This window comes from Erythrobacter crassostreae (genome assembly GCF_019204045.1).
In the GTDB taxonomy this organism is placed as follows: Bacteria; Pseudomonadota; Alphaproteobacteria; order Sphingomonadales; family Sphingomonadaceae; genus Erythrobacter; species Erythrobacter crassostreae.
Map to the genome: position 1 here is coordinate 903,410 of NZ_JAGSPC010000001.1, position 54,225 is coordinate 957,634.

The 54,225-nt window shown below is 57.2% G+C and carries 65 protein-coding genes and 1 tRNA gene (2 of these 66 only partly in view); 36 read left to right on the top strand and 30 right to left on the bottom strand.

The genetic code is table 11. From position 1 onward, the window contains the following. The 3 genes in view from KCG46_RS04465 to KCG46_RS04475 are tightly spaced (at most 57 nt apart) and all read left to right on the top strand, a layout consistent with a single transcriptional unit that may run on beyond the window. Positions 1–448, top strand: the 3' portion of a protein-coding gene (locus tag KCG46_RS04465) for a hypothetical protein (protein ID WP_255551762.1). 392 nt of this gene lie to the left of the window's left edge; the window shows 448 of its 840 coding nt (coding positions 393–840); the start codon falls outside the window, past its left edge; the stop codon is at positions 446–448. A gap of 43 nt (positions 449–491) precedes the next feature. Further along, positions 492–1,154, top strand: a complete 663-nt coding sequence (locus tag KCG46_RS04470; protein ID WP_218404101.1) for an endonuclease III domain-containing protein — start codon at positions 492–494, stop codon at positions 1,152–1,154. 57 nt (positions 1,155–1,211) lie between these two features. Continuing rightward, complete coding sequence (locus tag KCG46_RS04475) at positions 1,212–2,033, top strand: DMT family transporter (RefSeq protein ID WP_218404102.1); 822 nt, start codon at positions 1,212–1,214, stop codon at positions 2,031–2,033. A gap of 15 nt (positions 2,034–2,048) precedes the next feature. Here the strand turns inward: KCG46_RS04475 and KCG46_RS04480 are convergent, their stop codons facing one another. Continuing rightward, on the bottom strand, positions 2,049–2,396 hold the full coding sequence (locus KCG46_RS04480; RefSeq protein ID WP_218404103.1) for a hypothetical protein: 348 nt from the start codon (positions 2,394–2,396) through the stop codon (positions 2,049–2,051). A gap of 111 nt (positions 2,397–2,507) precedes the next feature. Continuing rightward, the gene (locus KCG46_RS04485) at positions 2,508–2,843 is read right to left on the bottom strand and encodes an ArsR/SmtB family transcription factor (protein ID WP_218404104.1); all 336 of its coding nucleotides are present in this window, start codon (positions 2,841–2,843) and stop codon (positions 2,508–2,510) included. Positions 2,844–2,974: 131 nt separating this feature from the next. Here KCG46_RS04485 and KCG46_RS04490 point away from each other — a divergent pair, with 131 nt between their 5' ends. Next, a complete protein-coding gene (locus KCG46_RS04490; RefSeq protein ID WP_218404105.1) occupies positions 2,975–3,949 on the top strand; it encodes an NAD(P)H-dependent flavin oxidoreductase in 975 nt (324 codons plus the stop codon). Positions 3,950–4,111: 162 nt separating this feature from the next. Then, positions 4,112–4,666 (top strand): hypothetical protein, encoded by a 555-nt coding sequence (locus KCG46_RS04495; protein WP_218404106.1) that lies wholly within the window; start codon positions 4,112–4,114, stop codon positions 4,664–4,666. On the opposite strand, the gene KCG46_RS04500 is transcribed toward KCG46_RS04495, so the two are convergent. The 3 genes from KCG46_RS04500 to KCG46_RS04510 form a co-directional block, all read right to left on the bottom strand. Continuing rightward, positions 4,663–5,118 (bottom strand): hypothetical protein, encoded by a 456-nt coding sequence (locus tag KCG46_RS04500; RefSeq protein WP_218404107.1) that lies wholly within the window; start codon positions 5,116–5,118, stop codon positions 4,663–4,665. The genes KCG46_RS04495 and KCG46_RS04500 overlap by 4 nt on opposite strands. A 75-nt stretch (positions 5,119–5,193) precedes the next feature. Next, entirely contained in the window at positions 5,194–5,604 is a 411-nt protein-coding gene (locus tag KCG46_RS04505) for a hypothetical protein (protein WP_218404108.1), read from the bottom strand. Between the two features lie 91 nt (positions 5,605–5,695). Next, complete coding sequence (locus KCG46_RS04510; RefSeq protein ID WP_218405304.1) at positions 5,696–5,956, bottom strand: zinc-finger domain-containing protein; 261 nt, start codon at positions 5,954–5,956, stop codon at positions 5,696–5,698. A 105-nt stretch (positions 5,957–6,061) separates the two neighbouring features. Here KCG46_RS04510 and KCG46_RS04515 point away from each other — a divergent pair, with 105 nt between their 5' ends. Beyond that, positions 6,062–7,015 carry an ABC transporter ATP-binding protein gene (locus KCG46_RS04515; RefSeq protein ID WP_218404109.1) on the top strand — a complete coding sequence of 318 codons (954 nt, stop codon included), beginning with the start codon at positions 6,062–6,064 and terminating at the stop codon, positions 7,013–7,015. Beyond that, the gene (locus KCG46_RS04520) at positions 7,015–8,019 is read left to right on the top strand and encodes an MBL fold metallo-hydrolase (protein ID WP_218404110.1); all 1,005 of its coding nucleotides are present in this window, start codon (positions 7,015–7,017) and stop codon (positions 8,017–8,019) included. The genes KCG46_RS04515 and KCG46_RS04520 overlap by 1 nt, the downstream gene beginning before the upstream one ends. On the opposite strand, the gene KCG46_RS04525 is transcribed toward KCG46_RS04520, so the two are convergent. After that, on the bottom strand, positions 7,982–8,602 hold the full coding sequence (locus tag KCG46_RS04525) for a hypothetical protein (RefSeq protein ID WP_218404111.1): 621 nt from the start codon (positions 8,600–8,602) through the stop codon (positions 7,982–7,984). The two genes, KCG46_RS04520 and KCG46_RS04525, sit on opposite strands and share 38 nt — an antisense overlap. Next, positions 8,575–8,739 (bottom strand): hypothetical protein, encoded by a 165-nt coding sequence (locus KCG46_RS04530; RefSeq protein WP_218404112.1) that lies wholly within the window; start codon positions 8,737–8,739, stop codon positions 8,575–8,577. The genes KCG46_RS04525 and KCG46_RS04530 overlap by 28 nt, the downstream gene beginning before the upstream one ends. A 196-nt stretch (positions 8,740–8,935) precedes the next feature. Between KCG46_RS04530 and nadB the strand changes: the two genes are divergently transcribed. Together nadB and KCG46_RS04540 are read left to right on the top strand one after the other, a co-directional pair. Further along, positions 8,936–10,528 (top strand): L-aspartate oxidase, encoded by a 1,593-nt coding sequence (gene nadB, locus KCG46_RS04535; protein ID WP_218404113.1) that lies wholly within the window; start codon positions 8,936–8,938, stop codon positions 10,526–10,528. Beyond that, a complete protein-coding gene (locus tag KCG46_RS04540) occupies positions 10,525–11,274 on the top strand; it encodes a hypothetical protein (protein ID WP_218404114.1) in 750 nt (249 codons plus the stop codon). Before nadB ends, KCG46_RS04540 begins: the two co-directional genes overlap by 4 nt. Here KCG46_RS04540 and KCG46_RS04545 read toward each other — a convergent pair. Beyond that, positions 11,271–11,777, bottom strand: a complete 507-nt coding sequence (locus KCG46_RS04545) for a hypothetical protein (RefSeq protein ID WP_218404115.1) — start codon at positions 11,775–11,777, stop codon at positions 11,271–11,273. The genes KCG46_RS04540 and KCG46_RS04545 overlap by 4 nt on opposite strands. 87 nt (positions 11,778–11,864) lie before the next feature. On the opposite strand from KCG46_RS04545, the gene KCG46_RS04550 reads away from it, so the two are divergent. The 6 genes from KCG46_RS04550 to KCG46_RS04575 all read left to right on the top strand — a co-directional run bounded on the left by KCG46_RS04550 (position 11,865) and on the right by KCG46_RS04575 (position 17,505). Next, a complete protein-coding gene (locus tag KCG46_RS04550; RefSeq protein ID WP_255551763.1) occupies positions 11,865–12,809 on the top strand; it encodes a TraB/GumN family protein in 945 nt (314 codons plus the stop codon). An 83-nt stretch (positions 12,810–12,892) separates the two neighbouring features. Next, the gene (locus KCG46_RS04555) at positions 12,893–13,795 is read left to right on the top strand and encodes an alpha/beta fold hydrolase (protein WP_218404116.1); all 903 of its coding nucleotides are present in this window, start codon (positions 12,893–12,895) and stop codon (positions 13,793–13,795) included. A gap of 675 nt (positions 13,796–14,470) precedes the next feature. Continuing rightward, positions 14,471–16,450 (top strand): ribonucleoside-diphosphate reductase subunit alpha, encoded by a 1,980-nt coding sequence (locus KCG46_RS04560; RefSeq protein WP_439648832.1) that lies wholly within the window; start codon positions 14,471–14,473, stop codon positions 16,448–16,450. 109 nt (positions 16,451–16,559) lie between these two features. After that, positions 16,560–16,919, top strand: a complete 360-nt coding sequence (locus KCG46_RS04565) for a PilZ domain-containing protein (protein WP_218404118.1) — start codon at positions 16,560–16,562, stop codon at positions 16,917–16,919. Positions 16,920–17,041: 122 nt separating this feature from the next. After that, positions 17,042–17,224 (top strand): hypothetical protein, encoded by a 183-nt coding sequence (locus KCG46_RS04570; RefSeq protein WP_218404119.1) that lies wholly within the window; start codon positions 17,042–17,044, stop codon positions 17,222–17,224. Next, on the top strand, positions 17,221–17,505 hold the full coding sequence (locus KCG46_RS04575) for a hypothetical protein (RefSeq protein WP_218404120.1): 285 nt from the start codon (positions 17,221–17,223) through the stop codon (positions 17,503–17,505). Before KCG46_RS04570 ends, KCG46_RS04575 begins: the two co-directional genes overlap by 4 nt. On the opposite strand, the gene KCG46_RS12720 is transcribed toward KCG46_RS04575, so the two are convergent. Next, complete coding sequence (locus KCG46_RS12720) at positions 17,506–18,804, bottom strand: GGDEF domain-containing protein (RefSeq protein WP_218404121.1); 1,299 nt, start codon at positions 18,802–18,804, stop codon at positions 17,506–17,508. It abuts the gene before it with no gap. A 278-nt stretch (positions 18,805–19,082) separates the two neighbouring features. Between KCG46_RS12720 and KCG46_RS04585 the strand changes: the two genes are divergently transcribed. Beyond that, entirely contained in the window at positions 19,083–20,132 is a 1,050-nt protein-coding gene (locus tag KCG46_RS04585) for a ribonucleotide-diphosphate reductase subunit beta (protein ID WP_218404122.1), read from the top strand. Positions 20,133–20,437: 305 nt separating this feature from the next. On the opposite strand, the gene KCG46_RS04590 is transcribed toward KCG46_RS04585, so the two are convergent. Then, positions 20,438–21,073 (bottom strand): thermonuclease family protein, encoded by a 636-nt coding sequence (locus KCG46_RS04590; protein WP_255551764.1) that lies wholly within the window; start codon positions 21,071–21,073, stop codon positions 20,438–20,440. A gap of 83 nt (positions 21,074–21,156) precedes the next feature. Between KCG46_RS04590 and KCG46_RS04595 the strand changes: the two genes are divergently transcribed. Next, positions 21,157–21,414: an HP1242/YdcH family protein gene (locus KCG46_RS04595; protein ID WP_218404123.1), complete on the top strand. Its 258-nt coding sequence runs from the start codon at positions 21,157–21,159 to the stop codon at positions 21,412–21,414. A 71-nt stretch (positions 21,415–21,485) separates the two neighbouring features. Further along, positions 21,486–21,788, top strand: a complete 303-nt coding sequence (locus tag KCG46_RS04600; RefSeq protein WP_218404124.1) for a hypothetical protein — start codon at positions 21,486–21,488, stop codon at positions 21,786–21,788. An 86-nt stretch (positions 21,789–21,874) separates the two neighbouring features. Here the strand turns inward: KCG46_RS04600 and KCG46_RS04605 are convergent, their stop codons facing one another. Next, positions 21,875–22,807, bottom strand: coding sequence for a hypothetical protein (locus tag KCG46_RS04605; protein ID WP_218404125.1), 933 nt, complete (start codon positions 22,805–22,807; stop codon positions 21,875–21,877). A 157-nt stretch (positions 22,808–22,964) separates the two neighbouring features. On the opposite strand from KCG46_RS04605, the gene KCG46_RS04610 reads away from it, so the two are divergent. Then, positions 22,965–23,522, top strand: coding sequence for a DUF4440 domain-containing protein (locus KCG46_RS04610; protein ID WP_218404126.1), 558 nt, complete (start codon positions 22,965–22,967; stop codon positions 23,520–23,522). A 188-nt stretch (positions 23,523–23,710) separates the two neighbouring features. On the opposite strand, the gene KCG46_RS04615 is transcribed toward KCG46_RS04610, so the two are convergent. After that, on the bottom strand, positions 23,711–24,160 hold the full coding sequence (locus tag KCG46_RS04615; protein WP_218404127.1) for a hypothetical protein: 450 nt from the start codon (positions 24,158–24,160) through the stop codon (positions 23,711–23,713). A gap of 250 nt (positions 24,161–24,410) precedes the next feature. Here KCG46_RS04615 and KCG46_RS04620 point away from each other — a divergent pair, with 250 nt between their 5' ends. After that, on the top strand, positions 24,411–24,632 hold the full coding sequence (locus tag KCG46_RS04620; RefSeq protein WP_218404128.1) for a hypothetical protein: 222 nt from the start codon (positions 24,411–24,413) through the stop codon (positions 24,630–24,632). A gap of 15 nt (positions 24,633–24,647) precedes the next feature. On the opposite strand, the gene KCG46_RS04625 is transcribed toward KCG46_RS04620, so the two are convergent. From KCG46_RS04625 to KCG46_RS04645, 5 genes are all read right to left on the bottom strand, one after another. Next, positions 24,648–25,301: a hypothetical protein gene (locus tag KCG46_RS04625; protein ID WP_218404129.1), complete on the bottom strand. Its 654-nt coding sequence runs from the start codon at positions 25,299–25,301 to the stop codon at positions 24,648–24,650. Positions 25,302–25,312: 11 nt separating this feature from the next. Continuing rightward, the gene (locus tag KCG46_RS04630) at positions 25,313–25,666 is read right to left on the bottom strand and encodes a DUF4870 family protein (RefSeq protein WP_218404130.1); all 354 of its coding nucleotides are present in this window, start codon (positions 25,664–25,666) and stop codon (positions 25,313–25,315) included. A gap of 88 nt (positions 25,667–25,754) precedes the next feature. After that, a complete protein-coding gene (locus KCG46_RS04635; protein ID WP_218404131.1) occupies positions 25,755–26,309 on the bottom strand; it encodes a thermonuclease family protein in 555 nt (184 codons plus the stop codon). A gap of 47 nt (positions 26,310–26,356) precedes the next feature. Further along, a complete protein-coding gene (locus KCG46_RS04640; protein WP_218404132.1) occupies positions 26,357–26,509 on the bottom strand; it encodes a hypothetical protein in 153 nt (50 codons plus the stop codon). A gap of 186 nt (positions 26,510–26,695) precedes the next feature. Next, positions 26,696–27,037 (bottom strand): BufA1 family periplasmic bufferin-type metallophore, encoded by a 342-nt coding sequence (locus KCG46_RS04645; RefSeq protein ID WP_218404133.1) that lies wholly within the window; start codon positions 27,035–27,037, stop codon positions 26,696–26,698. A 231-nt stretch (positions 27,038–27,268) separates the two neighbouring features. On the opposite strand from KCG46_RS04645, the gene argB reads away from it, so the two are divergent. The 8 genes from argB to KCG46_RS04685 all read left to right on the top strand — a co-directional run bounded on the left by argB (position 27,269) and on the right by KCG46_RS04685 (position 33,161). Beyond that, positions 27,269–28,177 (top strand): acetylglutamate kinase, encoded by a 909-nt coding sequence (argB, locus tag KCG46_RS04650; protein ID WP_439648809.1) that lies wholly within the window; start codon positions 27,269–27,271, stop codon positions 28,175–28,177. Positions 28,178–28,306: 129 nt separating this feature from the next. Further along, entirely contained in the window at positions 28,307–28,579 is a 273-nt protein-coding gene (locus KCG46_RS04655; protein WP_218404134.1) for a YggT family protein, read from the top strand. A gap of 29 nt (positions 28,580–28,608) precedes the next feature. Continuing rightward, on the top strand, positions 28,609–29,502 hold the full coding sequence (folD, locus tag KCG46_RS04660; protein ID WP_218404135.1) for a bifunctional methylenetetrahydrofolate dehydrogenase/methenyltetrahydrofolate cyclohydrolase FolD: 894 nt from the start codon (positions 28,609–28,611) through the stop codon (positions 29,500–29,502). A 29-nt stretch (positions 29,503–29,531) separates the two neighbouring features. Continuing rightward, a complete protein-coding gene (locus tag KCG46_RS04665) occupies positions 29,532–30,149 on the top strand; it encodes a hypothetical protein (RefSeq protein ID WP_218404136.1) in 618 nt (205 codons plus the stop codon). Positions 30,150–30,194: 45 nt separating this feature from the next. Beyond that, positions 30,195–30,956: a hypothetical protein gene (locus KCG46_RS04670; protein WP_218404137.1), complete on the top strand. Its 762-nt coding sequence runs from the start codon at positions 30,195–30,197 to the stop codon at positions 30,954–30,956. 55 nt (positions 30,957–31,011) lie between these two features. After that, the gene (locus KCG46_RS04675) at positions 31,012–31,638 is read left to right on the top strand and encodes a MarC family protein (RefSeq protein WP_218404138.1); all 627 of its coding nucleotides are present in this window, start codon (positions 31,012–31,014) and stop codon (positions 31,636–31,638) included. 174 nt (positions 31,639–31,812) lie between these two features. Then, positions 31,813–32,190, top strand: a complete 378-nt coding sequence (locus KCG46_RS04680; RefSeq protein WP_218404139.1) for a hypothetical protein — start codon at positions 31,813–31,815, stop codon at positions 32,188–32,190. Positions 32,191–32,207: 17 nt separating this feature from the next. After that, on the top strand, positions 32,208–33,161 hold the full coding sequence (locus tag KCG46_RS04685) for a hypothetical protein (protein WP_218404140.1): 954 nt from the start codon (positions 32,208–32,210) through the stop codon (positions 33,159–33,161). Positions 33,162–33,169: 8 nt separating this feature from the next. On the opposite strand, the gene KCG46_RS04690 is transcribed toward KCG46_RS04685, so the two are convergent. The 4 genes from KCG46_RS04690 to KCG46_RS04705 form a co-directional block, all read right to left on the bottom strand. Beyond that, positions 33,170–33,595: an MAPEG family protein gene (locus KCG46_RS04690; RefSeq protein ID WP_218404141.1), complete on the bottom strand. Its 426-nt coding sequence runs from the start codon at positions 33,593–33,595 to the stop codon at positions 33,170–33,172. Then, complete coding sequence (locus KCG46_RS04695) at positions 33,595–34,236, bottom strand: TetR/AcrR family transcriptional regulator (protein WP_218404142.1); 642 nt, start codon at positions 34,234–34,236, stop codon at positions 33,595–33,597. The genes KCG46_RS04690 and KCG46_RS04695 overlap by 1 nt, the downstream gene beginning before the upstream one ends. A 74-nt stretch (positions 34,237–34,310) precedes the next feature. Further along, a complete protein-coding gene (locus tag KCG46_RS04700) occupies positions 34,311–34,922 on the bottom strand; it encodes an LON peptidase substrate-binding domain-containing protein (protein WP_218404143.1) in 612 nt (203 codons plus the stop codon). Between the two features lie 6 nt (positions 34,923–34,928). Further along, complete coding sequence (locus KCG46_RS04705; protein WP_218404144.1) at positions 34,929–35,867, bottom strand: tetratricopeptide repeat protein; 939 nt, start codon at positions 35,865–35,867, stop codon at positions 34,929–34,931. Between the two features lie 236 nt (positions 35,868–36,103). On the opposite strand from KCG46_RS04705, the gene KCG46_RS04710 reads away from it, so the two are divergent. Both KCG46_RS04710 and KCG46_RS04715 read left to right on the top strand, forming a co-directional pair. Beyond that, positions 36,104–36,178, top strand: a tRNA-Gly gene (locus tag KCG46_RS04710). 203 nt (positions 36,179–36,381) lie between these two features. Continuing rightward, entirely contained in the window at positions 36,382–38,568 is a 2,187-nt protein-coding gene (locus tag KCG46_RS04715; RefSeq protein ID WP_218404145.1) for a TonB-dependent receptor, read from the top strand. A gap of 79 nt (positions 38,569–38,647) precedes the next feature. On the opposite strand, the gene KCG46_RS04720 is transcribed toward KCG46_RS04715, so the two are convergent. From KCG46_RS04720 to KCG46_RS04735, 4 genes are all read right to left on the bottom strand, one after another. Continuing rightward, positions 38,648–39,835, bottom strand: a complete 1,188-nt coding sequence (locus KCG46_RS04720; RefSeq protein ID WP_218404146.1) for a saccharopine dehydrogenase family protein — start codon at positions 39,833–39,835, stop codon at positions 38,648–38,650. 341 nt (positions 39,836–40,176) lie between these two features. Beyond that, positions 40,177–41,019: a hypothetical protein gene (locus KCG46_RS04725; RefSeq protein WP_218404147.1), complete on the bottom strand. Its 843-nt coding sequence runs from the start codon at positions 41,017–41,019 to the stop codon at positions 40,177–40,179. A gap of 131 nt (positions 41,020–41,150) precedes the next feature. After that, the gene (gene dcd / locus KCG46_RS04730; RefSeq protein WP_218404148.1) at positions 41,151–41,705 is read right to left on the bottom strand and encodes a dCTP deaminase; all 555 of its coding nucleotides are present in this window, start codon (positions 41,703–41,705) and stop codon (positions 41,151–41,153) included. Between the two features lie 66 nt (positions 41,706–41,771). Continuing rightward, entirely contained in the window at positions 41,772–42,104 is a 333-nt protein-coding gene (locus tag KCG46_RS04735; protein ID WP_218404149.1) for a winged helix-turn-helix transcriptional regulator, read from the bottom strand. An 80-nt stretch (positions 42,105–42,184) separates the two neighbouring features. Between KCG46_RS04735 and KCG46_RS04740 the strand changes: the two genes are divergently transcribed. Continuing rightward, positions 42,185–42,640 carry a PaaI family thioesterase gene (locus KCG46_RS04740; RefSeq protein WP_218404150.1) on the top strand — a complete coding sequence of 152 codons (456 nt, stop codon included), beginning with the start codon at positions 42,185–42,187 and terminating at the stop codon, positions 42,638–42,640. Positions 42,641–42,651: 11 nt separating this feature from the next. On the opposite strand, the gene KCG46_RS04745 is transcribed toward KCG46_RS04740, so the two are convergent. Together KCG46_RS04745 and putA are read right to left on the bottom strand one after the other, a co-directional pair. Beyond that, the gene (locus KCG46_RS04745; RefSeq protein WP_218404151.1) at positions 42,652–43,179 is read right to left on the bottom strand and encodes a hypothetical protein; all 528 of its coding nucleotides are present in this window, start codon (positions 43,177–43,179) and stop codon (positions 42,652–42,654) included. A 46-nt stretch (positions 43,180–43,225) separates the two neighbouring features. Next, entirely contained in the window at positions 43,226–46,369 is a 3,144-nt protein-coding gene (gene putA, locus KCG46_RS04750; protein ID WP_369410166.1) for a bifunctional proline dehydrogenase/L-glutamate gamma-semialdehyde dehydrogenase PutA, read from the bottom strand. Positions 46,370–46,549: 180 nt separating this feature from the next. On the opposite strand from putA, the gene KCG46_RS04755 reads away from it, so the two are divergent. After that, positions 46,550–46,843 (top strand): YciI family protein, encoded by a 294-nt coding sequence (locus KCG46_RS04755; RefSeq protein WP_218404153.1) that lies wholly within the window; start codon positions 46,550–46,552, stop codon positions 46,841–46,843. 26 nt (positions 46,844–46,869) lie between these two features. Here KCG46_RS04755 and mtnP read toward each other — a convergent pair whose 3' ends face one another. After that, positions 46,870–47,736, bottom strand: coding sequence for an S-methyl-5'-thioadenosine phosphorylase (mtnP, locus tag KCG46_RS04760; protein WP_218404154.1), 867 nt, complete (start codon positions 47,734–47,736; stop codon positions 46,870–46,872). A gap of 41 nt (positions 47,737–47,777) precedes the next feature. Then, entirely contained in the window at positions 47,778–48,482 is a 705-nt protein-coding gene (locus KCG46_RS04765; RefSeq protein ID WP_218404155.1) for a glutathione S-transferase family protein, read from the bottom strand. A gap of 174 nt (positions 48,483–48,656) precedes the next feature. Between KCG46_RS04765 and KCG46_RS04770 the strand changes: the two genes are divergently transcribed. Both KCG46_RS04770 and KCG46_RS04775 read left to right on the top strand, forming a co-directional pair. Continuing rightward, positions 48,657–50,084, top strand: coding sequence for an aldehyde dehydrogenase family protein (locus KCG46_RS04770; RefSeq protein WP_218404156.1), 1,428 nt, complete (start codon positions 48,657–48,659; stop codon positions 50,082–50,084). 62 nt (positions 50,085–50,146) lie between these two features. Beyond that, the gene (locus KCG46_RS04775; protein WP_218404157.1) at positions 50,147–50,878 is read left to right on the top strand and encodes a M48 family metalloprotease; all 732 of its coding nucleotides are present in this window, start codon (positions 50,147–50,149) and stop codon (positions 50,876–50,878) included. 83 nt (positions 50,879–50,961) lie between these two features. Here the strand turns inward: KCG46_RS04775 and KCG46_RS04780 are convergent, their stop codons facing one another. Next, on the bottom strand, positions 50,962–52,302 hold the full coding sequence (locus tag KCG46_RS04780; RefSeq protein WP_218404158.1) for an alpha/beta hydrolase family protein: 1,341 nt from the start codon (positions 52,300–52,302) through the stop codon (positions 50,962–50,964). A gap of 68 nt (positions 52,303–52,370) precedes the next feature. Between KCG46_RS04780 and KCG46_RS04785 the strand changes: the two genes are divergently transcribed. Continuing rightward, positions 52,371–53,750 (top strand): phosphotransferase, encoded by a 1,380-nt coding sequence (locus tag KCG46_RS04785; protein ID WP_218404159.1) that lies wholly within the window; start codon positions 52,371–52,373, stop codon positions 53,748–53,750. Then, on the top strand, positions 53,751–54,225 hold the 5' portion of the coding sequence (locus tag KCG46_RS04790; RefSeq protein WP_218404160.1) for an acyl-CoA dehydrogenase family protein. 812 nt of this gene lie beyond the right edge of the window; only the first 475 of its 1,287 coding nucleotides appear in the window; the start codon lies at positions 53,751–53,753; its stop codon lies off the right edge, out of view.

Below are 54,225 nucleotides of genomic sequence, written 5' to 3' on the forward strand. Positions count from 1 at the left end.
GATGGTGATGCACCCACCGAGTGAGTGGCGCCATCCAGAGCGCCCCGTGATCCAAATCGTCGCGCCGTATGTGTTTGTCGCGGATGAGCCGTGCTATGTCGTCCAAACTGCGCCGTATCTGGATTACTTCCCGACCCCGCGCCCCGGCGTACAGATGGGCGGACGCTTTCCGGTTCATATCTGGCCGCGTCCCCTCAGCTGGGGCTTTGAGTGGCACGATGTGAGCAAGCCGTTGGTGCTCAAACGCGGTGAGCCGTGGTTCTATGTCCGTTTCGAAACGGAGAACCCCGGCGCGCATGTTCGGCTGGTCGAGCAGGAACAGACGCCCGAGCTTGAAAAGTATCTCGACAGCATCGTTGATGTTTCGAACTACGTGAACAAAACCTACTCGCTGTTCGGCGAAGCGCGCCGGATCAGGCCGGAAAAACTGCTCAAGCCAAAGAGCTAACCGCTCGCGGGAACTGGATTGATACGCTGTTCGCTGTTGCTGTATGCTCAGCGAAGAACAGGTCGAGACCGTATACTACAAACTGTCCGAGGCGATGCCGGGGAGGACGAAGAATGCGAAGGGGCCAAAGGGGCAGCCCGACGCGTTCCGGTCCTGCATTTCTTGTATGCTTTCGGCTCAATCGCTCGACCGGAACACGGCGGCGGCCACGCGCGCTTTGTTTAAGCTCGCCAAGACACCGGAAGATATGCTCGCGCTGGATGACGAAACGATTGCCGCTGCTATCAAGCCGTGCGGGCTCTACAACAACAAGACGAAGAACATCCGCAAATTCTGCACCGCCTTGATTGAGGAGCGCGGCTGCGTTGTGCCGGACACGCGTGAAGGTCTGATGAGCCTGCCCGGGATTGGCCGAAAATGCGCAGACATCGTGATGAGCTTTACCTTCGGCAAAGATGTGATCGCGGTGGATACGCATGTTCACAGGGTCTGCAACCGCATCGGATTGACTGATGCAAAGACGGCCGAGAAAACGGCGCAGCAGCTTGAGGAACGCAGCCCCGAATGGGCAATGGCGGACGGGCATTTCTGGCTGATCCAGTTCGGCAAGCGTGTGTGCCGCGCGCGGGTGCCCAAGTGCGAAATATGCGTTGTGAGCGACCAGTGCGAGACGGGGCCGATTGTGCGGGATAAAGACGAAGCATAGAGCGGAGTAAGCCCGCGGTCCCGGCTAACGAACATCGGGTGAGGCACAGGAGGCCCTATGCGTTCAACCGCAGTCACTGTCTTGATGGCGACATTGGCGATTATTGCATTTGCCGGAAATTCGCTGATCGCGCGGGCTGCCTTGGCCGACGGCGCGATAGAGGCTGGCGCTTTCTCCGCGATCCGGCTGGCGGCGGGCGCGCTTGTCCTGCTGCCCTTCCTCGGCAAGATGCCTTCGCTGCGCGACGCGACCGGTGCGGTCTCGCTTGCGGTATACGTCGCGGGCTTTTCGCTCGCTTATCTCAGTTTGGGTGCAGCCATCGGCGCGCTTATCCTGTTTGCGTGTGTGCAGGCGACGATCATCGCTGTGGGATATTGGCGCGGCGAAGGTTTGACTCTGCTCGGCTGGGCTGGCCTCGTCATGGCAATGGGCGGTTTGGTCGTCTTGCTTGCGCCGGGTGGGGAACCTGTCGAGATTGGCGCCGCCGTGATGATGGCAACCGCCGGTATCGCATGGGGCGCTTATACAGTGATTGGGCGCGGCAGCGGCGATGCCAGCGGCAGCACAGCCCGCAACTTCTTACTCGCCACGCCGCTCGTATTGCCGATGCTGTGGCTGGATAGCGGAGTACCGAGCTCGCATGGCGTGTTTCTCGCCGTAATCGCAGGCGCTCTCACTTCGGGATTGGGTTATGTCATTTGGTACAAGGTCACACCGCGCCTTGGTTTTGGCACGGTGGCAAGTGTCCAATTGGCAACGCCGGTGGTTACCGCAATTGGCGGCGTGCTGTTGCTGTCCGAACCGCTCGATTGGCGATTGATCGCGGGAGGCATTTTGATCGTCGGCGGTATCGTTTTGACTATCATCAAGCCCGGTTAGGACGCTGCTTAGATATCAGGCGTCCGCTTCGGGCCAATTGATGCACTTGCGCTGGGCAAGCCAGCCCGATCCCGCGCCAATTCCGATCAGAGCCAATACGAAGATAATTGTGCCCGGATCAGGGACTTCGGTCAGCGCACCTTCGGTCAATAGCACCAGAACAACCACTATGGCCGCCGCTGTAATGGCGCCATTTGCTGCCCCTTGCCATGGGCCCGGCTCAAACAGTTTCAGCATTGAAATACCGATCGCGCAGCCGAGCGGGGCAGTGATGACAAAAGCGATCAAGACCGCGGGAAGGGCCGTATAAATCGTTCCTAGAATGAGCACTCCGAAAGCCGCCTGCGGGGCTGCCTGTACCAATGGCCAAGCTAGTAGAAACGAGCACAACAATGCCAAAATAGGCAAGCGCTGATGCCAGCAAACCAGCCAGGTAGAAATCGGGCACAGTGGGCGTTGATTGATCAACGTAGCTCATGCTTTATCTTCTCCGGTTTGAGCCGGCAGGTCGTCGCTGCCGGGCAATTTCCGCTCGGCCGAAAGGGCGCGTGCCTCGGGACAGAACGGAGTCAGAAAAGCGTAGAGATTATTGGCGAGCTTATCGGCGGCGATGGAATAGATCACTTCCTGACCGCGCTTTTGCCGGTGCAGAAGTCCGGCGTCATGCAGCACGGCAATATGTTTGGAGATTGACGGCATCGCCATGTCAAAATTTGCCGCAATCTCGCCCACGGTCATCGGCCCGCCCGCCAGATGGTTCAAAATGCGCCTGCGAGGCGTAGAGGCCAGTGCCTTGAAAGCCTTTTCCATAGATAATTTCCTAAATAGGAAAATATCTAATTACAAGCGATTTCCTGCTTTGGTTTCCGTCACGTCATGCTTGCCTCGTTCGCGATTTTTCGACAGGTTCCTCCGCAAAGAACCATCAGGAGAGTGATCCCATGAAAACCGCCATCACCGAAATGTTCGGCATTAAGCATCCCATTATTCAAGGCGGCATGCACTATGTCGGCTTTGCCGAAATGGCGGCGGCGGTTTCCAATGCGGGCGGGCTGGGCATCATTACTGGTTTGACGCAGGGTACGCCTGAGAAACTCGCGAACGAAATCGCGCGGTGTCACGATATGACGGACAAGCCTTTTGGCGTGAACCTCACGATCCTGCCAACGCTCACCCCGCCTGACTATCCGGGTCTAGTAAAGGCGGTGATCGAAGGCGGTGTTAAAGTGGTCGAGACGGCTGGTCGCAATCCGGTCGAGCTGCTGCCACCGCTCAAAGAGGCGGGCATCAAAGTGATCCACAAATGCACGAGCGTGCGCCATTCTTTGAAAGCCCAAGACATTGGCTGTGATGCGGTTTCTGTCGATGGCTTTGAATGCGGCGGCCACCCTGGCGAGGACGACATTCCGAACTTTATCCTCCTGCCGCGCGCCGCAGACGAGCTCGATATTCCCTTCGTTTCCAGCGGCGGCATGGCCGACGGGCGCAGCCTTGTCGCATCGCTCGCCATGGGCGCGCAGGGTATGAATATGGGCACACGCTTTATCGCCACACAGGAAGCGCCGGTGCACGAAAATGTGAAGAAGGCGATTGTTGCAGCTTCCGAGCTTGATACCCGCCTCGTCATGCGCCCGCTGCGCAACACCGAACGTGTGCTGGCCAACGAAGCGGTTGATCGCTTGCTCGAAAAGGAAAAAGAGCTAGGCGATGCGATTACTATTCAGGACATTCTGCCAGAAGTTGCGGGCGTATATCCCAAGATCATGATGGAAGGCGCAATGGACGAAGGCGCGTGGAGCTGCGGCATGGTCGCGGGTCTGATCAGTGACATTCCGACCTGTCAGGAATTGATCGATGGCATCATGAGCGAAGCCGATGCGATTTTGGGCCGTATGAATGCAATGTCGGCTGCCTAGGCATACTTCCCTAGGCCACGCGAGGAAATCCGTGATCATTTCCCTTTAGCCAAAGCATATTCGCGCGGTTCCTCCGGAAGGTGGCTCCGGGCGGATACGGGATCATAGGCTTGGATTGGCGACACTGCGCTTCGTGCGCACAGATTGCCGATGGGAATTGATATGGAACAGGCGATCGCGCTTGATAGCTGGATTGTGCTCTGCGTTGCGCCGTGCATCATCACATGGCTGCTTGGACAATTTTACGGAACATGGCGTTCTCGGCGAGTGATCACGGATCAGGACTACGGTCTGATCCCTCTCGCCAGACCGCTGATGTTCGCTGCTCCGCCGATCCATAATCGCCGCACCCGTCATCCCGCCGCACCGATGGATCCATCATCATTGCTGGCCAACAAACCTTGCTTCCGGACCGAGAATACCGGGGCCGCAGTAGACACACCTGATACGCTGCATGATCAGGTCAGTGCCATGAATACGACGAAAATGCAGGATGAACGTTTCGCCGCTGGCGCGCTTGAAGATTACCGATATTCTATCGCGGCCCTGCGCCAGTCAGATAGGCAGGATTCTACGATCGCTGCCTATCCTGTGGGGTACGCCCGCGAGCAAATTTATCCGGAATTGCTTCGAATAACAGATTTGGCGCCGGTTCCCCCGCACATGCGCGCAAGCGAACTCGTGGCACAGCGAAGCGCTAAACCGGAAGCGGCTTAGCTCGCTTCCTTGACCTGTTCAGCCTTGGTGTAGGGTACGAAATCTTCAAAGAAGACAGCGCCAGTGAACATGCCGATACCGCGATCGACGGTGTGGACCATATCCAGTTTACAAATCTGGCTGGCATTGAAACGGCGCGAGACGAGGATATCGTCACGGTCGATCTTGTCCGGATTCTTGGTCCGTTGCACGTAGATTGTACGGCCGCTGCCATAGACATACGCAGTGTCGTCAACAACACGCAGACGCTCATTCGGACGGGTACGGATGCAGCGCGTCGGCTCTCCGGCAACGCGGCCTTCAAGGATATCGGCGAGCTTCTTCTCACCTTTGGTCATTTCGGTATCAGCCGCATTTTCACTGTGATCGTCGGCAATTGCCGGTTGACCAACCAGAAAGGCAAGGGCGGCAGCGCCAGTGAGGGTGAAAGCTTTACGAGGGGTAGACATCATGCATTCTCCTTTGGCCTGAAGGTGGTGAGACTAGGTATCATAGAATGAACGCGCGATGAGCGGTTTGGTGCCGGATCAATCCCGTTCGATATCTAGGTCTACAGCGTATTCCGGGGTGCTGCTGTAATTCTTTTCTTGCAGTTCCAGCTCGATCGACGTTTCGGAGCCGTCAGAATGTTCGATTTCGGCCTTGTAGCTGCTCAGGATTGTAACCTTGCCATAGCCTTCCGCATCCCTCGGTTCGAAAGGGACCCCCAGGCATTCTTTGATCTGGATACGATACGCGGAAAAGAGCGTTTTGGCCTCTCGTTCATTGCCTTCGAAAGACCACTCGCAGTTTAGCTCCAGGCTTTCTTTGCCAGGGACGGTCTCGCAATATGTCGCGTTGCGGATAAAGGTTGGCTTGCCTCGGTATTTCAGATCAAGCGCGTCTTCACGATTGATCTCTATTGCCAGTCCGCGAACCTTGGACTTTGCGCCCGACATTAACGCGGAAATGACGTCGCATTCGCGGTCTGCAGCGATCGACTGGGTTGGCAGCGAGAGTGCGAGCGCGGCAGCAAGGGCAAGAGCCGGTCTACCGATGGCCGGGATCCGTGCCTTCGGAGATATCGTGCAGGCTCGCCTGATCCGCACCATCCGCAGGGCCACCTTTCAGCACAAAGCGGCGATCACAATATCCGCAATCGACATAGCCGTGCTCGTCAATCTCAAGATAGATGCGCGGATGGCCCAGCGCAGCAGGGCGATAATTCTCGCCAGCGCGGATTCCGCTCGCGCCGTCACAGCTGACGCGCTTTGTTTCGACCAACAGGGTTTCAGGTGGTGGGATGTTCATAAGGACATGCGAATAATCGTGCTCGGCGGTGAATTCAATCTCAATTGCGTTTCTGTGCCGCACTGATGCTTGCCCGCCGCGAGAGGCTGACCTAGGGCAAGCCGCATGTCCACTCCTCCCGCAATCCGCATCGAAAACCTCGCCAAACGCTATGCCGCACCAAAAGGTGCGAAAGGCGAAGATGCAGAGGGTAAACTTGCGCTGAATGGTGTGAGTTTTGACGTACCCGAAGGATCGATTTTTGGTCTGCTTGGCCCCAATGGCGCGGGCAAATCGACTTTGATCAATATTCTTGCGGGTATCGTGAACAAGACCAGCGGATCGGCCAATATCTGGGGTTTTGATATTGATGAGCAGCGCCGCAATGCTAGCCGGTCCATCGGGATCGTGCCGCAGGAGATCGTCTTTGATCCGTTTTTCACGCCTTACGAGGTGCTGGAAAACCAAGGCGGGTTTTACGGCATTTCCGGAAAAGATCGCCGCAGCGAGGAATTGCTGGCGGCGGTGCGGCTGGCGGACAAGCGCAACGCCTATGCCCGCACATTGTCAGGCGGCATGAAACGCCGCTTGTTGGTCGCCAAAGCTATGGTTCATTCCCCGCCGATCCTAGTGCTTGATGAGCCTACCGCCGGCGTCGATGTCGAATTGCGCCGGCAGCTGTGGGAGCTGGTCAAGGAGATGAACCAAGAAGGCGTTACCGTGGTGCTGACCACGCATTATCTCGAAGAAGCCGAGGAACTGTGCGATGAGATTGCGATCATCAATCATGGTGAGCTGATCGCGCATAAACCGACCCGCGAATTGGTTGATATGGCGCGCGAAAAAATCGTGGCAGTAACGCTCGCCGAAGACCTTGGGCAGGCCCCAGCGCATGAGGCGTTTAGCAAGGTAGAGCTTGCTGGCGAGCGCGGGCTTGAGGTGACCTATAACAAGGATCAGCTAAACGCGGGCCAAGTGCTCGCTATCCTTCAGGAACAGGGCCTGACCGTCGAAGACGTGACCACCCGCGAGGCGGATCTGGAGGATGTGTTCGTCCAGCTTACTGGATCAGGGAGCTGATGGCTGGTTCCCTGCGATTCGCATTGACGCTTTCCGTTGCGCTCGCATTGCCGGGATGCGGATGGTTGGCTTTTGAAGACAAGAGCACAAGCCCGGAAAGTTCCCAGACCGGCAATGATGGCATACCCCGCGCAGAGCAGCCTGCGAATTGCCCCACCACAGGTGCGGCTTTGCAAGTGCTGGGCAGTGGGGGGCCTATTGCAGAGGCAGGCCGCGCCGGAACATCATATCTGCTCTGGATCGACGGCGAGGCAAAGCTGCTGATTGATGCAGGATCAGGCAGCTTTTTGCGCTTTGCCGAGGCGGGCGGAAAGGTCGCGTCGCTCGATGCGATCCTGCTGACGCATCTCCATGCCGATCACGCGGGCGATGTGATTGATATCCTCAACACGGGCGGGTTTGAAGGGCGCACCGAGCCGCTCACGCTTGTCGGGCCGGGTGAGGCCCCGCGTTTCCCTGCCACCAGCGAATTTATCGAGCGTTTGATCGCCAAAGAGGGCGGCGCGTTTGCTTATAATGGCGGATATGGTGACGGCACCGAAGGTAAGGCGCAGTTGGAAGTGCGTGATATCCCTTCGTTTGCCGGGAATGGTGAATTGACACCTCTCGACGTGTCGAATGATTTTTCCGTGATTGCCTATCCCGTTGATCACGGACCTGTCCCTGCATTGGCCTATGAAATTGACGTTGGCGGCAAATCGGTTGTTATCGCGGGCGATCAAAGCGGGCGCTCTGTGGTGTTCCAAATGATGATGGAGGATGCGAGCCCGGCGATCCTGTTTGCGCATCATGTGATCAATGGCGAAGACGGCCAGCCGCGCGGATTGCACCGAACTCCGGCGCAGATTGGCGAGCTTGCAGGGGCGATGAAGCCGCAGCGCCTTATCTTGACCCACAATATGGAACGCTCACTCAGCCGGATTGACGATAGCCTGAATGCGATCGGTCAAAGCTATTCCGGTGATGTCAGCGTGGCTGCTGATCTGGACTGTTACGCGCTGTAATCTGTAGGCGCTCAATATCCTGCCGCAGCTGGCTTTTGCGAAAACCAGCACCTGAAATCAGACGTTTCCAATCCGGCAAGTGGTCAAAATGCTGCAACTGCCGGTGGTAGTAATTAATGTATTCTAGTACCGTGAATACCGCTGCCGCTGTTGCGACCCACCGCTCTTCTGTTCCCACAGCCACTCCCTCAAAACTCCAGGCGGCTACCGCTGCTAGCACGGAAGCAACGCTGCAGATTGCCATCGGCAAGTCGAGCTTGGCGAGGGTGCTGATCGTGCCATCCGGCGAAATGCCATGTTCAATGTGATGAAGTTTGGCACGCCAATAGATGGTTCCGATTGCCAGCAGCGCCATCATCGGAACGATGGCAATCACCGAGGCTATGCCAATCTTTCCTCCTGAAAGAAACAGCATGGCGAGAGGAACAAGCGCGATGTTCGCGCCTTCCATCTTCCAATACATTTCGAGCCGGGAAATCACTTTGCCTCGGGCCGATTGAAGAGCGGGTTTTGCCATATCTGAACGGTGGCTTTGATAAGGCCGACATTCAAGCTCTATCGAACGTTGACCGATTTCCGCCATTGGCCCGTGCTTACGCGCTTGATCGATTTGCCGCAATTGCGGCATTCGCCTGCAAACCGCTCACCATCCCAGACGACGTCACGCCGCACAGGTTTGTGCTGGCCGGTAAGGCACTTTGTGATCGAAAGAACTGACATGGGCGAGGTCCCGGTCTCCTGAAAGTCGAATTGTTGAGGCACAAGCCGACCATATTGCGCGACCTGTTACGTAAAATACCCTAATTGTGCGCTGCAGCAAGCGGGATTTTACAAGTCACTGGTTTTGCTTACTTCGTTGTTGGTCAAAGGTGTGCGCTCTTGCCCTGAAAGCCTTTGCGCGGCATGGCTGCGCTCCATGAACACTGCGACTAAAGACTACGACGTAATTGTGATCGGATCGGGCGCGGCGGGGCTAACTGCGGCGCTGGAATTGGCTGAGACGAAGCGGGTGCTCGTGCTCGCCAAAGGATCGCTTACCGGCGGATCGACCGCTTGGGCGCAAGGCGGCATCGCCGCTGTGCTCGATGCGGGTGATACATTTGACAATCACGTGCGCGATACAATGGTTGCTGGCGCTGGCCTTAATGACATTGAAACAGTCGAATTTGTGATCGAAGGCGCACCCAAAGCGATTGACCGGCTGTGCGAGCTGGGTGTGCCATTCAACCGCGATGAAGACGCGCTGCATCTGACCCGCGAAGGCGGCCATTCGCACCGCCGCATTGTGCATGTGGACGACGCGACCGGCTGGGCTGTGCAATCTGCGCTGCTCAAGGCCGCCGAAGCATCAGCCAATATCACGCTCGCACCGGGCCGCACCTGCATTGATTTCATCACAGACCGTCACGGAGAGAAGTTCTCCGCCGCTGGCCGTGTCTGGGGCGTCTATGCGCTCAACACCGAAAACGGGCGGGTCGAACGATACATGGCCCGCGCCACCATTCTGGCCGCTGGCGGGGCGGGGCGCGTCTATCAATTCAGCACCGCACCGCGCGGCGCGACCGGTGATGGCATTGCGATGGCATGGCGAGCAGGCGCGCGCGTTTCCAACATGGAAATGATGCAGTTCCACCCGACCTGCCTCTACAATCTCGAAGTCAAAAACTTCCTCATCACGGAGGCTGTTCGCGGCGAAGGCGGGCATCTGCTCCACCCGGAAACCGGCCACCGGTTCATGGCGGATTACGATCCTGAGCGGATGGAGCTGGCCCCGCGCGATGTCGTGGCGCGCGCGATCGATGATCAGATCAAACGGTTCGGCCTAGATTACGTCCATCTCGACATCAGTCATAAGCCCGCCGATTTCGTGAAAGAGCATTTCCCGACCATTCACGAGAAACTGAGCGGCCTTGGCATTGATATGACCACCGGCCCGATACCGGTCGTGCCCGCACAACATTACACCTGCGGCGGCGTGGTCGTTGACCTGCAAGCTCGCACTGACCTGCCCGGCCTATGGGCGGCTGGCGAGGTCACCGAAAGCGGCCTGCACGGCGCAAACCGGCTTGCCTCCAACAGCCTGCTGGAATGCTTTGTATTCGGCGAAGCGGCGGCGGAGGATATCCTCGCGCGGTGGGACGAACTGACCGAGCCGCCCGCGATTAAGCCGTGGGATGAAAGCCGCGTGTCGGATTCCGATGAGCAGGTCGTTATCAAACAGAACTGGACCGAAATCCGCCGCTTTATGTGGAACTATGTCGGCATTGTCCGCACCACCAAACGGTTGGAGCGCGCGCAAAACCGCATCGCTTTGCTGAAACAGGAGGTGGAGGAGTATTACGGCAGCTTCCTCGTCACCACCGACCTGATTGAGCTGCGCAATCTGCTGCAATCGGCCGAACTGATTGTGAAAAGCGCGCTGGAGCGGCACGAAAGCCGCGGGCTGCATTACACGCTCGACCATCCAGAGATGGAAGATGAGGCACGTGATACGGTGTTGGTGCCATGATCAAGGTGCGCTCGCTCATCCCGGCGTTCGCTTTGGCCAGCGCAATGATCACCGCCGCCCCCGCGCACGCCACCCCGCCTGACGTTATCGATATTCATGAGTGGCCATTCGGCGTCAGCAACACGCATCTGTTTGTAGTCCGCACGTCGAACGACAATCTGGGCCTGTATGAAAGCCTGCGGGTGGAGACGTTTCTGGTCGCTATCGATTTGAAGAGTGGCGCGGAAAAGATGTGGGTGCTGGACCGGCTGTTGCAGGTTCGCGATTACGCCGATGACGGTGAGCCGCTGGAGTATGTGACGAAGCGGGATGAGGGGCTGGAGCCTATCAATCCCTATGCCGTTTTGACCGAATACGGCGCGGTGCCATGGGACGGTGTCTCGCGTATAGGCAGCACCTGGCTTGAGCCGCAGATTGCGCAGGATGAAGCGTCCATCACCGTCACTTACGGCGAAGATACGACATTCCGTGCCACTGCAGAGGAGCTGGCGAACAAGCTGGAGCGCGTGCATACATTCATGACGGAAAACGTCGCCGATCATCCCCGCATGTCGACCATATCCACACGCGGTATGTTCGCCGACCGGGGCATCCCCGTAACTGCATGTTCACCGCAAGAGGTGCTGGATTTCTGGTCAATGGGCCACGGCCCCGGCAAGCTGGTGAGGGTCGTGTGCACCATGGGCGAAGATGAGGGTGTGACGTCGATGGTTGTCAGGTTGGAGGCAGTTGAGGCTGCGCCTTAATTCAGGTCTAAGCCGCGTTTTTCATCAAAGAGATCAAGCAAATGGTCATGAAGTTTGTTTGCTTCATCCGTCCAACAATCCAATTCAGCATATGAAGTCGCTTTTGTGCCATTGAGCATCAGTTTAAGAAGCGGTGTCCCCCCGTTTGAGACGATCATGTAGCCGCGCTCGCGCCTCGGAATTGCTGCGCATTCTTCTTCTACCAGTCCAGACACTCGTGTTCTGGCGACCATCTCATTGAGTTCATAGAGACTTCTCTCATTGAGTCTTCCAGAGAAGGGTCGCCCGCGTGATCGACCACGAGAGCCCGGTGCATCAGCCGCCCACTTGCCATACTTTATTGAGTATGCGCCTGTGTCGAGGTCGACGCGCAACTGGCTAGGGTCCCCCCATTCAGAGTGGTCGATGGTGGAGATTAGATTTCGCTTATCCGGATCGTTGAAAGTGGCGCATCCCGCCAAGCTCAGACTTGAAACAACGATGCATGCAAGCTTGCTCTTCAAATCATTATCCTCCGCGTGTCATCACTAGTTCATACTGGTGCCAGCACAAACACGCATCTGACATGAGCAAAAAACGGTGACGTTGCTTTGAAAAATCTAGGATGGTCTCTGGGTATTGGCGCCGCGCTCATTCCCCTCGCGGGCACCGCGCTCGCGCAGAATTCGGAAACGCCCCCCACCCAAAACGAAATCGTCGTTGCAGCCCAGCGATCTGGCGTGCCGATGTGGACGATCTATACCGATACCGGAACCGTTATTCTGGTTGGCGAAATTCGCGCTGTGCCGGAAAGCACGGCATGGTTTCCTGACCGTTTGAAGGAGGCCACTGGTGAGGCCGACCGCGTTATCATCCGCTCACGGCCCAAGATTTCTCCGGGTGATGTCTTCCGCCTGATCTTTCGCGGAGGCAGCTTTACCAAACTGCCGGATAAAAGCGTGGCTGCGGATTACCTCGATCTGGATCAACGCGCGCGATTGGCAGCTCTCGAAACCGAATATGACAAGGACTATGATCGCGGCAGCTTCCTGATGACGGCGTTTGATCTGCTCGCGCGCAGGCTCGATTTTGATGATGAAACGCTGGATGATGACGCGACCGATATTGTGCGTAAGGCGGCGAAGAAAGCCGATGTGCCGATTGAACGGCCAGTGCGTTTTCGCGGCGAAGACCTGCTCGACAATCTCGCCGAGGCTCCGCCCACCTCGCACATTCCCTGCCTCGAAGCAGCGATGACCGCGACGGAAATAGGCCCTGACATTATCGAGAAGCGCGGCGATGACTGGCGCAAGTTCAATATTCCCGCCGTGATGGATAACCCGCTTGAGGTCGCTCTGGGCACTTGTTGGCCATGGGCCGATCCTGAGCTGGGCGAGGATATCCGAGCGACATGGGTCGAGATGATCGAAGGCGCTGCTGCCTCTGATGGCACTACCGTCGCGGTCGTCCCGTTGCGGGTGCTGGCGGAGACCGATGGCGTGCTCGACAGTCTGGAAACGCGCGGCTTTGAAATTGGCGGTCCGCTCTGGCGATAGCGCGCATAGCTTGCAGCCTGCGCGGCAATGCGGCAGACCCGTCTTCAAACAAAACGTATCCAGACAAAGAGGCCGCCTGAACCATGCCGACAATCACCACGCCTAACACGGCAATCGAGCTGTTCTACGAAGATCATGGCAATCCAGATCACGAGCCGATCCTGCTCGTGATGGGGCTGGGCGCGCAGATGGTGCTGTGGCCCGACGAATTTGTCGAGGCTCTGGTGGGTGAGGGATACCGCGTGATCCGGTTCGACAATCGCGACATCGGGCTCAGTCAGAAGATGGAGGGCGCAAAGGCTCCCGGTCTAAAAATGCAGGTTCTGCGCAAGATGATCGGTTTTCCTGCGCGCGTGCCATACACACTGGAGGATATGGCCGCCGATGCTGCCGGATTGCTGGACGCGCTGAAGATTGACCGTGCGCATGTTGTCGGCGCATCCATGGGCGGGATGATCGTCCAGCTGATGGGTATCAACCATTCGGACAAGCTGCTCTCGCTCACATCGATCATGTCGACCACTGGCAATCCCAAAGTTCCGCAGGCTGACAAACAGGCGATGGAAGCGCTGATCGCGCCGCTTACTTCGATGGAAGAACAGGACCTGCTCGCGCACGGCATCAATGTGCAGCAAAGCATTGGCAGCCCGGGCTACCCCGCGGATCCGCAGCGCCGCGAGGAAAAGGTTCTGAAGGCGATCCGCCGCAGCGTCTACCCTCCCGGTCTTCCGCGTCAGCTCGCTGCGATTATCGACGATGGTGACCGGCGCGAGCGGCTCAGAAATGTGACCACGCCCACTCTGGTGCTGCACGGTGAGGCTGATCCGCTGGTGAAACTGGAAGGCGGACAGGACACCGCCGCGCATATTCCAGGCGCGAAGCTGGTGACCATTCCGGGCTGGGGCCACGACATCCCTGTCGAGCTGATTGGCCGCGTGACGCAGGAAATTGTCGATCATGTGGGAAGCGTAAAAGCACCCGCCTGACGCAGCGTTCCGCAACGTCGAGCGAATCACTTGCGTAAAATTTGAAACCGTCAGGCCAAGCGATTCAATCGCTCCGAAATTGGCGCGCTTGTAATTTTGCGACACGAATTTGCTGCTGCCGAGGGGCCGCTTTGGATTCGATTATTGCGCACCCGGATTCGAATGATTCACAAGCCCGCTTGGCACCTTTTGCACGCCAAAATTTTTTCGCAGATTCCTTTTTGGGGTTGCGCGTCTGACAAGCCCAGCATTTCTGCCGCGTCGCGGCGTTGCAGCCATGTAATACACCGGCCTATTTGGGTCTCTGTTTACGTTAATTCGCATTTACCCTCTTGCGCGAAACGAGCACCTGATTCACTATCTAGTGGTTGTTCGGGGCTGCTTACCCACAAGACCTAGTGATCGCAGCGCATCGACCCCATATATGGAAAATGGGGTGTTTGCGCAGGGGATCGGAGTCTTTGTTGCAGGTGAGCAGGTTCGATTGGGACGATCAAAGGGATAACCCACGGGATAGCCTGTGGGTTTTCTGTTGATTGAGCGGTAGAGAACAGAATCGGAACATACGCATTTCTTCGCTAGAAGGTAGCGTGCTCCGATTCGAGCGAGATAAACGGGGCTGTAATGGAATTTAAAGCGAGCGATAGCGTGCCAAACGAAAACGCAGGCGACGTAATGACTGAAACCGACACCGGCGCGGCGAGCAGCACCGATACCGAGGCAAAAGCAGTGGCCATGAAGAGCAAAGACAAGGGCAGCGAAGAGCTGGTCGCCGCGAAAGCGGGCGAAGCGCTGGCTGGCGCCATTGGCGAAGCTGCAAAAGCTGCTGCTGAACCGGACAGCAAAAAGGTCAATGATCGCCGTTTTGACGTCGTTACCGACGACACGCGCGATTCATTGCTGACGGAATTCGGCAAAGAAACGCTGATCGATCGCTACCTGCTTCCGGGTGAAAGCTTTCAAGATCTGTTTGCACGTGTGGCCGATGCCTATGCCGATGATCAGGATCACGCCCAGCGCCTTTATGATTACATTTCGCGTCTGTGGTTCATGCCTGCGACGCCTGTTCTGTCGAATGGCGGCACATCGCGCGGTCTGCCGATCAGCTGCTATCTCAACTCGGTATCTGACAGCCTCGATGGGATCGTGAACACTTGGAACGAGAATGTCTGGCTCGCCTCAAAAGGCGGCGGCATTGGCACCTATTGGGGCAGCGTTCGCGGAATTGGCGAGCCGGTTGGCCTCAACGGCAAGACCAGCGGCATCATTCCGTTCGTGCGTGTGATGGACAGTTTGACGCTGGCAATTTCGCAAGGGTCGCTGCGCCGCGGTTCGGCTGCTTGCTATCTCGACGTGAGCCACCCTGAAATCGAGGAATTCCTCGAAATCCGCAAACCGTCGGGCGATTTCAACCGTAAGGCGTTAAACCTGCACCATGGCGTGCTGCTAACCGATAAATTCATGGAAGCAGTGCGTGAAGGCGCCGATTTCGACCTGATCTCACCCAAGACAGGCGAAGTCCGCAGCACCGTGAATGCGCGTTCGCTGTTCCAGAAACTGGTTGAGACACGCCTCGCCACAGGTGAGCCCTACATCGTGTTTAACGATACGGTGAACCGCATGATGCCAAAGCATCACCGCGATCTGGGCCTGAAAGTTTCGACATCGAACCTGTGCAGCGAAATCACTCTGCCAACCGGTATCGACCACCTTGGCAATGACCGTACAGCGGTTTGCTGCCTGTCTTCGCTCAACCTTGAAAAATGGGATGAGTGGAACGGCGAGAAAGACTTCATCGAAGACGTGATGCGTATGCTCGACAATGTCCTGCAGGATTATATCGACCGCGCACCGGACGAGATGGCGCGCGCCAAATATTCCGCCGAGCGAGAGCGTTCGGTTGGTCTCGGCGTGATGGGCTTCCACTCCTTCCTTCAGCAAAAAGGCCTCGGCTTTGAAAGCGCGATGGCGAAGGCGCTGAACCTGAAAATGTTCAAGCATATTCAGGCGAAGGCATCGGAAGCATCCATGCTGCTCGCTCAGGAACGCGGACCGTGTCCTGATGCGGCGGAAATGGGCGCGATGGAGCGTTTCAGCTGCAAAATGGCAATCGCGCCGACCGCGTCGATCTCGATCATTTGCGGCGGAACATCGGCCTGCATCGAGCCGATCCCTGCGAACATCTACACGCACAAAACCCTGTCGGGCAGCTTCATCGTGAAGAACCCGTATTTGGAAAAAATCCTCGACAAGAAATCGAAGAACTCGACCAATGTCTGGAACTCCATCCTTGAAAAAGGCGGCTCGGTTCAGCACCTCGATTTCCTTTCCGAGGAGGAAAAGACGAGTTTCAAAACCAGCTTTGAAATTGACCAGCGCTGGCTGCTTGATTTCGCAGCCGACCGCGCGCCGTACATCGATCAGGCCCAGTCGCTGAACCTGTTTATTCCGGCGGATGTCGACAAGTGGGATCTGATGATGCTGCACTTCCAGGCTTGGGAAAAAGGCATCAAATCGCTGTATTATCTCCGCTCGAAATCGATCCAGCGCGCAGGCTTTGCCGGCGGCGTCGAAGCGGACAACACCGCCGATGCGCAGAAGTTTGAACTGGCCGCAGAGCAAACCGATTACGAGGAATGCCTCAGCTGCCAGTAACGTTCTGATTTAGAAGATTGATCCCCGCGAGGCCCAGCGCCTCGCGGGGATTTTCTTTTTGCCAGCCTTTACACACTGTTAAGCAAGTTCGGGTTATGCCGCAGGCGTTATGCAAACACGCAAGACCTCGCGTAAAACCGTTTCCCTGCCGGGCCGATACTTTACCGGCCTCGGGAACCCGGTCGATGTGACGCTGATTGATCTTTCAACCGGTGGTTGCCGGTTCGCGCCTGGTCCCGGTAAATTCACACCAGGCACGCAATTGCAGGTCTTCGTTGGCAGTTCCGGCCCGCACCGCGCCATGATCAAATGGAGCGACGGCGGAGAAATCGGCGTGACTTTCACGGTGCCACTTAACAGCAATCTGGTCGATCAAAGTCAGGACGGCCATGTGCCCGACCTTTCAAAAAGCATGGCGCCCGGCGACTTTGAACCCATGGACGGTTCGCGGCCCAGCCGATTCTGCTGAACCGGTTCAGCGTGCTTGCACGCGGCCGCCTCGCCCGCGGCTGAAATTTATGTCATAACAATTCCCGGACTATTTCTGCGCGCGGATGAATTGCCGTGCAGGATGCTGGGAGGTCAGAACATATGACACCAACACTCTGGATCGCCATCATTGGCACAATTGCCGCCTTGGCATTCGCGGCGAACGGCTATCGCGCGATCCGTGCGGGCCCCGGCCATTCGGCGAATGCCGGACGGCTCCACATCACCATCGTGATCGCCTTTCTACCATTGCTGTGGCTCACCATTGCGTTGATACAGCTATGAAGGTCCGGATTTTCGCCGCCGCCTGTTTGGCTTTATTGCTTTCAGCCTGCGCCAGTCAGATCGATGCGACCGTTTCTGCGGAGGCCAGTGCGCCCGGCTTCTGGTGGGGCCTGTGGCACGGGTTCATTTTCCCATGGAGCTGGATCGGATCGCTCTTCAATCCGGAAATAGCTGTCTACGCCGTGCCAAATTCAGGAGGCTGGTATGATTTCGGCTTCTTTGTCGGGATCACTGTGCTGGGCGGCGGCAGCTTTTTCGGATCAAAGAAAAGCAGCGATTAATCAGTTTGCCGGGTTGGCGGGATCGGCCCTGCGGACCACCTCAACCCGGTTCCGGCCTGATTCCTTTGCGCTGTAAAGCGCGACATCTGCCATCTCGATCAATTCTTCGCGGATCGCTTCGCATTCGTCCGGTTCGATCGGGCGGGCGAGTGTTTCGCCAATCCCTATGCCCAAGGATGCGGTGACCAGAGAACGACCGACGCCGCCATTTTCGCCGCCGATAGGGACCAACAGCGAAGCCACCTTTTTGCGGATTTCTTCGGCGACTTCGCTCGCTTGATCAGTTGACGTTTCGCGTAATGCGGCAATGAATTCTTCGCCCCCATAACGCGCGACGAATCCGCCGGTTTGCTCCATGATTTCCTGCAAGGCATTGGCCACCATCGTCAGGCACGTATCGCCGGCGAGGTGTCCGTGGGTGTCATTGAAGTGTTTGAAATGATCGATATCGACCATGATCAATGCTGCGCGGCCTTCGGCTGCCGGAGTAAGGCTGGCGGACGGCAGGATCTTTTCGGCAAAAGCCCGCGCAAAACCGCGGCGGTTAAGGGCGCCGGTCAGAGGGTCCTGCTCCGACAGATCACGCAGTTTGAGATTGGCATCGCGCAATTCGACGGCCGAAATCTGGGTTCTTAGATTGAGTAGGAAGTTGCGGCGGCGCAATTGCTCAATCCGGCCTGCGAGCGGCAAGGTTCCCCCAGCGACAACGCAGAGGAGGAACACATAATCCGCGCGAACCGCAATCGTGCCCTCCGGCCCGAGGGCAAGCACAGCCAAAGCGGTGGCGATAAAGGCGAGATCGAACGCGAGCAGCCAGCGCATTGAAATCGGCAAGACCGTATTCGCCAGCCCGATGATCAATGTCGTCGCGGTCAGATAACTGGCGGCAAAATGCGGCGGCAGGTGGAAGGTCAGATGAACGACCAGGCCGGCAAATGCAGTCGGCGCGGCGATGATGCACAGCGCCAGAATGCGCGTCCATCCTTTCTGCGCGGCGATCATGCCCAGCAAAGTGATTGGACAAACTGCCAGAATCCGCAGAATCGCGCCTTCCTTCACCATCGCCGGATTGATCAGAGCGTCGAGCCCGATTGTGACGAGACAGGAAAGGAGCCCGAGCATGAACAGAAAGTGGTGTTCACGGTAGAGGCGGGCTTCCACTTCTTCCTTGTACAGTTCTCGCACTCGCTCTGGCCAACTGCCTTCGGGAGCATTCAAACTGTCAATTGCATCGAGCTCGGATGTGTTGATCCCTTCCGGCGCGCTCTCTTGCTGAGAGAAAACCGGAATTTCGGCCACCACCCTGGCCGGTATGAAGGAGCCTTCAACACCCATGTATGCCGCAATAGGCCGGTTTGTTTAATGGCCCGTTAGCCTAAATGCGAAGTTTGCCCGGCCAGCATGAAGCGGGGTCGCAAACCCTTGGATTCATGAGGCGTTTGCAACAGCCGATCCGGCGCGCACCATTCGACTCAGAAAAAGCACGGTTTATCCCCGACCTTGAGTCCCTTCTTGCCTTCGATTCGTTGCTCTGTTTCCCTATATGGGTAGCTGAACACAAACCAAGGATGCACAACATGTCGTTGCTCGAAGCCCGCTCTACCTACAAGCCGTTCGAATATCCGTGGGCTTACGACTTCTGGAAACGCCAGCAACAGATCCACTGGATGCCCGAAGAAGTGCCCTTGGGCGAAGACTGCCGCGATTGGGCGCAAAACATCACCGAGCATGAGCGCAACCTGCTTACGCAAATCTTCCGCTTCTTCACGCAAGCCGATGTCGAAGTGCAAAATTGCTACCACGAACAATATGGCCGCGTGTTCAAGCCGACCGAAGTGAAAATGATGCTCGCCGCGTTTTCCAATATGGAAACCGTGCACATCGCGGCGTATTCGCACCTGCTCGATACGATCGGCATGCCGGAAAGCGAATACAGCGCGTTCCTCGAATATGAGGAAATGGCCGACAAGCACAGCTACATGCACGAATTCAGCGTCGATACCGACGAAGATATCGCGCGCACACTCGCCATGTTCGGCGGCTTTACCGAAGGGCTTCAGCTGTTCGCATCCTTTGCCATGCTGATGAACTTCCCGCGCTTTAACAAGATGAAAGGCATGGGCCAGATCGTCAGCTGGTCGGTCCGTGATGAAAGCCTCCACTGCGAAGGCATCATCAAGATGTTCCACACCTTCTGCGAAGAGCGGGACTGTCTGACCAAGTCGGTGAAGGAAGACATCATCGACATCTGCCAGAAAACCGTCCGCCTCGAAGACGCCTTTATCGACCTCGCTTTCGAAATGGGTCCGGTGAACGGCATGACGGCGAAAGAGATCAAGAAATACATCCGCTACATCGCCGATTGGCGTTTGAAGCAGTTGGGCCTGCAAGAGATCTATATGGTCGAAGAGCACCCGCTGCCATGGCTCACCCCGCTGCTTAACGGTGTGGAGCACGCCAACTTCTTCGAAACCCGCGCGACGGAATATTCGAAGGGCGCGACGACCGGCGATTGGGGCACAGTCTGGAACAGCTTCGACAAGCGCCAGAACGCCAAAGCCGCGAACGAAGAAGTCGCAGCGGATGAAGGTCCGGATATGTTTGGCGAGGTCGAAGCGGCGGAGTAAAGCTTGAAGCGAGAGTCCCTAGAAGAGCCTATTTTGCGGGCCTTGTCATCATTTGGTGGCAAGGCCCGGATTGCAGACGTCTGCAAGTTTGTTTGGGATAATTACGAGCCTGACATCCGTCGATCAGGAAAGTACTTCTACACATGGCAATATGAATTACGCTGGGCCAGCGATGAGCTTGTCAAACGTAAGAAGATACAAAAGGGACCACCAAGAGGGACTTGGATGTTACTTTAGTGAAGAGAAAAATCGGCATGAAGGAAGTGCGAGGATCGGCGCTAATTCGTAGCAGTTCTTGTCATTCTCTAGCACCAAACATTCCCACGCCCACCGCGTCGCTCGGCTAAGCCTTCGCCCACCAACATATCACCCAAATTCGCACCACCGCGTGAAACCACCAGCAGTGCACGGCCATAGCGGTCGTGCTCGCGGCCTTCAGGGTTGGCTTCCAAGCTAAACGCGCCTTCATTCAGCAAGTCTTGCAATCGCTCCGTCGCGAGCGCGCCGAGCCTTGCTTCATTGGCGCAGCCGGGATTGCTCACCTCGGGCGTGTCGAAACCGACCAGTCTGATCTTCTCGCCGCGATACCAGATCGTGTCGCCATCCACGACGCAGGTGACGCGCTGCGGCCCTGAGCAAATCGGGAAATACGCCTCTTCGCGATCAATCACCTGAGCAAAGCCAATTGCCGCCTCTGCCTCAGCAGGGGAGCTATCGGTCGCGGGGAAAAACAGCACCGCCGAAAACGCCGCCAGCGGTAGCGCCACCAGCGCAATCGGAAACCACCGCACGCTGCGTTTCGCTGGCATATTCTTTGGTACGCGTGGCCGGCGCGGCTGGCGTGCCTGCCGCCTGCCTCTCGCCGAATAGGCGCTCGCTTTCGTCCAGCGGTTTGATCGGATCACTTTGCCCATGCGCGCCAGCGTCGCAGGCAATTCCAAAGATCACACTAATTGACCCATATCAAAGACTCCCGCCAAGCCGCCGCCCATACCCTCCTCACACACCAAGAGGAGAACCCCACATGTCGGCACACACACCCAACGAACTCACCGAAATTTTCAAGCGGGATCGCGATCTGCTGACGCGGCTTAAGCGCGATATGGCGCATTATGCGAAGCTTGCGGATGAGTATCACGCGATTAACCGCGAGGTTCACCGGATCGAGGCAGAGGTAGACGCCGCCAGCGACAGCCGCACCGAAGAGTTGAAGCGATCACGCCTCGCGCTGCTCGATGAAATTACCGCCATCGTGACCCGCGAACGGGCGTCTGCTGAATAGGCATACGGGCACCCTTTCGGAACCTCATCGCCGCTCGCTTCGTTGGAAAGACACACAATAGGAGCAACGATATGAACACCCGCACCCTTTTCGACCGTCTGCCGCTTGTTGCCGTGCTTGGCGCTGGGCTTACCCTTGCCGCTTGCGGCGCGCCGGAAAGCGACGGCCCTGCAGACACCGCGGGCGAAAGCATCGAAGGCGTTGCTGAGGGTGATGCACTCACCGGTGCCGAGATCGAAGAGGCCGTCCCAGGTGTCGAAGACGCAAACCCAGAAGGCGAAACGGGCAACACCGCCAATCTGGGCGATCCGGCGAATGTCGAATATAGCGATGATCCCAACAGCGACCGCGAAGCAAAAACAGCCGCTGACTGACGAGCTGTACCACTGCACAAAACGAACGGTGGGCGCCCTTCCGGATCGCCCACCGTCTTCGCATCCCTAAATCGAGACTGTTCGCGTTAGGTCAGTCCCGCAATGATCGACGCCACTGTCGCCTTTTCCTGCTCGATCAACCGGTCAATCGCCGCGTCGAATTTCTTGAGCGCGGCATCGCGTTTGCCGATCAGGTCAGTCAGCTGTTTCGTTGCCGCCTTTTTCGCATCGTCTGCCCCCGCATCGGAAAGCTTCGTCAGGGCACCCCGCATCAGGGCAAGGCCCGGCTCGAACATCGCCGATGTTTCATCCCGCTTCATCTGGATCTGTGTCCGCAAACACGAAAACATCAAATAGCTGGCATCCACCACCTTCTCGCGCGCGCCGCCCATGATCTCGCCGCGGGCCGCGGAAAGCTCACTTTGCATGCTTTCGCTTTCTGCCTTGGCGCGGTCCTCCATCTCTGCCGCTTCGGCGGAGATACTTTTCAGGGTAAACTGCGGTACATCGAATTTCAGCTCGGTCGTCTGCATCTTGATTTCCGGCACATCGAGTTTGATCGAAGTGGTCCCCATTTTAACTTCGGGGATGCCCATCACGATCTCGTTTTTGCGCATGTAAGGCTCCGGCACATGCATGTAGATCGGCTTCCACTTGATCGTCCAACCGTGGACCTCCGGCTTCTCACCCACTTTCCGTTTGACCATCCGCATGGCCGGCACGTGGAACACGATCCGTTTGTCCTTCATAGTGACCTGCGGCAGGTCGAATTTCCACTCCTGCAATTTCATGGTCACCTGAGGAAGGTCAAGCTTGACCGCGATGGTCTTCATTTCGACCTCGAAATCGAGTGAGATTGCTGCATCCAGACCCGTCGCATCGGGCGCGTCGTCCTCGATATCGTCAAAGCGGGTTTTGTATTTTGCGGTGATTGCTTTCATCCGCTCGGAAAGATCGCCCCCCACTTCTTTAACCAGCGCTTGCAGATTTTCGCGCTCAACTTGGCATGCGTTGCTCATTCAATTGTCTCCAGTTCAACAAGAGCGCTTCACGTTTGATCGCTCGTGTAAGGAGAGTATCCGCGCTGCAGGCTGGCGCGCGTGATGGCCGTCACGGCCACTTGATCGGGCGGCATTCCTGTGTATTATCCATGCAATACACCCAAGGGGATAATCCATGCTTTCCGCTCTCGCACTTGCCCTCGCTCAAGCCGCCGCGCCCACGCCAATTCCTGCTATCGAGGAGGCCCGCACTAGCGTGATCGCCAATGACAGCGCGTTGTTCTGGGCTGCATTCGAAGGCTGCGCGCCGGATAAGTTGAAGCCGCTGCTGACCGAGGATTTCCGCATGCTGCACGATCTGGGCGGAGAGGTCGCCGGTGACCGCGCGGCTTTCATCGGCATGTTGTCAGAGCAGTGCGCCGACCGCGAACCGGGCGGGAAGAATGAAGGATACAAGAACCGCCGCCTCTCCGTCCCCGCCAGCCGTGAGGTAACTCCGCTCGGCAAGTGGGGCGTGCTGGAGCGCGGGATGCACACTTTCCACGAACTGCGCCAGCGGCCAGCGGGCACATACGGCGCGGATGACCCCGGCGGCCCGACATGGGTGCAGGTGGGCGGTGCGCGTTATATCCACACGTGGAAATGGATGGCGGAAGAGGGGCGTTTCCGCCTGCAACAAAGCCTCAGCATCGATCACGGATCGGCGGAGGAATATCCGCCCAAGAGCGGCTGAATTTTCCTACATGCGCGGCCGGTGGTAGCGGGAAAGGGATGACTTCACGCACCGAAAACCTGCCCTATGTTGGCAAAGTGTCACCCAGGTCCAACATGGGTAGAACGCTGAAATTACTGCGAAACGCCTTGTAGGGAACACATGACACATCGCTGATCTGTCATGTGTTCCCTACAGCGCTTGCCCGCTTAGAACAGCCAGCTTTTCGGATTGGGCATCGGTTCTGATTTTAGCGCTTTCACCAATGAAAGGACACAGCGCACACCCAAACCGACCGTGACAAGCAGGAACAGCGCAGCAACGCCCATCATCGCAACGCCAACCACGGTGTCGGAAACCGAATCCCAAGCCTGATTGTTGGCATACATGCTCACGATAAAAGCGATCGCCACGATGAACGCGCTAATGATCAAGGCAAAGCCAAGCCAGAATGTTCGGATCAGATAGGTGAAATGCGAAACCTCCCAAGCTTCGGTATCATCGGACCGGCGCCATATATAAGCGAGCACCATTGCGACTAGGCACGTCGCCGGGATTAGAACGCTCGCGAGCAACAATATGCTCACAATCGCGGGACGAGAAAAGCTTTGGACCGGTCGAGGCCGGTGTTGCTGTTGATCAGAGTCATGCGTGGTCATGCGGTTTCTCTTTAAGCTGTCGGTTAGGGCAAAGTAAGCGATGGTATGGAGCAAGGCAAAGATACGGCGGACATTCGCGTTAACCCAATCGTCACCATCGCCTGCCGCAGTAAGCCTTGGATTGCGAAAAATACGTCATCTGGAAAGTTGAAAAACCGCGTAAAATCCCCGTTTTTCGCCGGCTTCCTAAGGTTTTCTTCACCTCGAACTCTTATTACCAATATCAGTTAATTCACACGAAGGGTATCGCATGAAGATCGTACAGGGCCTGGCCGGACTCACATTGGGAATGGTAGGCGGATTGCTGGTAATCTTCTTCGTGCTTGGCGGATTGCCAGTTACGGAAGCAGTTCAGGCCGAAGCACCCGTGGCGCAAGCGCCCATCGAGCATCCTCAGACCGAAGGCACCGGTGTTCAAGACGCCGAAACGCAAGAGGGCGGACCGCTGGTTCGCGTATCGCTCAAGGGCTAAGCTGTCAGCGCCAGCCTATTCCCAACCCCATGCGGGAGGAGGGGCTTCGACTGGTGCGGTAAGATCAAACTCAACTCTGAAAAAGCGATCCTCCGGCGCACCGCCATCGATAGTGCGTTTCAACTGGTAGGCGAACACACCGGCTTCCGCCTCCGCATCGTCAACCTCGACGGTCCACACATTAGTGACTGAGGCGCTGAGCCCTTCGCGCTCGAACAAGGCGATGCTCTCGGCATCCACAGGGAAGTCCTGCGAGCCCGCCGATCCGTCCGCATCGGTATCACCGCCATACATGGTGACCGCATCACTCTCGCCATCCTTGTGACGGTGATCGTGTTTGAGCCTGAGACCATCCGACGTTCGCGTGACGAGCCAAGTTCGCGAACGGTCCCATTTACCGTCAATCGCGACGTGGAATGGGACGGCAATCTGTTCGTCCGAGCACTCGCGAACATGCATAATCATGTCCGCTGCCGCGAAATCGGCATCGACTTCATCCTCGCTTACCAAACCGCCTGAAAACGCTTTGCCACAATGGCTCGACAGCGCGGCCCAGAATTCATCCTGTGCGCTAAGGTTCGCTCCGGCGGCGCCTTCATAACGGGGCGTAGCGGAGCAGCCGGTTAGGATTGCCGCTACGATAAGGGCTGGTGCAAAACGGTGGAACATTCCTGCGACGCTCAAAAGAGCATCGTTTCAGGTTCAGGCATTGGTTCGCGTCTTTGCGCCTTAACCAGGCTCATCACGCTGCGAACGCCGACCCAGATCGCGATGATCGGGAAAAGCAGGAAGCCAATCAGAACAAACATCAAGACAGACGCGATAATGCTGGCGATAAAACCAAACCAGAATGTCCGGATCAGATAGGTGAAATGCGAGGCAGCCCAGCTTTCCTCATTATCGCTTTGCCAAACATGAGCGAGGACGATCCCGACAAGCCCAGAAAATCCGGTCACGAAGCTGCCCAGATAGAGCAGGCTGATGATGGTCGGTTGATTAAAATCGAAACCGCTATTTGTATTTTGTTCAGTCATGTTGGATCCCCTTTTGCCATTGGCATGCGCAGGCCAGTTTATGCGAGAGTTGCGGGAGAGCAAGCCCCGCCTGTGAATTGAGCTGTGCTTATGTGCACCAGTCAGTTCGGATCGCACCCCATCCGCTTTCGGATGCGAGACTGCGGCTTAGCATATGCTGGGCAAGATAATCCCGACCGCCGCTTTCCAAAGGCCGACTGATTTCGCGCAGCTCGCGGCCATATTGATCGCGTGGAGGCTCATCCTCGCCGCTCCATTCAAATGGGCCGATAGCCAGCCAGGTGTGCAGCTCGACTTTCGCCCGCCGCGCCCGTTCGATCTCAGCCGGGCACGCTCCGTCCAGCTCGGGCGCATCAAACCCGGTTATCCGGATCCGGCGCCGCTTGGGTCCGCTGCCAATAATCAGGGTATCGCCATCAACCACGCACCCTTGCGCGCCTGACCACGGTTGGCCGCACTGAGCAAACCGATACGTAACCTGCTGCCATCCCTGCTCGGCGACATACGGGCGATACAGGAACCACCATCCTGCGCTGACAACGGCGAGCAAAATCGGCACGCGCCAAAGCGTCCACCAGCTGGCAATGCCTGCAGAACGACGGGTCTTGCGAAATTTCGGCTTACGGGGAGCGCGCTTGAACATCGGACTGTCAATCTAACATGAGAGCAGGCAATTCCAAGCGAGCGCAGTCAGTCGCGTGTTTCTTTGCGCCTGTCGGTTCCGTTCCTGCGGTCTCCTTTGCGGCGATCTTCGCCTTCAAAGGGCAGCTGCTGCTTGCGCCGGTCCACGCCGCGGCGGTCCCCGCCAGAATTGTCCGCCTTCTCGTTTGGATCTCTATCCATTGTCCTCAACTCCCATTTGATTGATGCGAGCTTGCGATCTCTGGCGGACCGCTTTGGGGCTTGCTTTGCGCCTCGTGGACTGAGGGATAACACGTAAATACAACAGCATGCAAAAAGGGCCGCCCGGATTGCTCCGCGCGGCCCATTTCCTTGCGCAACTGCTGTCACGCTGTTTTGTCGGACGGCTTACGCTTCGACTGGCTCGAGCGTGCCTTTGCCATTTGGCGTTTCAATTTCGAGGCAGGTGCCTGCATCGACGTAAGTCCATGCATTGCCCTGGTAGTCGACCACGCTGGTACCGGCACAGCTGGTGCCAGGACCGGCGGCGCAATCATTTTCGCCAGCTTTGGAAACGCCGTAGCACTTCTCTTTATCGCCAGCGTCATCAGCAGCAGCGATTTCTTGTACGTCGCCGCCTTCGGTTGCGCCCTCTGCTTCAGTCGGTGCATCAGCGCCGCCTGAACATGCCGCGGCGAGGCCGGCTGCTGCTGCGAGTGCGATCGAGCCTTTAAAACGAGTGGTGTTCATGGTGTTCCTCCAATCCAAGTTTCCGTGATGAGGCCGTTCGCCCCTTCATCGAACGATTCGTAGTGAAACAACATTTGGTTACGGTGCCAAGCACTAAATTTGCAGAACGTGCGGATAAGGCGCCGACCTGCTTTGAATTTTGCAGAGTGTTTTGCAGAGTTCTGGCAAAGCGGCTAAGCGCCTCGCTGCGAACTAATCACCACCGCCAGCGATGACATAAGGACGGGCGCGATGACAGATATTGCCGACACAATGGCTGATGCAGCGGGCCTATCCAAGGTCGAAGTGCTGATTGAGGCGTTGCCCTATTTTCAGCGCTATGCCGGACGCACTTTTGTTGTGAAATATGGCGGCCATGCCATGGGCAACAAACAGGCCGCGCGTGATTTTGCCGAAGATATTGTTCTGCTGAAAGCGGTCGGGATCAATCCGGTCGTGGTCCATGGGGGCGGGCCGCAGATCGGTGACATGCTGTCGCGTCTTGGCGTCGAAAGCACGTTTGTCGACGGCTTGCGTGTTACTGATGAAGCCACAGCGAAGGTGGCCGAGATGGTGCTTTCGGGCGGGATCAACAAAGAACTGGTCGGTTGGCTTTCCAATGCCGGTGGCAAGGCGCTGGGCCTGTCTGGCAAGGATGGCGGGCTGGTCACGGCGCGCAAGGTGGAGCGCACGGCGCGCGATCCGGAAAGCTTGATCGAGAGCGTCGTCGACCTCGGGTTTGTTGGTGAGCCTGCGCATGTCGACACCAGCGTAATTGACACAGCCGTCGCCGCTGGAATGATCCCGGTGATAGCCCCGATTGCGGGCGGAGAGGACGGCGCAACTTACAACATCAATGCAGACACAATGGCCGGTGCAGTCGCGGCGGCGCTGGGTGCAGCGCGGCTGTTCCTGCTTACCGACGTTGCGGGCGTGCTCGATGGCAATGGCAATTTGCTGTCAGACTTGAACCCGCGAGATATTGCCAAATTGCGCGAAGAAGGTGTGATTAAGGGCGGCATGGTGCCCAAACTGGAAACGTGTGTCTCGGCGGTTGAGTCCGGGTGTGAAGCCGCAGTTGTTTTAGACGGACGCATTCCGCATGCGATGTTGCTCGAATTCTTCACAGCTCGCGGTGCGGGCACACTGGTGCGGGCATAGAGGCGGCACTATATCGGATTTCGCAAAAAGGGTAGCGTTAGGCGTATTAGTCGGGTAACACGCCAATAACGGGACCACATACGCGCGCAATACGGGTCGTGCGCCGAAAAAAAGGCAGTTTGAAACACCATGGATCTTCTCGTCGACGTCGTCGGAATTCTTACCCAAGCATTCGTGATGCTGATTATCATTCAGTTTGTGATCGGCCTACTGTTTGCGTTCAATGTCGTGAACCCATCGAACCAGTTTCTGATGCAGGTTTACCAATCGATCAATTCTCTGCTTGAACCGATCCTGCGTCCGATCCGCAACATCATGCCCAACACCGGCGCGATTGATTTCTCTCCGCTTGTTCTGATTATCGGCCTTCAGATTTTGATGGCGGTTCTCCGAAGCGTTTAACTGCCAATCGACAGGAAACTGATCCAGATATGACCGCCACACGGATTGACGGAAAAGCTTTTGCCGCGCGCCTGCGGGAGCGGGTCGGGGATTATGCCGCGACTTTTGCGGAGGCCGCTGGTCGTAAGGCGGGCCTCGCTGTTGTGCTGGTGGGCGAAGACGCCGCCAGTCAGGTCTATGTCGGTGCCAAGGGGAAAGCGACGCTGGCTGCCAACATGGCAAGCTTTGAGCATCGCCTGCCGATGGACACGACATCAGAAGATCTGATGGCGCTGGTTGAAAAACTCAACAATGATGACAGCGTGGATGGCATTCTTGTGCAATTGCCGTTGCCAGACCATCTCGATGAACAAAGTATCATTGCCGCGATTAGCCCTGACAAGGACGTGGACGGTTTCCATGTCATCAATGCGGGCCGGTTGAGCGTGGGGCAAACAGGCTTCGTGCCGTGCACACCGCTGGGCTGTATGATGCTTTTGACGGACCGCCTCGGGGACCTATCCGGTCTCGAAGCGGTAGTGATTGGACGTTCGAACATTGTTGGCAAGCCGATGGCGCAACTGCTGCTGGATGCCAATGCGACCGTCACCATCGCGCATAGCCGGACCAAAGACCTCGCCTCGGTCGTGCGCCGCGCAGATATTGTGGTGGCCGCCGTTGGCCGCCCGCAAATGATCGGCAAGGACTGGCTGAAAGACGGTGCGACCGTGATTGATGTGGGCATTAACCGCCTACCGCCGGAACCGGGCAAGGAAAAGGGCAAGCTGGTCGGCGACGTCGCATTCGACGAAGCGAGCGAAGTCGCCGGCGCGATTACCCCTGTGCCGGGCGGTGTAGGACCGATGACAATTGCAGTTCTGCTGCGCAACACATTGGTCGCTGCTCATCGCAATGCCGGTCTTGAGGCTCCCGCAGACTTGTGAGGGTTGTCGCGGGCCTTGCGCTAACCGCAATGCTGTCGGCTTGCGCCGCGCCAAACAGCGTCAATTCGATCCGCCCGGGCATGCCCGTCCTCGCTGCCGATCTTGCACAAAACCGACTGGCACAGGATTCAGACGTTATTGCAGCGCTGGGCCAAACTGCAGCCCCTGAGGCTATTCTTTTTGCGCCGGGACCGGTCGATGCAAAATCATGGCTGAGTGGTCAAGAGCCATTTCCCGATACCGCATGGCAGGGGCATCTGGTCGCTGTTTCGTGTGATGGATTGATGGGCGCGGTGACAGGTGCGATCACGTGGGAGGACTATCCCGGCTACTACACGACAATCTGGCGGTATGATGCTGACGCAGAGGGTTCTTATGGCCAATGGCGTTGGACGCTGTCGCATGGAGACGGTCTCGACGAGCCTCGCCCAGCACCGCAAATCCCCCTCAATCTGGTGGCCTCTTGCGAAAACCTGCCAGCAGTCGCCGAACTGACAGAGCAATTTGGGCAATCACCCGACGGATCGCTGCGCTATCGCTGGAATTATAGCGCAGAAGCGGGCCGCATGCTGACAGTCGAGATATGGGACGGTGCCGCGTTTAAGACCGTGATCGAAGATACGGTTCCCACTGGTCAGGCTGAGTAAATCAGGCACCGCGCAATTGCGGGTCGACTTAAAATCGGAGAATTCATGCAGACCGCAAAGCTTGTCTTGTTCGCCGCCGCTCTCGCAATGACCGTCACAGCCTGCGGAACCCCGCAAAGAGGCCCATCGCAAAAAGTGATAGCCCGCGCGCTTCAAAGCGCACCTGGTGCCGCCCAGCCGAGCACAATCGTGAAGACCGAGATCGCTTATGCCCGCGCGGCGAAGGAAAGCGGCCAGCACACAGCCGCGTTGGAATACGCGGCCAATGGCGCGCGGTTGCATAGACGCAACGGTCTGGTCGGGGCGCTCAACATGTTCGGTCAGGGGAAAGATCCAGAAGCTGCCGCCGATTGGGCTCCGCGCACTGTCGTGATGAGCTGTGACGGTGAAGTCGCGCTCAGCCTCGGCCGATTTGTGGACCAGGAGGGTTTCGTCGGAAATTACGTTACCACGTGGGTGCGCCAGCCGGGTAACAGCTACAAATGGATCTATGATGTGGCAGGGCGCGACAACCCGCAGCCACCGCCCCGCGCCGAGTTTGAAGATGGCGATATCGTTGTCACTGCGATTGACGCTGTTCAGGGCTTGGTAGCGACATGCCCACGCGGCGGTGAGCAGGTGCCACCGCCTCCTCCGTTGCTGCTATCGGCAGACATACCGGGAGATGCGACACTTTCGCGGGATGGCACTTTGCGCTGGCGTTGGGAGCACGGCTCCGACGGTACAAAATACATCGCTGCCGATTATTACTATAACGGTGAATGGGTTACAGCGATTGATGAAGGGTTCGTATCTCCTGCCGAATAGTGTTCTTGGCAAAGGGCGACTATCCTGACAGAAAATTTCTGCTAGAGGCCGCCTCATGGTCTTCACCGAGCTTTTCATTTCTGCCTTCATCACGCTGTTCGTCGTGATCGACCCCCCTGGTTGCGCGCCAATTTATGCTGGCCTGACAAAGGGGGCCAGCAATGCGCAAGCGCGCAATATGGCGCTTCGTGCCACCGCTATCGCAGCGGTAATCCTTACTATTTTTGCGTTCTTCGGCGAAGACCTGCTCAACGCACTGCATATCCAGCTCGACAGCTTTCGTATCGCTGGCGGTTTGATGTTGTTCTTTATCGCGTTCGAGATGGTGTTCGAAAAACGCACCCAGCGCCGCGAAGAACGGGCCGAGAAAGTAACCGCTGCCGAAGTGGAAGATGTTTCCGTCTTCCCGATGGCGATGCCGATGCTGGCGGGGCCAGGCGCAATTGCGGCGATCATGCTCTTGATGAACGAAGCCGACGGTTTCGAGCAAACAGCAGAGGTGTTTCTTGCCCTTGGCCTAGTCCTGCTCCTGACCGCAGCAGCGCTGGTCGCAGCCGGACCGCTGATCCGATTGCTTGGTGATAAAGTCGAGGCGGTTATTACTCGACTTCTTGGCGTATTGTTATCTGCACTTGCGGCACAATACGTGATCGACGGATTGCGCGGCAGCTTTATCACGTAAAACTACCGAACGTCTTTGTAGTTCGAGAGAGTTATCTCTTGCATTGATCAGTTTATTGCATAAAACTCACCTTATAAGGGTCGCACAGTACTTCATTTTTCGGAGTTCAGTGTGAGGGACGACAAACCAGAAGCTATCATAAGGGCTGCGATTAAAGAATTGCAGGCCTCGGGCATGGATACCCGTTCTCTTGTCGAGCGGCTTCAGAGCCCCGATATTGCAAACATTGTCGTTGGGCCATGGCCGCCCAGCGGATTGCAGCCGGAAAAGATGGATGGTCTGATCCAGACGAGAGCGCTCATTTTGGAGACTCTCGATCTGATGCTCGCAAAGAGCCTGCAGCCTGCCAAAATTGATCCTTTGAGCGAGAAGGCGGCAGAAGCGTCCGAAGCGTTGAATAAAATCGGCGTGGGCTTTGGCTCGGGAAAGCTTACCGAAACTGTCCACCGATCTATCGTGGGCAAATGGCCGCCTGATGGTGCCTCAATTGATCGCCCAGATTTCGAAGGCATAAAGAAGAGCGACATCACCGGAAAATGGCCTCCCAAATAACGCGCTAAAGGAGGGTGATGATGCCGGGCAATGATACCAAGACAAAAGAGCAGCCGGTTGCTGACGAGGTAAAACCGGATGCGCCAGCAGGTGCAAAGGTAGGGGCGTATGGAGTTGCCCCGGCCGATGCCGACGGAGAGCCGATATACGCCGGAGGCAAGGACGGAAAACCTTTGGATGGCCTTGACAAAAGGGTGTTGAAGTTTGTCGAACCATCCGACCGGAGAGCGGTGAACATCTACTTTGGCCTGCCTGAAAGAGATGAGCCGCCTCCGGCCGATCAATCCGCACTGCACGAGGCGATCGCAGAAGTTCTCACGACGATCAGAAGGCTCTACATCAGCTCGAATGGCGAAATCGCCGCGCCATTCAGACTTCTCTACCTTCGGTTGTACCGGCTCGCTCAAGTCGGTTTGACCGGCAAAGCTCAGCCCGAAGTGGCTAAAGCAGCGCTTGAACGAGTAATCGATGATCTCATCAACTCTGAAGGACCTAAGAAAAAGAATCTGTATCTCAAGCGGCTCTCAGGCGCTGCCGGTCGGCTGATCCTGTTCTTCGTAGCCCTGTATATTTTCATGCGATATGCGGATGGCGATTTCTGGGGCAAAATTGATGTAAGTACGGCAGCGGCGTCTTCGTTTATGGTCCTCTGGATCGGCACAAGTATCGGTGTCTGTCTCTCCTACGCAATCCGCAAAGCTGAATTGAAACTGCGCGACCTTACAGTCGCCGAAGATGATTTTCTGGAGCCGACAGCACGTCTTATCTTCGCGGGTGCGTTGGCCAGCGTTCTGGGGCTTCTATTGAACCTTGGCTTTGTCGAGATAAAGATCGGTGACGTAGCGCTGACGGACTTTGCGAAAAGCCCTCCCCTAGCACTTCTTATGGGTGTGGTTCTGGGGCTTAACGAACTGCTGTTGCCACAGTCGATTTCTAAGCGGACTGCGGATATCTGGGACAAGATTAAGTAAGCTAGAGATCAAGTGATCGTGCTGACAATACCGTAGGTTGAGCCAAGCGCGACCAGCAATGTGCCCATCGCTCCCATGGCGCGCATGCCGGCAAAGGCTTTGCGCGTTCCGGTAAGGTCATCGCCGTGCGAACCGGCGAGTGATGCAAATCCAAGTGCGTGAAGCGAGCGCGCAACGGCAAAGCCGATGCACAAGACCAGTACAAAGGTCGTTTGCCCGACAATAATTTCAAACAGAGCAATTACCACAAGAAACAGGCCGGAATTCTCGGCCAGATTGCCGTGTCGCCTTACTTTGCGTTCAAGATCGCGATCTCCGCCATCGCCAAGAAATTGCCCTTTTGACCGGTGAAGACCGACGCTGAGCATCAAGACCACCTGTAGAACAATCAGGAACGCGCCAAGCGCAGCAGCATAAAGAGGAAGGTTGGTCACTATACGCGCTCCTGTTGAATGATCTGAGTGTCCGCAAAGCCGAGAAGCGCAAGCGAAGCGTTTCCGGCGTCTAGGATCCGGGACGGTGCGCCCGCAAGACGGGCAGAGGCGAATGCTCCATGCAGCAACTGGGTTAGAGTGCGGCCCAGCATTTCGGGGCTCTGATTCAGTCCGTTGTTATCAACTGCGTCGCGAGCGATGATCGTCAGATAGTTTTCCACCTGATCGAAGATATGCTGCGCTTCTTTGCGAATTTCAGGCATGTCCTGCCCCAACTCAAGAGCGAGTCCGACAATCGGGCAGCCGTATATATCGCCGCTCTCCTCAAGCATCGTCTCGTGAGCGCCGTACACAAAGCGGAAAATTGCGGCGAGCCGATCCTGAGGGCTGGAATAGATGTCAAAGCTGGATGCGAAGACCGTCTCGATGGTCACGGCCCCGTTAAAGCGGACCACCGCGAGGGCAAGGTCGCCCTTATCGGCAAAGTAGCGATAGATTGTGGCCTTGTTCACCTGCGCTGCATCGGCAACCAGATCGACTGAAACACCGTGAAAGCTGCGCCGCCAGAACAGATTTGCCGCCGTCGCTACGATGTGCGCGCGGGTCCGTTCGCCTTTGGTTGGGAGTGCTGCGAAATCCATATATAACCGTTTAGTTATATATGAGGGCGGCTCATAGGGCTCTTATGCGATGAAATGTCGCAATCCCATCGCTGTTATTGGAGGGTCATGATCTCTTCGCCGCCGTCGCTGCGGCCAAAGAACTGCATCAGTTGGACGAGCAATTCGCAGCGCGCCGAAAGGTTTCCTGCCTCTAGCAAAGCCTGTTTTGATGCCGGATCGAACGGCGCGATCTGCGACACGCCGTTGATCAGCGATTGATCATCCAGCCTTTCAACCGAATCCCAATCAACCGAATATCCTTGCCGCTCGGCGAACTTGCGGGCCTCGCTTTCGAAGCCACCGCGCTGGGCGTAGCTAAGGGTTTCATCCTCGTCGTCCTCGATCACTTCGCCTTCAACCTGGCGGAATGCAGTCACGACGTCGATCTCCCGGATCAATTTGAAACGGCTTTGACCTTCAAGGATCAAATTGTAGCGTCCGTCCTCCATCGCCTCGATTTCGCCAATGCGCCCGATCGTACCAATCGAGAATAGCGGCGCTCCGTCAACCGGCTGTTGCGGTTGGATCATGGCGATTTGGCGGTCCCTCACCAGCGAATCTCCTACGAGCGAACGATAGCGCGGTTCAAAGATGTGCAGCGGGAGCTGTAGACCGGGAAACAGGACCGCACCGGGAAGGGGAAAGATGGAGAGGCGTTGGGACAAGATCGCTTACCCGAACAAAATCTTAGATAGGCGGCGCCGGGTCGCAACGACCCACTCGTCTTGCAAACCGACGGCATCAAAAATCTGTAGCAGCTTTGCTTTGGCCGCGCCTTCATTCCACTCTCGGTCTTCTGCCACCATGCCGAGCAGCATGTCCGCGGCGGCATCGCGCTCGCCGACGGCAAAAGTGGCTTCGGCATATGCGAGTTTCGCACCCATACCTGCGCCATCGGCTTCGGCGGCGCTTTTCAGCCCTGCGAGTTCGCTGTCGTCTACCTGAGTGCCCGCAAGTTCCAGCGCGCTGTTCGCGGCCAAAATCGCAGGCTCGTCCTTGATCTTTTCGTAGACAGGGCTCGACTTGATCGCCTCCATCATCTTCTCGGCCTCATCGGCCTGACCCATCGCGATCTGCGCGCGGATCATGCCAGCGATCGCACCGGGGTTTTCATTGTCGAACTGGATGACTTGAGCAAACACGCCAAAGGCTTTTTCGGTGTCACCGGCAGCAAGTGCTTCCTCGCCCACCTTGATGTGCTGGGCCACTTCTTCCGGTGAAGGGCCTTGCGGCGCAGTATCACCGTCCGCGCCAGCCTGGATCGGTAGCTGCGACAACAACTGGTCGAGCACTTGCTTCAACTGCGATTCGCTGCGCGCGCTGGTTAAGTCGGCAACTGGCTGCCCCTGGAACATTGCATAGACGGTCGGGATCGATTGAACCTGAAACTGGCTCGCGATGAATTTCTCTTCATCGACATCCAGCTTCGCAAGAATTACGCCTTTGTCGGCATATTCCGCAGCAACTTTTTCAAGCATCGGGGCAAGTGCCTTGCACGGCCCGCACCATTCCGCCCAGAAATCGAGGATTACCAGCTTAGTCTGCGATGGCTCGACAACGCTTTTTTGAAAGCGCTCGACGGCTTTTTGTTCTTCGATGTTAAGACCCATGCTGGCCAAGGGAAATGCTCCTGAAATTCGTTTCGTATTGGTTCACTTCTCATGTGGGGCCTCGCAGCCGGATTTGAAGCGCATATTTCTCCTGTGCGAACTGCTGGAGGGGTATGCGAGCCGGATCAAGGCAAATTTGCGCGATTTAACGCTTGCAGGCAGGCCGAGGCGCTGTTAATTGCCCGCCTCCTCAGCAGATAGGGTGGTGTTCCATCGGATCTGTTTGACGCCAGTGAGCGGGCGTAGCTCAGGGGTAGAGCACAACCTTGCCAAGGTTGGGGTCGGGCGTTCGAATCGCCTCGCCCGCTCCATTATTTCTCAGGTCGATCTTCCGTTTTCGTATCAGCAGATGCTGGTCCGATTGCGGATGTGCGCCCAGCTCGTCTCACTTTTTGGCCTGTTGTCGGTAGAATTGTGCGTTTCGTCGAACTCGGCAAAAAGAGGGTTGCGATCTGCAATGATGTCGTTAGGTGGATGTTACGTTATCACATTCTAATGCCGGGAGCTCTCTCCGATGAAACTTATCGCATCTCGCATTGCACTGACGGCGGCACTCGCTGTCACTGCATCTCCCTTGCTCGCTGAGAACGAAGCTGGCCCCCAAGACGGACAGTCTGTCGAAGGCGGCGCGGCTGAAGAGGCGCCAGAAGATGATCTTCACAATCGCCGCGTCGATTATCAGGGTAATATCGTTGTCAGCGCAGCGGGCCTTGAACAGCTCGATATTCTTGCGGGCACTAGCGTTTTCGAAGCTGAACAGATCCAGCGGAACTTGAATGGTCAAATTGGCGAAGTTCTCGCCAAACTCCCCGGTGTATCGGCAACCAGCTTTGCTCCAGGCTCCTCGCGTCCGGTTCTACGCGGTTTTCAGGGCGAGCGAGTACGTGTTTTGGTCGATGGTATCGGCACGGCTGATGTTTCGAACACATCCGTTGATCACGCGACCTCGATTGACCCGCTTACCGCAGAGCGGATCGAAGTTCTGCGCGGGCCAGCGGTGCTGCTCTACGGTTCGCAAGCCATTGGCGGCGCGGTCAATGTCATCGACAAGCGTATCCCGACACGGATGCCTGATGAAGGTGTCCATTTCGATGCGTTGATTGCTGGCGATACCGCGAGCGATCTTCGCACCGGTGGCGCATCGATCGATGTTCCGATTGGAGAGAACTTCGTACTCCATGTGGATGGCAGCTGGCGCGAAACCGATGACCTGGAAATTTCCGGTTCTCAGGTTGCGCCCGAACTTCGCGCCGAACTGCTTGAAGAAGCTGCCGAAGAAGAAGCCGAAGGCGAGTTTGAGGAAGCAGAGGAATTTCGTGAAGCTGCCAATCAGGAAGGCTTCATCCCCAATTCGGCCAGCGAAACTTACACAATCAATGGCGGCTTTGGCGTGATCCTTGGCGACAGCACGTTTGGCGCATCGGTCGGGTATTACGATACGAATTACGGTGTTCCGACACGCCCTGGCTCCGGCCATCACCACGGTGAAGAGGGTGAGGAAGGTGAAGAAGAGGGCGAAGAGGAAGGCGAGGAGCTCGTCACCATCGCGCTTGAGCAGGTTCGCGCCGATTTCAAAGCTGACATTGCGCTGGGCGATGGTTTCTTCTCCCGTTTGAAACTGCGCGCGGGCTATTCCGATTACACCCACACCGAATTTGAAGGCGCAGAAGTGGGCACAACCTTCGACAGCGAAAGCATCGAAACGCGCCTTGAACTGACGCAGAGCGAAACCGGTCCTTCGCGCGGCGGCATTGGCATCCAATATCGCCACCGCGATTTCTTCGCCGAAGGCGCCGAAGCGTATGTTCCGCCTAACATCACCGATCAATTCGCCGTGTTTGGCCTGCAGGAATTCGGCAAGGGTCCGTTCCAGCTTGAATTGGCGGCCCGTTACGAAGCGACATCGGTTGATGCGACCACGCTGGGTATCGAACGCGACTTTGACACATTCTCCGGTGCTGCTGGCTTTATCTACGAAGCCGACGAAGCATTCCGTGCGGGTATTAACCTGTCCCGCGCCGAACGCGCACCGAGCGCGGAAGAACTGTTTTCCGACGGTCCGCATATCGCCACGCAGGCTTTCGAGATCGGCGATGTCAATCTTTCGACTGAAAGCGCATGGGGCGTCGAAGCTTTCGCTCGTGGAACCGTGGGCGGTGTCACATTCAGCGCGGCAGTCTTTAACCAGTGGTTTGACGACTACATCTACCTCACCGAAACCGGTCTTGAGGAAGATGATCTTCCGGTGTTCGTGTACCTTCAGCAGGACGCCAATTATTTCGGCGTTGAAGGCGAGGTTTCCTTTCCTGTGTTCGACACCGGTAATTTCGGCCTGATCGCCGATTTCAACGGTTCATATATCAATGCCGAGCTCGGCGACGGCACCAATGTCCCGCGCATCCCGCCGCTCAGCTTCCTTGCTGGCCTTGAAGCGCAGACCAGTGCATTCGACGTGCGCGGCGAAGTGCAATGGTTCGCCGAGCAGGATCAGGTTGCCGCATTCGAAACGCCGACATCGGATTTTGCGCTGGTCAATTTCCTCGTCGCTTGGCGCCCGCTTGCGAACAATGAAAACGTGTTCGTCCAGCTTTCGGCTGACAACGTCTTTGACGTGACGGGCCGCCGCCATGCAAGCTTTACCAAGGACTTTGTCCCTCTGGCTGGCCGTAACATTCGTGCGAGTGTCCGGCTTAGCTTCTGATCACAGAGTAGGAAAACGAAAGGGGCGAGCGCTGGCATAACCGGCGCTCGCCCCTTTCCATTTGGGCTTTCGCCGCCGCCTAATTTTCAGCGGTAAAGGTCAGCTCGGCATGCTCTTCGAGCCGTTTGACCAATGCTTCGCCCAGGAACGAACCTGGTGTGCCGATCCCGCCCGGTGCGTCGCTTTGCGTTAGCGCAATACCGGTTTCCGACAGCATCCGGCTCGTGGAGCCATAACCCGGATCGTATTTGCCTTTGACGCTGTAATGCAGGCTTTCACCGTCCGGCATATCGGCGACGAACAGGATGTCGTAAAAGCCGTTCTCGCGCTCTTCCTTGCTCGGGCCTTCACCTGGCTTTGGCGGTTTCGCACCGAACGGGTTCTTCATCATTTCTGTCGCGGCTTCGGCCATTTTCTTGCCCGCATCGCCGGGGCTGGTCAGCATCATCTCGTCATACTTGAAGTCTTCGCCGTATGGGTGGCCCAGAAGGAAGTTCGTGCGGTGCACGTTCTTTGTGTTGATCGGGGCCATCACAAACGGGGCGGCCCATTTGTCGAGATCCTTCTCGTATGACGGGATCATTCCCGAAGGCTGGCTTGGCCCTTCAAAACCCGGTGTCAGGGCAAACGGGCTGCGCATGACGTTGATCAGTTTCGGGTTCTTCGCCATCGCCTTCATCGTCGCGCCCAAGCTGGCTGCGGTGCCGCCGGAGAATGTGCCCGCCATCGCGCGCACGCGGCCACGGATTGACGGAGCAGGCTTGCCCCAGCGTTTCGTCGCCTCTTTCTGAGCCATCAACACGCCGAGATCGAACGGGATCGAATCGAACCCGCTGGAGAAACAGATGCGCGCGCCAGATTTCTTGGCGTCGGCTTCGTGCTGTTCAATCTTTTCGGCCATCCACGCGGGCTCACCGGAAAGATCGGCATAATCGGTGCCGGTCTTCACGCAGGCCGCGACGAGGTTGTCTCCGTAAAGCTGATACGGGCCAACGGTCGTCAGCACGACTTTGGTGCGGTGGCACATCGCCTCAAGGCTGGCCATGTCATCGGCATCGGCAACCACCAGCGGCGTATCGGCAGGCGCGCCGATTTCATCGCGCACAGCCTCCAGCTTGTCCTGAGACCGGCCCGCCATGGCCCATTTCGGCCCGTCATCACGGCCGGAATAATGCTTATCGAGATATTCCGCGACGAGGCGTCCGGTGTAACCGGTCGAACCGTAAATGATGATATCAAATTCTGTCTTTGCCTTGGGGGTAGCCATTCAAACTGTCTCCTTTGTCCCGGCAGCAATGCGCGTGAGGGATATAAGAGTCAAAGTCGCGGGAGGACTGCTTTGTTCCTGTGTAGGACACACATGACAGATCGGGGCAGGTGTCATGCGTGTCATACAAGGGTATCCTGTTTAATCGCAGTGGCTTGCTGATGTTGGACATGGGTGACACTTGTCCAACTTTCGACGCCCTGATGAATTCGGCCAACGTAACGGGCGCAGCCAACCTAGCGAGGCGTGAGCGAGTAGGAAAATGGGGATGACCGATTGTGTGGGGAGGGAGCAGGCACGCGCCGTAAAACCTTCAGGGGAAAACGATCATGGCGACGTGCTCATCGCTCTCGTTGAATATCAGCAGATTTTGATACGCCACCGCGGCTAATTCCGGCCTTCACAACCTTTGACCGGCTGGACTGCAGTGTCTCTAGTATATCCTGTCCCCAATTCGCATAATCTTCCAAGGCTTCAGTGAAGCCTTTCATTGTATATACCAAAACACTATTACTAATTTTGCCATAGTGAGGAGATATATAGTTCTGTTGGTATACTAGGGAGTGGACCTGTTTCGTCTGTAAGTGGGGACTTCCTGTCTCGAAGTAGCATTCGAAAAGGTCACCATCGACGACAACGATCGGGAGGAAGAAGCATATATCGCGCGACCCATCTGACCACCGCTCATCACACTCTTCGGTGTAGTGGATAGCAGCCTTCACCGCCGATAAAATGCCACTCCGTATTTGCTGCGTTTTTCCGTCCTTGAATGCTGCATATGAGCGGGCAAGCCGATCTGGAGAACTCAGTGGTTTTTCTCGTTCAATATCTTTGTAGCCTAAGGCGGCACTATCGACGTTGTGGCTCCACCTAAACATGGACCACCCCTTGCCGCCCTCATGACTTCTTGCCTTACTCGAGAAAAAGACGAATGGGTCCTGGGTTTTTTTAACTTCTATACAGAAATTAATTAAGCAATGGACCTCAGGTTTCTCTGAGATGTCATTATCGATACGGTAAGCATATAAGTCTAGTTCGCGACCGACGCCTTCATCTTTATCGATGTAATATACGCTTTGATCGACACCCCACCCTGCGGCAGACAGCATTGAAGCGACTTTAAGTTCGGATGCAAAGCCGCTCCTTTCTGCTAGGTCAATGATCTTTTCGGCAGGGACGGGCATTTGCGTTTCCGATCTTTTTGATGCGATCTGTTAGTCGATCATGACATCGTTGGTTGCCGGACAAAACGCTTCCAAGACAGCTTAATCGAACGTCCGCTATTGGGTCGTAGCGGACCTTCGGCGCTTACCCTCTACAACCGAGGCAACGTCACTCCGCGCTGGCCCATATATTTGCCGGCGCGGTCTTTGTAGCTTGTTTCGCAGCGTTCGTTCCCTTTCAGGAACAGAAACTGGCAAGCGCCTTCATTGGCGTAGATTTTGGCGGGCAGCGGGGTAGTGTTGGAAAATTCCAGCGTCACATGGCCTTCCCAACCCGGCTCAAGCGGGGTGACATTCACGATAATGCCGCAGCGCGCATAGGTGCTTTTGCCAAGGCAAATTACCAGCACGTCTTCAGGCACGCGGAAATATTCGACTGTGCGGGCGAGTGCGAAGGAGTTGGGCGGGATGATGCAGACATCGGTTTCGCGGTCGACAAGGCTGTTTGCGTCGAATTTCTTCGGATCGACCGTGGCCGAGTTCACATTGGTGAAAATCTTGAATTCCGGCGCGACGCGCGCGTCATACCCGTAAGAGCTGAGCCCGTAAGAGATCACACCATCGCGGCGCTGCGCTTCCTCGAACGGCTCGATCATGCCATTGGTTTGCGCCTGCTCACGAATCCATTTGTCTGAAAGAATAGCCATGGATCAGTGATTCCCGATGGGCGCGGGCGGAGCAAGCGTGGGCGCAGTTTTATCTGGGGAGCGTGTCTATTGTTCGGGCTTCGCGCCTTCAAACAGCCATTTATCACCCCATTCGCGCATCGCGCCCATGACGGGGGCAAGCTCGCGTCCGGCGTCTGTCAGTTTGTATTCGGCGCGGCGTCCTTCGGGAGGGTCGCGTTCCAGAATTCCATGCTCGACCAGAGCGGTAAGGCGCGATGTCAGCGCCGCACGATTGATGCCGGTGTTGGGCAGAAATTCCTCAAACCGCGTCGCCCCCAAAAATGCCTCGCGCAGGATCAGAATAACCCAGCGGTCGCCGAGAATACGCGATGCCCGGCCAACGGGGCAGGGCGAGGTGGAAAGCTTGAGCTGGTTCATAGGTCTGCATTTTAGACTTGACCGGAGCAAGTGCAAGCGCGACTGATTTAAGTCTTATTTCCAGACTTAAGGATTCGATCATGTCCAGACCCGGTTTTGAAAACGAACAGCAAGTGCTCGATTATATGAAAAGGATCGCGGTCGGCCGATCCGGGTTCAGTAGCTTTCTCCAATTAGAGCCGGTTCGCTGCTGGGAGGGGGAGGCCGAGATCGAGATGGAAGTGCGGCCTGAAATGACCCAGCATCATGGCTTTGCCCACGGCGCGATTGTTGGATTGATGGCTGACAATGCCTGCGCATGGGCAGCGAGTTCCGCCGTCGGCGATGTGGTCACGGGCAATTACACAATCAACTTTCTTGCCCCTGCCAAGGGCGCAAAACTTCGTTCAAAAGGCAGCGTTGTGAAAGCAGGGAAGCGGCAGGTCGTGGTCCGCGCGGATGTGTGGTCAGAGGACGAAGGCAGCGATCCGGTGCTTGTCGCGGTGGCTCAGGCGACCATCGTCCCGACAGGGATTGCGACCTCGAAAGCGAGCTGAATGTCTGGCGCTTAAAGCTGCTTCGCACCCAATTGCGGATTGAGCGAAGTGACGTGGTTCAGCCACTTTTTCGGGCGGCGCAGCATGTCTTCGGGATATTCGACCTTTAGGCCCAAAATCTTCGCCATTGTGCCGACAAAGTGGATGCAATTGCGCGTGTCGAGGCTGTAATATTTGCCCGGCGCGTTTTGCCATTTGTCCTTCTCGGCGATGATCCGGTAATATTGCTCATCCGTGATCGTCATTGTGAAATGGCGGTTGGTCTTCTTGATAAACTTCGGCTTTTCGGCGAGCACCATATGCTCGACCGGCCCGCGCAGCACCGCCGTGGTCGCCTTGCGTGCGGAAAAGCCGTAATTCTCATTCACAGCTTTGCCGGTCGATTCCAGCGTCCCTTCAAGCACAAAGAATGTGTGCGGGTACCGCCCGAACAAAACCGATCCGTTCACGCTGTGAAAATGGATCTGCACATCGGCGAGCGCAGGACCGCTCCAGACGAGCGCGAGCAGGGCGAAAAGGTGAATCAGAAACTTGGGCATGAAGCGCTTTTATCGCGCAACCCCGCGTGCCCGCAAGTAAACCTTTTTAACTCGCCAGCAGAGTGGCGTTTCCGCCTGCCGCCGTAGTGTCGATACAGGTCACGCGTTCGGTTGCGAAACGGGCGAGATAGTTGGGCCCGCCCGCTTTCGGACCGGTGCCGGACAACCCTTCGCCGCCGAAGGGTTGGCTTTCCACGATGGCACCGATCTGGTTGCGGTTGACGTAGAAATTGCCGACTTTCGCGCGGGCCTGAACATAGCGGCGCGTGGCTGCGATGCGGCTGTGCAGGCCGAGGGTGAGGCCGTATCCGGTGGCGTTGATATCTGCGACAACCTGCCCGAGGTCTTCGGATTTGAACCGCGCGACATGCAGAACGGGACCGAAGTTTTCACGGTTGAGATCGAGGATTGAATCCACTTCGATAATCGTTGGAGCGACGTAGCATCCTTTGTCGGTGCCCTCCGGCATGAAGCAGCGCGCTACGTTGCGTTCAGAAGCGATGCTGCGGGCGACGTGGCGTTCGAGAGCGGCCTGCGCATCGGGATCGATTACAGGGCCGACATCGGTGGCAAGGTCAGCCGGGTCGCCGACATGCAAGGCTTCAAATCCGCCGCGGATCATCGCCAGCATGTCGTCCGCCACATCGTCTTGCAGATAGAGAACGCGCAGTGCCGAGCAGCGCTGGCCCGCCGATTGGAATGCGCTCGCCAGCACATCGCGCACGACCTGCTCAGGCAAAGCGCTGGAATCGACGATCATTGCATTTTGGCCGCCAGTTTCGGCGATCAATGTCGCAATCGGTCCATCGCGTCCGGCGAGCGATTGGTTGATCAGCCGCGCGGTCTCGGTCGATCCGGTAAAAGCCACACCGGCGACGCGTGGATCGGATGTGATGAGCTGACCTACTTCGCCTGCACCGGGGAGCAATTGTAGAACCTCTGGCGGGATCCCGGCGTGGTGCATCAGTTTGACGGCAAGCGCGGCAGTGAGCGGGGTTTGCTCGGCCGGCTTGGTTATCACGGCATTGCCTGCTGCGAGCGCAGCCGATGCCATGCCGATGAAGATCGCGAGCGGGAAATTCCACGGGCTGATCGTGGCGAAGACACCGCGCCCATGCATGCGGAGGGTGTTTTCCTCACCCGTCGGGCCGGGCAGATAGAGCGGCTCGTCAAACTGGCGGCGCGCCTCGGCAGCGTAATAGCGCAGGAAATCGACCGCTTCGCGCAGTTCGGCCACGCCGTCTAGCAATGTCTTTCCCGCCTCGCGTTGACACAGCGACAGGAACTCGTCGGTGTGCGCTTCAAACTGGTTGGCGGCTTCTTCGAGCAGGAGCGCGCGTCGATCTCCGCCTAACGCGTCCCAGCCCGGCTGGATCGCTTCGGCGCGGGCGTAGGCGGCGTCCACTTCCTCTGCGGTCGCATCGCGGCGGGTGCCGACTTCGACTGTAAGATCATGCGGCATTGTGATCGGAGCAATCTCGCCGGGTTCTTCGGCGGGGAAAGTCGGTTCAGCGCGCCATTGAATGCTCTCAAGGCGCTTCAAGCGCTCCTGAAGCGGCCCAAGAACCAGCGGATCTGACAAATCGACACCGGCGCTGTTCACCCGCTCCCCCAGAATATCGCGCGGCAGCGGGATTGCGGTGTTGCGGCGCGGGGACATCGCAGCGAGCTCTTCCACTGGATCGCCGACCAATTCGCTGGCCGGAATATCGGCATCGCCCATCCGGTTTACAAAGCTGGTGTTGGCCCCGTTTTCAAGCAAGCGGCGCACGAGATAAGCGAGCAATTCCTTGTGCCCGCCAACCGGCGCGTAAATGCGAACAGGCGTGCGATCATTGCCCTCGATCTTGCCCAGAGCATCGAACACTTCTTCGCCCATGCCGTGGAGGCGTTGGAATTCAAATGCGCGTCCGGCGCTCATCTCTTTAACGGCAGCCACGGTGTAAGCGTTGTGGGTCGCAAAGGCGGGACGGATCACGTCGTCATGTTCGAACAGGCGCGACGCGCAGGCGAGGTAGGATACGTCGGTCGCCAGCTTGCGCGTGAAGACCGGATAGTCGGTGTATCCGCCCACTTGGCTGACTTTGATCTCGCTGTCCCAATATGCCCCTTTCACAAGCCGGACGAACAGTTTGCGGCCATGCCGCCGAGCCAGCTTCGCGGTCCAATCGCACAGCGGCAGACCGCGCTTCTGATAGGCCTGGATAGCAAGACCAAACCCGTCCCAACGCGATCCGTCTTCGCGGGTAAACAGCTCATCATCGCTAACCAGCGTCTCGATAATGTCCATCGACACTTCGAGCCGTTCGGCTTCCTCAGCATCAAGAGTGAAATGGATGTCCGCATCGCGCGCTTTCATCGCGAGGCGTTTGACGATTGGCACAATATCCAGCCGCGCTTCTTTGGCGTGCAAGTATCCGTATTTCGGATGCAGCGCCGACAATTTGACTGAGATACCCGGCGAGGGGCCAACCCCACCTTTTGCTTCGGATGCCAGACGATCAATCGCGCCCTCGTAGGACGCGGCATAACGCGCGGCATCGGCGAATGTCATCGCCGCTTCGCCCAGCATATCGAACGAATGGGTGAGGCCCTTGGCCCGTTCCGGCTTGGCGCGTTTCAATGCCTCTCCGATTGTGCGTCCATAAACAAATTGCCCACCCAAAATGCGCATCGCCTGCAAAGTGGCCTTGCGGATCACCGGCTCGCCCAGACGGTTCATCGTGCCTTTCAGCACGCGGCCCATGCCTTTCTGGTGCTCTTCGGGGCGCTCCAGCACTTCGCCAGTCAGCATCAGGGAGAACGTCGCCGCGTTCACAAATGTCGATGAGCTTTCGCCCAGATGATCGCCCCATTCGATCTCGCCGATCTTGTCACGGATCAGCGCGTCGGCGGTTTCTTCGTCCGGCACCCTAAGCAGCGCCTCGGCAAGGCACATCAGCGCGATGCCTTCTTCCGTGTCGAGGCCGTATTGCTGCAGGAATGCATCCACGCCGCTCGCCTTTTGCGCGCGGGCGCCTTCGATCAGATCAATCGCCAGATCGGCCGCAGCCGCGCTCACTTTGCGAGCGGGCGCAGCCTGTTCGATGCGATGCGCGATGCACGCTTCCTCTTCGGCGCGGTATGCGCGGCGCAATTCTGCGCGGTCGAGGAAATGGGCGGTGTTGTCTGGCAAAGCGTTCGTGGTCACGTCGTGATGTTCTCTTTTCCCTGTAGCATCTCCGCCGCTGCCCATGATGTCTGGGCGGCGCGACTCGGACTTCTGCGCCCGATTTGCACCCGCAAAGCCGCGACATCAAGCAAAGTCGAATGCAGCTGGCCGTATGTCTTGCTGCTTGATCGGGCGCGGCGGGCTGGGTACGATCACCGAATGGCCAAATTCTGCTTCTACTGCCGCGATGGTGAAAACTCTGAGACGCTGCGCGCGGTGCATCTTGAGGCCCAGCGGGAATGGATGGCCAAGCATGACGAGAACTATCTCGCCGCCGGGCCGCTCACGAACAAGAATGGCGATTTTGTCGGTTCGCTGCTGATCATCGAAGCCGAAGACGAGGCAGCAGCGCGTGCCACCGTGAATGATGATCCCTATCTGGTCGGCGGCGTGTGGCAATCGATCCGCGTCGACAAGTTCGAGCCAATCAAAGGGCGCTGGAAAGAGGAATAGGTTCCGCTTTCAGCGATCGCTTGGGGTTAGCCCAACAAGCGCCCCGCCACAGCATCCAGTTTCGCTAGCATTGCAGGTTCGTGTTCATCCGGTGCGGTGATGACGGCATCATCCAGCGCGGTATCGATGGGTGAAGCGGCGCGTTTCTTCGGCAGATTTTCAATGAACTTCACAATTGTATCGCGTGCAAGCTCGCCATTGGACTGCATCTGCGCGACGACCTGCGCGACATCGACCTGTTCGCCTTCACGCCAGCAATCATAGTCCGTTGCCATCCCGACCAATGCGTATGGCAGCTCCGCCTCGCGGGCGAGCTTTGCCTCCGGCATGGCTGTCATGCCAATCACATCTGCGCCCCATTGGCGGTACATCAGGCTTTCTGCGCGGGTTGAAAATTGCGGCCCTTCCATTGCGAGGTAAGTCGCGCCGACGGCGACTTTGCCTTTGCAGGCCGCGATGGCTTTTCCAGCCATTTCAGACAGGCGCGGGCAGACAGGGTCGGCCATGGAGACGTGGGTGACAAAGCCGGTGCCGAAGAATGTGCTTTCGCGGCTTACGGTGCGGTCGATGAATTGCTCGACCACGACAAAGCGGCCCGGCTCGATCTGTTCGCGTAGTGATCCGATGGCAGAAATTGCGAGAATATCCGTGCAGCCTGCGCGTTTCAGCGCGTCGATATTGGCACGGCTGTTCAGCTCGCCTGGCGAGACGGGATGCCCGCGGCCATGGCGCGGCAGAAACCGCACTTTTACATCGCCAATGCGCCCGCACAGCACTTCGTCCGACGGTTCGCCCCAAGGGGTTTCAATCGCGATCCACTGCTCGTCTTCAAGGCCCTCTATATCATAGAGGCCCGAACCGCCGATGATCCCGATGCACCATTCGCTCGCCATTTTTGCGCGTCCCGCTTCTGCTTGGTTTGACGAGTGGAGCCTTAGGTCAGGTCAAACAGGTCGGGCAAGGTTTTACGAATGAAGCCGTTAGCTTTTGCGAAAGGTCCTGCGATTGATGGCCGCGCAGAAACGCGGTCATAATGAGCAGCCAGCGCCGGATAATTATCCAGCGGCATGTTGGCGACCAATGCGATCTGCATGAGCGTTGCCGTTACCGATATATCGGCAATCGACAAAGTGTCGCCGGCGTAGAAATCGCTCTCTCCAAGCGCATCGTTTAGGAAGCTGAGAATTGCAGGCATTTCACCTGACCAAGTCGCTTTCGCTTTGTCGAGATCGGGTTCTTTGCCTTGCATTGCGTTGAAGAAAATGGGTCTGAAAATGCCGAGGCCGCCAGTCGCTGCCAGATGTGTGTCGGCATATTCTTCGATGAAAAGCGCGCGGCCATAGGCAAACGGTTCGGCGGGGTAGAGCGCCGGGGCAGGGTACTTTTTCTCGATATATCCGCAGATTGCCGAACTGTCCGCAATGGTGCCTGTCACGCCTTCTGCGGCGATGGATCGATCGCGCAGGACAGGTATGCGTTTCAGCGGTGAAATGTCGCGGAACCATTGCGGCGGATTGAAGACGTCAACCGCTTCGATTTCAAATGGAACGTCTTTTTCGATGCAGAGCGCGGCGGCCTTGCGCACGAATGGCGACACGGGGCTGCCGTACATGACCAGATCGGGGGCAGTATCACTCATCTCAGTCTCCTCTTTCCAGTTTGCATAAAGCGCCCGTTGCAAAGCGCAACTGATTGGCGCTACGCTCCACCGCACGACGGATGCCGGACACGGCATTCGTGATTGATTTTTGCGCGCGAAGGTCCACCTTTTAATGCAAGAGAGATTTCAAAGAGATTCGAGAGAGGAACAATCATGGTCACGCAATATAAGAACCTCATCAACGGCGAGATGGTCGACAACGGCCAATGGCTAGATGTCGTAAATCCCGCGACCGAGGAAGTCATTGGTCAGGTGCCGTCGGCTGGCGCTGGTGAGTTGGACAACGCTGTTGCCGCGGCGCGCGCCGCTTTCAAGACATGGAAGAAAGCCACGTTTGAAGAGCGTCAGGCCGTTTGCATGGCGATCTCCGGCGTGATCAAGGAAAACGCCGACGAGCTGTTCCGCCTGCTGACGTCCGAGCAGGGCAAACCGCATGCACAAGCCAAAGGCGAGATTTTCGGCGCTGCTGGTCTGGCCGCTGCGCAATCGACGCTGCAACTTGAAGAAGAGATCATTCAGGACGACGACACCCGTCTGCACCGCCACCGCCGCGTGCCAGTGGGCGTGGTTGGCGGCATTGTGCCGTGGAATTTCCCGATCATGATGGCGATCCAGAAAATTGTCCCTGCTTTGATGGCGGGTTGCACCATTGTGCTGAAACCATCGCCGTTCACACCGCTTACGACTTTGCGCATTGCCGAGCTGATTGCGGACAAGGTTCCAGCGGGCACCGTCAACATCATCACCGGTGAAGATGTGCTCGGCCCGATGATCACATCGCATGCCGATATCGACAAGATCACTTTCACCGGATCGACCGCGACGGGTAAGAAAATCATGGAAGGCGCCAGCGCCGATCTCAAACGGATCACGCTGGAACTGGGCGGCAACGATGCCTCCATCGTGATGCCCGATGCCGATCCCAAGAAGGTTGCCGAGCAATTGTTCTGGGCGAGTTTCCAAAACGCTGGCCAAGTCTGCATCGCGGCCAAGCGTGTCTACATCCACGAAGACATCTATGACGAGCTATCTCAAGCGATCGCCGATTTTGCCAAAACCGTGGTTGTTGGTGACGGCAGCGAGCAGGGCACAGGTGTCGGCCCGATCCAGAACAAGAAACAATATGACCGCGTTCTTGAACTGATCGAAGACGCCAAGGACAACGGTTACAAATTCCTGACCGGCGGCGACAAAGACCCGTCTGGCACAGGCTATTTCGTGCCGCTGACTATTCTCGACAATCCGCCTGAAGACGCGCGGATCGTGGCCGAGGAACAGTTTGGTCCGGTTATGCCGCTGATGAAATTTTCGACGGAAGAAGAAGTCATCGCACGCGCCAACGCGTCCGAATATGGTCTGGCGGGTGCCGTGTGGACCGCTGATACTGAAAAAGGTCAGGAGATCGCAGAGCAGCTGGAAACCGGCACAGTCTGGATCAACGAATTTATGCACCTTTCGCCGTTTGCCCCGTTTGGCGGCCACAAACAGTCAGGCTTCGGCGCGGAGTACGGCAAAGAAGGCTTAAAAGAATTTACCTATCCGCAGGTAATTACTGTTAAGAAGGACAATGTAGTAGCTTGATCTAGCAATCTTTTTCGGGGGATTTTATTATGTTGAAGAACTTACGAAACGCATCTGCAGCAATGGCGGGCGTAGCCGCTGTGTTGGCAGTTGCCGCCGTTCCGGCACATTCGCAAAGCCTTGGCGGCATTCTTGGTTCGGCCAAAAAGGTGGCCGAAGCAGCAAGTGTTTCGGATGAGGAAATCGTCGCATATTTCGGGCAAATGTCCGAGAAAATGGACGCGGATAATCCGGTCGCGACGCTCGACGATCCTTATGGCGCACGTCTGGCTGCTCTTACCAAGGGTCTAGACAGCTATGACGGGCTTAATCTCGACATCAAAGCCTACCTTGTGAAAGACGTGAACGCGTTCGCCATGGGCGATGGCACCGTACGGATCATGGCTGGCCTTATGGACGAGTTTAACGATGATGAAGTGCGCTGCGTGATTGGCCACGAAATCGGTCATGTTAAACTTGAGCACGGTCAGAAACGCTTGAAGCGGGCTCTTCAACAAGATGCCGCACTGAGCGTTGCCGGCACCGCGAGCAATGATGTGAAGCGGATTGCGAATTCTGAACTGGGCGGTCTGATTCAGGACGTTATGTACGCCCAGCATTCGCAAAAGGCGGAGCGTAGCTCTGATGATTATGCACTCGAGTTCATGGCCGCCAATGGCTACGATCAGGAAGGGTGCGCGACTGCGATGGACAAGCTTGCCGCGAAAAGCGCCAGTGTGGGCGGCATTGAGCTGCTTAAAACCCATCCAAGTCCAGCGAAACGCGCCAAGCGTATGCGTAAGAAAATGAAATAAGCGGCGCGCCAAAAGGCGGGCCAGCAATAAAAGAAAGAGGCCCTGCGGAGACGATCCGCGGGGCCTCTTTTTGTATGTCGTCGCTATTTGCCCGCCGGTTTTTGCAGCATGTCGAGCCCGACAGCCCAGCGACGTTGAAACCCGCGCCAGTGGCCCGTCTCGCTGTCGCCCGCCAGTTTGCCGTTGAGCTGCTCTCCAGTGGAGGTTTCCCACGTGCTGTCATTGGCGTTTGGTACCGGCACATTGAGATAGGCTGCCTTGTCCGCGTCGCCCTTCAAATGCAGATCGAGAAACGCAGCGACGAAATGCTGATTGATCCCGTTGATCCGGTCCTGCCGCCACACAGGTTCTTTCAAAAATTCCATCGCGCGGAACGGTGCGCCTTCTGGCAAGTCAAAGTCATTGCCGACAATGTTGTGCCGCGCCTCTCGGAAGACGAGCATATGCGCGTCCGCTCCGCTGAGTGAATTGAAAATCCAGCTGATGCCGTCTTCGTAATTGGAAACGTCATCCTGATTGCCCGCTACGATTAAGACGGGCGCGGTGATTTTGCCGAGCGTCTCCTCGCTCCACACGCGGTTGTCTGACTGGCCGCCCCATGGTGCAAATGCGACAACAGCGTCGATACCCGAATCTTCGGATGCTGCTGCGCGAACAGGGTCGAGAGCTTCGGCCGGGACGGCGCCAAATGTGCCGCTTTCATAATCATAATCGCCGCCGGCTGTTGCCAGCGCTCCGTAACCGCCCATCGAATATCCGATCACGGCGACCTGTTCGGGATCAACGGCACCGAAAATGCCGCCATCCTCGCTGCCGCCTCGCTCCAGTATCTGCGCTAGCACTTGCCGCTGATCGAGCGAACGGCTGGCCAGCACCTGCGCGAAGGAATGCAGGAAGTCCGTCAATCCCTCCAGTTTCATGTCGGCGTGATCAATCGAGGCGACGACATATCCGCGCGAAGCGATGTGCTCGGCCAGATCGCTGAACTGCGTGCTCCAACCGTTGAAGCCGTGGCTCATGATAACGAGCGGGTATTGTGTACCGTCCGCCAGCGCGGGCGCGCCTTCAAATGCGCGGCCCTCATAGTCCAGCGTCACAGGTTCCATGTCAGGCGGCGCCATTGTGTGGCTGTAGTTGACAGGGTCCTGCCCGTTGGGCGTAGCCGGGTAATACATCCGCACTTTCAGAGCGCGTTCTGTCGGCTCAACTCCGCCTGTGACCATTGCCGATTTCGAAAATGTCACGCGGTCCGGCAGCGCCATCGTGATTTCCTGCGTGCCTACAGTGAAATCACCATAGCGGCCCAGTTCGGGCATTTCGCCCGGTGCGCCCTCGTGTACCGTGGGCGCGGCGATAATGGCAGCGCTGCCTGCTCCTACCCCAATCAGGGCAACAGCTGCGAGGGCGATGTGACGTTTCTTCATTGCGACCTATTCCGTTTGTGGCATGTTTGCGCGGCACTCATCGCAGCGAATGGGGAATAGGGGAAGAGATGTCGATTGCGCCGGACGAATTGCTTGCTGGTCTTGCCCGCGCAATGGCGCGAGCGGGACTGAGCGCTCCCAGCAATCTCGAACGCCTGACAGGCGGTGCGACCATGGAAAGCTGGCGGTTTGAGGCGACCGGCGCCGCGCCGCTTTCAATTCCCTCTGCGCGGATCGAGAACACATATGTGCTTCGCCGCGCCCCCAGCCTTGAATTCATGAAGGACCGTCCGTTTGGCCATGATGTCGAAGCCGCCATAATCCGCGCTGCAAAAGCCGCAGGTGTCGCGGCTCCGGTGGTGGTTGCGGAGTTGGAGCCAGAGGACGGGATCGGATCGGGGTTCATTATGGAAGCCCTTTGCGGGACGCCCAATCCAAAGGAAATCCTCGCTACAGATAAGGCAGATCGTCTGGTGAGCGAATGCGCAGCTAACCTTGCCAGCATTCACACTTTGACGCCCGGCGATGTGCCGGATGCCGTGCCGGTGATGGATTACCGCGCGGCTATCGCGGACCTCAAACAGCAATTCGAGGATGCGGGCGGCGACCGTCCGATCATCGCGCTTGGCCTGAAATGGATGGAGAACAATTGTCCCGAGCCGGTCGATCCGGTTTTGCTTCACGGCGATTACCGCATGGGCAATCTGTTGGTGCAGGATGGCTGGCTAACCGGAGTGCTGGATTGGGAGTTGGCGCATTTCGGCGACTACCATGAGGATCTGGCGTTCGGTTGCATGGCCGTGTGGCGGTTCCACCGGTATGATCGGCCTGCGCTGGGGCTGAGTGATCTGGAGCACTATTTCGAAGCCTATGAGGCGAATGGCGGGCGCAAAGTTAATCCTGCGCGCTTCCGATATTGGCTGATCCACCGCACAGTGTGGTGGGCGCTCGGCTGCCTGAAAATGGCAGCGGTGTGGCGCAGCGGAGAGGATCGGATGCTGGAGCGTGTGGTGATCTCGCGAAGAACGAGCGAGCAGGAACTCGATTTGCTTATGCTGCTTGAGGAGGAAGCGCCCGAGCAAGAACAGAGCCGCCTTGTCCAGTTGCCGAGCGCGGCCGCGCAAGTTGGCGAAGCGACCGATGGCGAACTTGCTATCGCCATTCACGAATGGCTTGGCACGGTCAAAGACCGTTTTGAGGGCCACGACCGTTTCCAATACGCCGTTGCCCGAAATGCGCTGGGTATGATCTCGCGCTATGATGCAGCTGCGATCCCGGCATTTGAAAATGCACCTTTGGCGAGACAAATTTTTTCCGGCGAAGCGACCTTGGCCGATACAGGTTTGCTCGCTCAACTGCGTGAGGCAATCCTTGCTACGATCATGCAGGACGTCCCCAAGTACCCCGCGCTCGCCGTCGCCCGTAAAAAGTGGACTGGAGAAGACTAAATGGACTTCGCAATTCAAGCCGACCTTCAGGCGTATCTCGATGAACTCGACGCCTTTATCGAGGCCGAGATCAAGCCGCTTGAGCAGCAAGACGACAATATCCGTTTCTTCGATCACCGCCGCGAATACGCGCGGACTGATTTTGAAGCGGGCGGATTGCCGCGTGAAGATTGGGAGGCGCTGCTGCGCGAGGCCACGGCGCGTGCGGACAAAGCGGGCCATTGGCGCTTTTCCGCGCCGAAACAATATGGCGGCAAGGATGGCAGCAACCTCTGGATGGCGGTGATCCGCGAGCATTTCGCGAGGCGGGGATTGGGCCTGCACAACGACCTGCAAAACGAGCACTCCATCGTAGGCAATTTCCCCTTCGTCGCGATGTTCGATCAATGGGGCACTGATGCTCAAAAGGCGGAATTCATCACGGGCGGGTTCGAGCGGGAGCGCCGCGTAGCCTTTGGCCTGACCGAGCCCGATC

Coding starts and splice junctions, on each gene's coding strand:
- KCG46_RS04470 (WP_218404101.1), top strand. CDS start 492: ATGCTCAGCGAAGAACAGGTCGAGACCGTATACTACAAACTGTCCGAG.
- KCG46_RS04475 (WP_218404102.1), top strand. CDS start 1,212: ATGCGTTCAACCGCAGTCACTGTCTTGATGGCGACATTGGCGATTATT.
- KCG46_RS04485 (WP_218404104.1), bottom strand. CDS start 2,843: ATGGAAAAGGCTTTCAAGGCACTGGCCTCTACGCCTCGCAGGCGCATT.
- KCG46_RS04490 (WP_218404105.1), top strand. CDS start 2,975: ATGAAAACCGCCATCACCGAAATGTTCGGCATTAAGCATCCCATTATT.
- KCG46_RS04495 (WP_218404106.1), top strand. CDS start 4,112: ATGGAACAGGCGATCGCGCTTGATAGCTGGATTGTGCTCTGCGTTGCG.
- KCG46_RS04500 (WP_218404107.1), bottom strand. CDS start 5,118: ATGATGTCTACCCCTCGTAAAGCTTTCACCCTCACTGGCGCTGCCGCC.
- KCG46_RS04505 (WP_218404108.1), bottom strand. CDS start 5,604: ATGTCGGGCGCAAAGTCCAAGGTTCGCGGACTGGCAATAGAGATCAAT.
- KCG46_RS04510 (WP_218405304.1), bottom strand. CDS start 5,956: ATGAACATCCCACCACCTGAAACCCTGTTGGTCGAAACAAAGCGCGTC.
- KCG46_RS04515 (WP_218404109.1), top strand. CDS start 6,062: ATGTCCACTCCTCCCGCAATCCGCATCGAAAACCTCGCCAAACGCTAT.
- KCG46_RS04520 (WP_218404110.1), top strand. CDS start 7,015: ATGGCTGGTTCCCTGCGATTCGCATTGACGCTTTCCGTTGCGCTCGCA.
- KCG46_RS04525 (WP_218404111.1), bottom strand. CDS start 8,602: ATGGCGGAAATCGGTCAACGTTCGATAGAGCTTGAATGTCGGCCTTAT.
- KCG46_RS04530 (WP_218404112.1), bottom strand. CDS start 8,739: ATGTCAGTTCTTTCGATCACAAAGTGCCTTACCGGCCAGCACAAACCT.
- nadB (WP_218404113.1), top strand. CDS start 8,936: ATGAACACTGCGACTAAAGACTACGACGTAATTGTGATCGGATCGGGC.
- KCG46_RS04540 (WP_218404114.1), top strand. CDS start 10,525: ATGATCAAGGTGCGCTCGCTCATCCCGGCGTTCGCTTTGGCCAGCGCA.
- KCG46_RS04555 (WP_218404116.1), top strand. CDS start 12,893: ATGCCGACAATCACCACGCCTAACACGGCAATCGAGCTGTTCTACGAA.
- KCG46_RS04560 (WP_439648832.1), top strand. CDS start 14,471: ATGACTGAAACCGACACCGGCGCGGCGAGCAGCACCGATACCGAGGCA.
- KCG46_RS04565 (WP_218404118.1), top strand. CDS start 16,560: ATGCAAACACGCAAGACCTCGCGTAAAACCGTTTCCCTGCCGGGCCGA.
- KCG46_RS04570 (WP_218404119.1), top strand. CDS start 17,042: ATGACACCAACACTCTGGATCGCCATCATTGGCACAATTGCCGCCTTG.
- KCG46_RS04575 (WP_218404120.1), top strand. CDS start 17,221: ATGAAGGTCCGGATTTTCGCCGCCGCCTGTTTGGCTTTATTGCTTTCA.
- KCG46_RS04585 (WP_218404122.1), top strand. CDS start 19,083: ATGTCGTTGCTCGAAGCCCGCTCTACCTACAAGCCGTTCGAATATCCG.
- KCG46_RS04595 (WP_218404123.1), top strand. CDS start 21,157: ATGTCGGCACACACACCCAACGAACTCACCGAAATTTTCAAGCGGGAT.
- KCG46_RS04600 (WP_218404124.1), top strand. CDS start 21,486: ATGAACACCCGCACCCTTTTCGACCGTCTGCCGCTTGTTGCCGTGCTT.
- KCG46_RS04605 (WP_218404125.1), bottom strand. CDS start 22,807: ATGAGCAACGCATGCCAAGTTGAGCGCGAAAATCTGCAAGCGCTGGTT.
- KCG46_RS04610 (WP_218404126.1), top strand. CDS start 22,965: ATGCTTTCCGCTCTCGCACTTGCCCTCGCTCAAGCCGCCGCGCCCACG.
- KCG46_RS04615 (WP_218404127.1), bottom strand. CDS start 24,160: ATGACCACGCATGACTCTGATCAACAGCAACACCGGCCTCGACCGGTC.
- KCG46_RS04620 (WP_218404128.1), top strand. CDS start 24,411: ATGAAGATCGTACAGGGCCTGGCCGGACTCACATTGGGAATGGTAGGC.
- KCG46_RS04625 (WP_218404129.1), bottom strand. CDS start 25,301: ATGTTCCACCGTTTTGCACCAGCCCTTATCGTAGCGGCAATCCTAACC.
- KCG46_RS04630 (WP_218404130.1), bottom strand. CDS start 25,666: ATGACTGAACAAAATACAAATAGCGGTTTCGATTTTAATCAACCGACC.
- KCG46_RS04635 (WP_218404131.1), bottom strand. CDS start 26,309: ATGTTCAAGCGCGCTCCCCGTAAGCCGAAATTTCGCAAGACCCGTCGT.
- KCG46_RS04640 (WP_218404132.1), bottom strand. CDS start 26,509: ATGGATAGAGATCCAAACGAGAAGGCGGACAATTCTGGCGGGGACCGC.
- KCG46_RS04645 (WP_218404133.1), bottom strand. CDS start 27,037: ATGAACACCACTCGTTTTAAAGGCTCGATCGCACTCGCAGCAGCAGCC.
- argB (WP_439648809.1), top strand. CDS start 27,269: ATGACAGATATTGCCGACACAATGGCTGATGCAGCGGGCCTATCCAAG.
- KCG46_RS04655 (WP_218404134.1), top strand. CDS start 28,307: ATGGATCTTCTCGTCGACGTCGTCGGAATTCTTACCCAAGCATTCGTG.
- folD (WP_218404135.1), top strand. CDS start 28,609: ATGACCGCCACACGGATTGACGGAAAAGCTTTTGCCGCGCGCCTGCGG.
- KCG46_RS04665 (WP_218404136.1), top strand. CDS start 29,532: ATGCTGTCGGCTTGCGCCGCGCCAAACAGCGTCAATTCGATCCGCCCG.
- KCG46_RS04670 (WP_218404137.1), top strand. CDS start 30,195: ATGCAGACCGCAAAGCTTGTCTTGTTCGCCGCCGCTCTCGCAATGACC.
- KCG46_RS04675 (WP_218404138.1), top strand. CDS start 31,012: ATGGTCTTCACCGAGCTTTTCATTTCTGCCTTCATCACGCTGTTCGTC.
- KCG46_RS04680 (WP_218404139.1), top strand. CDS start 31,813: ATGGATACCCGTTCTCTTGTCGAGCGGCTTCAGAGCCCCGATATTGCA.
- KCG46_RS04685 (WP_218404140.1), top strand. CDS start 32,208: ATGATGCCGGGCAATGATACCAAGACAAAAGAGCAGCCGGTTGCTGAC.
- KCG46_RS04695 (WP_218404142.1), bottom strand. CDS start 34,236: ATGGATTTCGCAGCACTCCCAACCAAAGGCGAACGGACCCGCGCGCAC.
- KCG46_RS04705 (WP_218404144.1), bottom strand. CDS start 35,867: ATGGGTCTTAACATCGAAGAACAAAAAGCCGTCGAGCGCTTTCAAAAA.
- KCG46_RS04715 (WP_218404145.1), top strand. CDS start 36,382: ATGAAACTTATCGCATCTCGCATTGCACTGACGGCGGCACTCGCTGTC.
- KCG46_RS04720 (WP_218404146.1), bottom strand. CDS start 39,835: ATGGCTACCCCCAAGGCAAAGACAGAATTTGATATCATCATTTACGGT.
- KCG46_RS04725 (WP_218404147.1), bottom strand. CDS start 41,019: ATGCCCGTCCCTGCCGAAAAGATCATTGACCTAGCAGAAAGGAGCGGC.
- dcd (WP_218404148.1), bottom strand. CDS start 41,705: ATGGCTATTCTTTCAGACAAATGGATTCGTGAGCAGGCGCAAACCAAT.
- KCG46_RS04735 (WP_218404149.1), bottom strand. CDS start 42,104: ATGAACCAGCTCAAGCTTTCCACCTCGCCCTGCCCCGTTGGCCGGGCA.
- KCG46_RS04740 (WP_218404150.1), top strand. CDS start 42,185: ATGTCCAGACCCGGTTTTGAAAACGAACAGCAAGTGCTCGATTATATG.
- KCG46_RS04745 (WP_218404151.1), bottom strand. CDS start 43,179: ATGCCCAAGTTTCTGATTCACCTTTTCGCCCTGCTCGCGCTCGTCTGG.
- KCG46_RS04755 (WP_218404153.1), top strand. CDS start 46,550: ATGGCCAAATTCTGCTTCTACTGCCGCGATGGTGAAAACTCTGAGACG.
- mtnP (WP_218404154.1), bottom strand. CDS start 47,736: ATGGCGAGCGAATGGTGCATCGGGATCATCGGCGGTTCGGGCCTCTAT.
- KCG46_RS04765 (WP_218404155.1), bottom strand. CDS start 48,482: ATGAGTGATACTGCCCCCGATCTGGTCATGTACGGCAGCCCCGTGTCG.
- KCG46_RS04770 (WP_218404156.1), top strand. CDS start 48,657: ATGGTCACGCAATATAAGAACCTCATCAACGGCGAGATGGTCGACAAC.
- KCG46_RS04775 (WP_218404157.1), top strand. CDS start 50,147: ATGGCGGGCGTAGCCGCTGTGTTGGCAGTTGCCGCCGTTCCGGCACAT.
- KCG46_RS04780 (WP_218404158.1), bottom strand. CDS start 52,302: ATGAAGAAACGTCACATCGCCCTCGCAGCTGTTGCCCTGATTGGGGTA.
- KCG46_RS04785 (WP_218404159.1), top strand. CDS start 52,371: ATGTCGATTGCGCCGGACGAATTGCTTGCTGGTCTTGCCCGCGCAATG.